This is a genomic window from Oscillibacter sp. GMB15532 (assembly GCF_041020825.1).
Taxonomy (GTDB): domain Bacteria; phylum Bacillota; class Clostridia; order Oscillospirales; family Oscillospiraceae; genus Oscillibacter.
On record NZ_JBEVTO010000006.1, the window covers coordinates 115,343 to 173,013 of the forward strand.

Here is a 57,671-nt window from a genome sequence, read left to right on the forward strand (position 1 = left end):
GTCGTAGGAGAAGATAGGCTTTCCATGGCTGGGCGCCTCGGACAAGCGTACATTCCGGGGAATCACGGTGGCATAGACCTTCCCGGGAAAATAGTGCTTAACCTCCTCTGCCACCTGGAGCGCCAGATTGGTCCGCCCATCGAACATGGTGAGCAGAACGCCCTCCAGCTCCAGACGTGGATTTAAGGACCGGCGGACAATCCGCACGGTGTTCATCAGGTCACTCAGCCCCTCCAGTGCGAAGTATTCCCCCTGCACCGGAACCAAAACGGAGTCGGCAGCGCAAAGGGCGTTTAAGGTCAGCAGCTCCAAAGAGGGAGGACAGTCAATAAAAATAAAGTCGTAGCTGTCTGACACCTGTGCCAGCGCGTCCTTCAGCAGGTATTCCCGCCGCTCCATGGCAATCAACTCAATGCCTGCGCCCGCCAGCGCCTTGTTGGAGGGAAGGACATCGCCGTATTTTGTTGTTACGATGGCGTCTGCCGCCGGGGCCTCGCCGATAACCACCTCATACACGCCCTTAGACAATGTTTTGTCCACTCCCATGCCGGAGGTGGCGTTGGCCTGGGGATCAAAGTCGCACAGCAGCACCCGCTGCCCTGCGTCTTTCATTGCGGCGCAAAGGTTCACACAGGAAGTGGTTTTCCCCACGCCGCCCTTTTGATTCACAATCGCGATAATTTTTGCCAATACAGCACCCGCTTTCCCGTAACGGCAGTCAAACGCGCCGCTTTCTCTCAATTCTGATCTGATAGACTTCAAAACCGCAAAAAAGCGGCACTGCGTATGTTTGCGGTGTGCACATCATGCAAACGCACAAGCTAGTCCCAAAGAGTTGTACCGCTTTATAAAGCAAGACAAACCACCCGGTTAAAGAGGTTCCCGTGCGTGTATAGTCGCGTTGCCCGCGTTTGCGGGCAAAAACAGCCTGTGAAAGGTTCCTTGTGACATTATAACAAGGTTTTTCTTGAGATTCAAGGCGGTTGGCGCAGAAAAACACAAAAATAGAAAAGCTTTTACAAAAACAACGAAGAAGAGGTGTGCCACTCTCTGGGTTTGTGGAATAAAGCAAATTTAGTATACCCTGAATGTTTCACGTGAAACATTCAGGGTATAAAACGCACAAGAACAAGCGCTGCACATCGCTTTGGTTTGGACAAGCCTTTTTGGAGCCGGCATCTATGAATTGACCCCGGATTGTTTCACGTGAAACAATCCGGGGTAACTGGTTTAAATCAGAAGCATAGCGGAGCAGGGGGGGAGCTCCAGCGTTAAGACACCGCTGACAACAGCAAAAGTTTGACCGGTGAGTGCGTCCTGCGCCTGAGAGGTGTGCCATGGAAGTTCCAGTGCTATTGGCTCAGACCCAACATTCAGTGCGGCAACGGTCGTCTCATTCTCCCAACTCCGTGAAAACACCAAGCCATGTCCGGAAGCAAAGAGATAGTAAATGTCGCCCTGCCGGAGGGAGGTCCTTGCTCCGCGCAGCCGCCCAAGGCAAATGTAAAAGTTCCGAAGGTCCGTATCCTCACCGCCCCAAGGATAGGTGCGGCGATTAAAGGGGTCCTCCCAGCCTTCCATGCCGGCCTCGTCGCCGTAGTACAGCATGGGAGAGCCAGGAAAAGCGTACAGCAGAACCGCCGCTGTACGGAGGAGGGCCAACCCTTTTGTCCGCTCCGCGGGGGAGAGGGAGGACACAGCTCGGTCTTCCTTGGAAGAGGGAGGGCTTGTCGTACCCAACACCGTTAAAATCCGGGGAGTGTCGTGGGTCCCCAGAAAATTCATAGCGCTGTAAAAAGCGGGCGGGGGATAGTTTTCCCGAATGCCTTCCATGGCCTCCCTAAAATCCGCCCCATCGCCACCCTGCAAAAAGGCAAGCGCCGCGGTTCTGAAGGGGTAGTTCATCAGGCCGTGGGCCTCAGACCCCAGCAAATATTTACGGCGCTGAGAATAGGCAATTTTATTGGAGCCGTCCTCCCAAACCTCGGCAATCAAAACACTGTCGGGCTTTGTCTCTTCCATCGCCGCCCGAAGACGGGCAATAAATTCATCCGGTAGCTCGTCGGCAACATCCAGCCGCCAACCGGAGGCTCCCGCCCGCAGCCAGCGGCGGACCACAGAGTGTTCCCCGTCAATAATAAACCTTCCGTAAGACGGGCTGCTTTCGTTTACGGAGGGGAGTGTGCGGATACCCCACCATGCGTCGTAATCGTTTGGCCAGGGGTGAAAGCTGTACCAGTCGGAGTAGGGGGAGCTTTGGCTCTGTGCCGCGCCGGGGCCGGGATAAAACCCCTCGGCATTGAAATAAACGCTGTTGGACCCGGTGTGGTTAAACACGCCGTCCAAAAATACGCGGATACCGCGCTCTGCCGCCCGGGTGCACAGCTCCCGAAAATCCGCTTCTGTCCCCAGCATGGGGTCAATGCGTGTATAATCTGCCGTGTCGTATCGATGGTTGGAGGCGGATTCAAACACGGGGCAGAGGTAGAGCGTGGTGACGCTCAACTGCTCCAGCTCCTCCAGGCGGGAAAGAATGCCTTGTAGGGAACCGCCAAAAAAGTCGCTGTTTCGCACCTCGCCCTGCTGATCGGGTCGCCAATGGGGCGTATCCTCCCAATGTTCGTGAACCGTCCGGTTGCCGACAAGGCCCGCAGGATCGGGAACCGACAGACGGCAAAATCGGTCGGGGAAAATCTGATAGGTTACGCCGTCGCCAAACCACTTGGGCGTCGGGTGGGAAGCGTCGTACACCGTCAGCTGCCAATCAATGGCGCGTCCGTCGCTGCGATAGCCCGTGGTGTCCAACTCGCAGCCGGAGCCATCGTCCCGCCAGAAACGGAAGTGATACCACACCAAATCCGGCTCCTCCGGCGCATCATAGGCGAGGGAAAAAAGAACTCGGTCTCCAGCCGGGCCGCCGGGCGGCAGTTCCCGCTCTTCCCGCACATCGGAAAATTCAAGATGTAAAACAAGCGCGCAATGGGTAAAGCCCTCCCGCGCGAGAGGACGCGTGCGAAATAAAACCCGCCCCCCACAGACTGCCGCCCCAAAGGGCTCTTTGCACAGGCTGTGTCTGGGGTCAAAGACAAAGGGTTCGCTCATAACAGGCACAGTCCTTTCCAGAAAGTGGAAATCAATGCAGAATAAAGAAACGGCCCGGCCGGATTGCTCCTGCCGGACCGCAGCAAATAATTACGGAAGAAGCTGATTCTCTCCCAGAATCACGGTGCCAATTTCTTCTTTGGTAAAATAGGCGTTGAGAATTTCCACAGCGGTGGAGGCCAGTGCGGCACCGGAACCACCCTGCTCGATCACCAGGGCTACGGCAATTTCCGGGTCGTCAAAAGGGGCAAAGCAAACGAATACGCCGTTATTTTTGGTACTCTTGGTAATCTGCGCCGTGCCGGTTTTTGCGCCCGTGTCCACCACACAGTTGCGGAAGTAGCTGGCAAGGCTTCCTTTGGTGGTCAGGTCATGCATTCCGTTTTTCACGGCGGCCAGATTTTCCGGCTTGATTTCAATGGTATTCACCGGGTCCGGTACGCCGGTAAAAATCACGGAAGAGTTGTCATAGGCCTTTACCGATTTGAGAAGGTGGGCCGGATAATGCTCGCCCCCACCCACAAGCGTGGCAATGTAGTTGGCAAGCTGAAGGGGGGTGAAGAGGTTGTCGGACTGTCCGATGGCGGCCATGACGGTGTTGCCGCCATACCACGTCTGGCCCACGGATTCGGAGTATTCCGGTCCTGCCAGAATGCCCGGGTCTTCTCCGATTTCAATGCCGGTTTTGCTGCCAAGGCCAAAGGCCGCGGCATATTCGTCCAGTCGCTCAATTCCCAGGCGATAACCCATGGTGTAGAAAAAATAGTTACAGGAGTTGGTAATGGCCTGCGTAATGTTTTGCAGGCCGTGACCGCTCCGGTTCCAGCACCAGGCGGAAAAGGGATCTGTTCCCGCGATCATGTCGGGGTAGTACCAGCGGCCTGTGTCCCGGATTTTCTCCGTCAAAGTTACCACGCCGGATTCCAGCGCGGCAATGGCCGTGCAGGGCTTGAAGGTGGAACCGGGGGGATAGCGGCCGTGGGTGGCTCGGTTATAAAACGGCTCCCCCGGGTCGCTGCTGAACAGCGTGTAATCCTGATTGTAGCTGGCAAGGCTGAAGGTGGGATAGGAAGCCAGCGCCAAAACCTCGCCGGTGCCCACCTCAATCACCGCCGCGCCCGCGCCCCGGGTAGTGTTGCCGTCCTTTTCGTTCATCTCGGTAATGGTGTTGGCCAGCGCCTGCTCCGTGGCTTCCTGAAGATTCAGGTCCAGCGTCAGGGCGACGGTGTTTCCCGGCTGGGGCTGGGCGGTGTAAAATTCACTGGTGATTTTCCCCTGATCATTGGAGGAAATCAGCCGCGTTCCATCCTCGCCCCGGAGATAATTCTCAAAGGCCAGCTCCACACCGGACTTTCCAATCCAGTCCTCACCGCTGTAAACATCGGGGTTGGCGGCTAAATCCTCTGCTTCCACGCGGCCCACAGTGCCCAGCACATGGGCCGCCGCATCGATGTCATACTCCCGGACGGAGGAGGTGAAAACCTTTGCGCCCCGGTAGTTTCCGTCTTTTACCAGAGAAATCAGCTCCGTGTCCACATCCTCCGCGAAGACATAGGCCGTGGTGTTGACCAGCTTGCGGATTTCCAGCTCATAGCGTACTCCGGCAACGGCCCTTGCGTCCACATCCGACCAATCCTCCGGAATCTCGAAAAAAGTCCGCATCTGATTCATCAGCTCACGCGGCGAGAGAATAGAGGAAAGCAAGTCATTGGTGACGTTTTCCCGGCTCACATTGGTGGACAGGGCCTTCAGGCTGGATTGCAGGAATTTGGAAAAGCGGTCCCGCTGTACCGTTCCGGCGGTGTCCACAGTGTAAGCATAGGGCGCGGTTTGGCTCATGGGAAGATTGTCTTTCCACAGAATGCCCCTCTTTCTGCATAGCTGAATCAGACGCAGAATGGACTCGTTTTTGTCATCCTCTTCATTCAGCAGGGACATGTCAAAAGTCAGGGCATAGGTCTGTCGGTTGGACACCATTACCTGCCCGTTGCGGTCAGTAAGAATGCCCCGGGAGGCTTCTACCGTCTCCGTGCTGGCGATGGTGCGGACAGACTGCTCCCGGTAATAGCTTCCGTTGTTGATTTGCGTGTCGTACATCACGCCTATATAGGTCAAAAGTACGCAGAGCAAAAAGCCGCTTAAAACATACAGGCGGCGGGTGGAGTTGAATTTTGTCTCAAGCAAGGGTCTACCTCCAGACAATCGGGCGGGTCCACGCCAAAAAAGACGCGGGTCCGCAAAGCAAGCATTTGTAAAAACTTGAAGAAAAGTCCGCCGCGTAAGGCGCAAAACTGGGACCTAGAGGCGGGTAGGCTCGTTTTCAAGGCACCTGCGCCACACTCGTCGAAAGAGAAAATACACCGGTAGCGCCCAGGGAAGGGACACCGCCAGCTCCTTCGCGCAGACAATGGCCGCCTGCCCCCATGCAGGGCGGGAAGCGAACATAAAAATCAACCCGTGGAACGCGCCGGTAAGAACAAACGCGGCCATAGAGGTCACCAGCGCGCTGAGAAAACCGGAGGACAGCACGCTTCTGGCCAAAATCCCCGCCAGCAGGCCCGCGAGAGGGAACACCAGCGTGTAAAAGCAGGGAATGGGCGCGGAGATGGTCAAATCGCACACCACGCCCAGAACCAGAGAATAAATCATTCCGGAAAGAGGACCCTCCAGCGTGGAGAGAATGGCGGCAAGAATAGGATAGACAAAGGGAAACACGCCCCCAAGCCGCACATATTGCAGCACCGCCCCCTGCCACGCGCAGCAAAACAGCGTAAGCAGGGCGTACAGCCCCCATTTATGAATGGTTTCCTGTCGGGGAGTCATAAACGCCGCCTTTCAATCCACAATGTCGAAGGATTTGATGATAAAAACCTGCGTCAGGTCGTCAAACTCCGCGCTGGGGCGCAAAATGGCATAGGATGTGGCCCCGGAATCGTCGGTCTGAACCTCCTCCACCATGCCGATGACAAGACCGGAGGGATAGTAGCCGCCAAGGCCGGAGGTCACCACCAGGTCGCCGTTTAAAAGCTGCGCTCCGGCGGGAAGAAAGTCCAGCCGCAGCCGACTGCGGCTCATCAGGGCAAAGTCTCCCTCGGCCACGCCGATGTCGTCCGTGCGGAAGACCTGCGCGCCCATGGAGGTGTCTGTGTCGACAATGTTCAGCACGGTGCACCAGTTGCTCCCCACCTCGCTGACCACGCCCACCAGATAACCGGCCTCCGTAATCACGCAGTCGTTTTTCTCCACGCCGTGGTCGGTGCCCCGGTTCAGTGTCAGATAGCTGGTCCAGTTGGAGGTGGAGTGCTCCGTGATGGTAGCGGCCTCCAAATCGCTGAGGTCCCGGCGCTGCTCCCGCAGATTCATCAGGCTGCGCAGCCGCTCGTTTTCCTCGCTGTCATTCTGGGCCTGACGCACCTCGGCCTCCATTTCGGCAATCCTCTTTTTCAGCTCCTGGTTTTCCGCCTTCAAAGCCGAGGTGTCCTCATAGTAGCTTTGCTTATCCATCAACCAGCCTGCGGCGGCGGTGTAGGCCGCCCGAAAGGGGGAGGTAATGGTCTGCGCCAGATTCACCAGCGGGGAGGAGGTGGTGCTGAACACAGAGAGCACCGCAAGCACCACAGCGATTACCGCCGTGGCGAACAGAACCCAAAGTCCGTGCCGTTTCAGAAATTCTTTCAAGTCAATGCCCCCGACAAATTCTCAGCAATTAAAATCAGTTAAAAAAACGAATGCCAAACCGACCCAGCATGCGGCTCAGCCGCAGAACGGGAAGGCCCATCACGTTGTAAAAGTCGCCCCGGATGCCCTCCACCAAAAGTGCGCCCAGCCCCTGAACCCCATAGGCTCCGGCTTTGTCCATCGGCTCGCCGCTGCGGATATAGGCTACCAGTTCTTCCTGACCGGCAGGCCGGAAAAAGACCTCCGTGGATTCGGACTCGGTCACGGTTGTTCCATTACCGCAGACGCTTACCCCTGTGCAGACCAGATGGCCCCGGCCTTGGAGCAGCGTCAGCATCCGCAGGGCATCCGCCTCGTCTGTGGGCTTGCCCAAGGGCGCACCGTCCACAAATACCATGGTGTCCGCGGCAATAATAATCTCGTCCGGGGCGGCCACAGCCGCAGCCGCGCCGCATTTTTTCCGGGAGATGTATTCCACCGTTTCCTGCGGGGTCAACCCGGCCGGAAAGTCTTCCTCCACCTCCGGGGGACGGATTTCAAACTCGCTGACGCCCATCAGCCGAAGCAGCTCCTGCCGACGGGGGGACCCGGAGGCCAATATCATCTTAGACATCCTGCGTTCTCCTTATTCCAAAAGCGGGCAAAGCCGCCGGAATATTTCTTTTTTTGGTAAAAATCACTTCCCCGTGGACCCAAAACCGCCCCGGTCGGGACCGTCCAGATGCTCCACGGCGGTAAATTCCAGCCGGGGCTGATGCTCCATCACCCGAAACTGGCAGATGCGCGTGCCCTTTTCCAACGTCACGTCTCGGGTGGCATAGGCGGGAAAGCGCCACAAATCGTTGTCCCCGCAATAGCTGTTGTCCACCACGCCCATGGAGTTGGTCTGCAAAATGCCGTAGTTTTTAAAGGTGGAGCTTCGAGGGACAATATGGGCCTCATGGCCCTCCGGCAGGGCAATGGCCACGCCCAGAGAAATCAGGCGGAATTCTCCTGCCTTCAGCGTCACCGTCTCCGCCGCCTGCAAATCAATCCAGTCGGACTTTCCGTCCACATAGCGCAGCGGCTCTAAATCCTCGCAAAGATAACGGACCTTGATATTCATAAACACTCCAAAATCAATACAAATTGTAAAATCAATCTCAAATATTACAAACGGGAGTGGAATTCCTCACTCCACACCCCGGTCAAACAGACCTCGGGTAAATTCCGCCGGTGCATCCCCGCGGGAAAGATAATCCCGAAAAACCTGAACGCACTCCTCAGGGGACTCCGTGGTAAATCGCAGCCGGGCATACCGCAGGCCAAGGCGCTTCCAGTCGTCCCGGTCCCCCAGATACAAAGGTTTGCAGTTTTGAACCTCCGTCCGATGGCCCCATGTGGGAAGAAGTGGAAAGTCTGCGCCCGTTCGGTCTGTCAGCGCGTAGGGACGGCGGCAGGAGCAGCCGGTTTCGTTGCGAACAAGGCAGTTTTCCGTAATCATCAGAGGAAGGCGTCCGTAGACAATGGCCTCCGTGGGCAGAGCTTTCGGCATGTCCCGAATCTGCGCACCCCGCAGCTCAAAGGAAACCGTGGCGGAGTGAAGGCCCTTATCCGCCAGATAGGAAAGTGCCCGTCCGTTAAAAACGTTCAGGCCAAAATCGCCGTAAAGAGAAAAGCCCTGATTGCGCAGCAGAGGCAGATGCCCCAGATTTCCAACCATGGCGGCGGAAACACCCAGACCTGAAGCCTTTTTCAGCAGCTCGGAAAAATACGGCTCGTCCCCGTCCCGCCAGACACGAGGGAGAACGACGCAGTATTCCCCGTCAAATGGGGGCAAAGTGTCCAGCGTTTCAAAAAGCTCCAAGGGGAGATATACCCGCTCCGGGCGCAGCGCCAAAAGCTCCGGCGTAAGCTGCTCCGGGCGGACAAGAGAACAGGTCAGCGCCGGTTCTCCGGTATAGACAGTTGCCTTTTCAAGAGGGGGGACGGACAAAACGCGCCGCTTTGGCGGCGCAATCCGCAGGGCGGTGAGATTTGCCAAAGCGTCCCGCCGCAGGGCATTTACCGTTGCCGCCGAAACAGACAGTCCGTTCTCAAGCGTCACCGACACGGCTTCACACCGATAGGCCGTGCCGCCGGTTTTTTTCAGCCGGATTTCCAACTCCTCTGACGTCACCGCCCGGTTTCGGGCTTCCTCGGGGGCGGGGCCGGTGGCCATGCCCTCCCGTCCTGCGCCGTCCCGGACGGTCAGGGTGCAGGGCTCATTTTTACGAAAAACGACCTCCATGGTCACGGGGACAGTCCGCAGACCACCCTTTTCAACAGCGGCCTTTGCCTGAGCAAACAGCTCCTTGGGCTCCTCTACGTCCGCAGGACGCACGCCGAACTGAGCAGGACCGGAAAGGCCCCGCCAGTACCCGTCGGTAAAACCGGAGCGGGAAAAAGCGGCCTCCAGCGCGGCGGCTTCCTCCGCCGTGGGGCCTCTGCCCTCCCGCAGAAGGCGGGCATAGATGCCCGTCACCACCGCCACATACTCCGGGCGCTTCATGCGCCCCTCCAGCTTTAAACAAGCCACGCCCATTTGGGCCATGTCCTCTAAAAAGCCTGCCAGACAATTGTCTTTCAGACTGAGGGGGTAGGTGTTTTTTTTCGGTTTTCCCAGCAAAGCCGAGGGGCTGTCCAACCCGGACACGTCCGGCCCAGATAGTTCTGTCAGGGTATAGGGCAGGCGGCAGGGCTGGGCGCACCGGCCCCGATTTCCCGACCGGCCCCCGATCAGCGCGCTCATAGCGCACTGGCCAGAATAGCACATGCACAGCGCTCCGTGAACAAAGACCTCAATCTCGGCGGGGCAATTTTTACAGATTTGGGCGGTGTCCTCCCGGGAGCATTCCCGGGCGATCACCACCCGCTCGCACCCGTCGGCCGCCGCTTCGCAGGCCCCCCCGGAGGTAAACAGGCTCATCTGGGTGCTGGCGTGGAGCGGAAGGTCCGGCAGAGCGCGGTGCAGCAGGTCAAACAGGCCTAAATCCTGCACAAGCACCGCGTCTACGCCCAGAGCGGAGGCAGTTTTCGCGCAGGCGAGGGCGGCGTCCAGTTCCCGGTCGGACACCAGCGTATTCAGCGTCAGGTAGACCTTTACGCCCCGCTCGTGACAGTATTGCAAGGCCCCGGAAAATTCCTCATCGGAGAAGTTTTTCGCGCTCTGCCGGGCATTGAAACTGCCCCAGCCCAGATACACCGCGTCTGCCCCGCACTCCACGGCGGCGCGAAGAGACTCCGGTGACCCGGCGGGGGAGAGAAGTTCGGGTCGCATCAGCGCCGATTCCCGTTTCCGCCGGTTTTGGCGTCCAGCTTCTGCTGAAGGCGGAAAACCTCCCGCTTCAAGTCGGAAACCTCACCTTGGGCACGGCCCGCCTCATCCGCGTAGTTTTTAATCTCGGAGCGCAGCTTTTCAGCCGCCTCATAGGATTTAAACAGCTCGTCCGCGATGTTGACGGCGGTAAGCACGGCGGCGTCCGTCCGGCCCACCTTGGCGACGGTGAGCAGCTCGTCCATTTTTTTGCCTACAAAGGCGCCCACTCTTTCCATGTATTCCGGGGACTCGTCCGCCACAAAATTGTAGTCCTCTCCGCAGATCGTCACGGTGACACGGTTATTCATCCTGTGATTCCTCCTCTTTTAAAGCTGCCGCCCGGGCGCGGCATAAAAACCCATTTTCATAAGTCAGCATTATATCATATATGCCAGCAGGATTCCAGCTTTTTTCCACGTCGGGGCAAAGTTTTGGGCTTGTCAGAAGCGTTCAAGTCGTATACAATGGGGAATGTCAAAAAGCCGGGACGGTTTCGTCTCCGGGAGAACGGGCAATTTCGCGCACCTTGGTGAGCGGCGCTGCCATAAGACAGAGGGGAGGCGCGCCGAGTGGCGGGAATTTTAAAGCATCTGGGAGACGAGAGCGTCACCGTATCCGGGGCCGCGCTGCGCCGCCTTTTAGAGCGGGGGGATGGGGACGCGTCCCTTTTATATCTGGCGCTGCTGCGCCATCAGGGGCTTACCCAGCCCCGGTCCCTTGCGGGAGAGCTGCGCTGGGAGCGAAGCCGCATCGAATCGGCGGAGCTGGTGCTGCGCCAGTTGGAGCTGGTGTCTGCCCCGGCGGCGGAGATTCCCGAGCCGTCGGACGAGCGGCCGGACTACCGGCAGGAGGACGTGACCGGGGCGCTGGAGGATGACGGGGTGTTTCGCGGCCTTGCGGCTGAGGTGGAACGGAAGCTGGGGAAAAAACTTTCCACCCCGGACATGGGGACGCTGCTGGGCCTTTACGACTATCTGGGCCTGCCCTCCGATGTGATTTACCTTCTGGTATGCCACTGCGCGGAGCGCATTCGCCTGCGCTATGGCGAGGGACGCCGCCCCACATTGCGCCAGATTGAAAAAGAGGGGTACGCGTGGGCGCGGATGGGGCTTGACACCCAAAGCGCGGCGGCGGAGTATCTGAAAAAGTATGCCCGGCGGCAGGAGGCCCTGCCTGCCTATATGCGGGTCCTCCAGTTGGGGGACAGGCCTCCTGTGGCGGCAGAGGAAAAATATCTGGCCGGGTGGCAGGAGTGGGGCTTTTTGCCGGAGACGGTGGCCCTCGCTTATGAAAAAACGGTTTTAAAGTGCCACGAATTGAAGTGGCCTTACATAAACGGCATCCTGAAGCGCTGGCACGAAGCGGGGCTGCACACACCGGAGCAGGTGGCGGCGGGGGACCGTCCCCAGACGCAGCAGACCCAGTCGGCCCGTCGGGACCAGCGCCCGCCGGAGGAGGAGATGCGCCGATATGTGCAGGCGCTGCACCGGGGCAAGGAGTAAGGGGGGAGCGGAGTGTCCTACGACGGAAAAATCATGCGCCGGGCATCCGCCCGGTTCGACGCGGACCGCCGCCGCCGGGAGGAGGCCTTCCGCAGGCGGCAGGAACAGGTTTATGCCCGCGCGCCCCGACTGCGGGAGATCGATGCGGAGCTGACAGCCACCATGAGCCGCATCATTGTCTCCGCCCTGCGTAAGGGGTCGGACCCCCGCCCGGCCGTGGCCGTGCTGCGGGACGGAAACCTCAGCCTCCAGCAGGAGCGGGTGCAGCTTCTGGCGGATTTGGGGTTTTCGCCGGACTATCTTGAATACAAGCCCGCCTGTCCGCTATGCGGCGACGCGGGGACAAAGGGTGAGGCGGCGTGTGTCTGCATGAAGCGATATTACGCCGAGGAGCAGCAGGCCGAGCTGTCCCGCACACTGGATCTGGCAGGGCAGAGCTTCGATACCTTTTCCATGGATTGGTACGATCAGACCCCGGACCCTGTTTATGGGATCTCCCCGAGGGAGAACATGGAAACGGTGTATGAGGTCTGCGCAAACTATGCCCACGCGTTTAAAAAGCACGGTGGAAATTTGCTGCTGTACGGAAAGCCTGGCCTTGGAAAAACCTTTCTCTCCGCCGCCATCGCGGGGGAGGTCAGCGCCGCGGGCTTTTCCGTGGTGTACGACACCGCGTCCCACGTATTTTCCCGGCTTGAGGACCGGAAATTCGGGCGGGACGAGGGGGAGAGCCTGGAAGAGGACGTGGAGCGCATTATGCGCTGCGACCTGCTGATTCTGGACGACTTGGGCACGGAGATGACCACCTCTTTTGTCCAGAGCGCGCTGTATGAAATTGTCAACACCCGGCTTTTAGAGCGCCGGTCGGTGATTTTGAACACCAACCTTTCCCCGGAGGAGCTTGCCCGGCGGTACGGGGCGCAGATTGGCTCGCGGCTTGAGGGAGAGTATCAGATACTTCCGTTTTTTGGACGGGACATTCGCCGGCTGAAAAAAGAGCGGGGCTGAGTTATGCATCAAACCACGGGGGAAAAGCGTTGCCCCTCCCGCAGCGCGCACCGAATCTGTGTGATGTGTGGCTGTATACCGGCCTGACTGGGTGGCGTTTTGTGGGCATTCCCCGTCGTCGTAATATACAAAAAGGGCCCCTGTTTCAATACAGATTGTATTGAAACAGGGGCTTTTTCCTGTCTGTTATTACATGAAAGAGCAAGATATTCTATTAAAAAGAAATGCTGACCGTAAGGCTTACCCCCGATTACAGCGAGGGGAGAGGCGAGATAATTGCATCCGGGCCGGGCTCCGCGACATTGCCTGTCCCTGTATCCCCGGAGACGGGCGTTTCTTCGGCGGGGGGCATGACGGTGCCGGGCGTTTCCTCCGAGGGAGCTGTCGTGCCGCCGGGTTCCTCAGTGGGCAGAGTGCCGGGTGTTTCCGGCGGAACGACCTGACCGGGCACCTCACCCGGAAGCGGACTGACCACGGGAGCGGGTCCTTTTAAGATAACTTTGTTGCGCGACTTATAGTCGCTGGTGGCTTCAAAGGTGCTGGAAATCAGGTTTCCTTCGCCGTCGTAAAGATTGCGGTACGTCTCCACCTTATAACCGGTGTAGGGAGTGACTTTCACCGACTCCGTCCCGGCGGGGAGCGTGGCGTCGTCCTCGTAGACCACGGTAAACGGTGTAGTGGAAAGGGTTTTATTGGTCATCTTCACCGTGGTATCGTCCACCTTGGTACCATACAGCGACATGGTGAGATAGCCCTTGGAGTAAACCGACTCGACCTTAATGGGATAATTGGTGTCGTTGCGGAAACGGTAGTTGGGACCACCCCAGCTGACGGTGGCATCCATCCCCTTGGGAATGTACGCGGGCACATAGCGGTGGGCGTACCGCTCCACGATCTCAAGGTCCGACTTCAGCGTCGCCAGATACAGCGTGGAGGACGGCTGGCACACGCCGCCGCCGATTTCGTCCACCGTCTCCCCGTAGACATAGGCGGGGGCGGGCAAATAGCCCCGGGCCGCGGTCCGCTGGCCCACCACCTCATTATAATCAAAAATATCGCCGCTGTTTAAAACCGTTCCGTTGACGGCGGAGGAGGCCAGATTCACATTCCCGATGCGGGCGGCGGTGCCGCCGACGTGGGTGGTGTAGGAGCCCAGCAAGTCCCGGAATAAAACAGGGGCAAGCTCTTCTGCCGTGACGGCGGGAAACTGCACGTCGGCGGGAATTTCCACGGTGCTGCCGGGCTTGGCGGCATTCATTGCGGATTGGGCCAGCGCCACGTCAAAGTCCGCACCCACCCGCTCGGGCGTAATGGTGCCGGTGGCCGCGTCGTATCCGGCGTTTTTCACGTCGCCGGAGGTCTGGTCGTAAATTTCCTGAGCGGAAACTGTCCGGGCAGGCTCGGCAAGATAGGGAACGTCCAGAGCAAGGTTCAAATCCCACGCGCCTCCCTCAATGCTCTGGATAAGCGTCTGGAGGTCCACGGTGCGGCCGTCCTCGGCCATGTGCACCAAAATAGAGGCGTCCCCCAGCTCATAGGTGGTGTCCTGACTGGGGAAGGAAAGAAGCTGCGCGGCGGCCTGCGCAGCGGCCTGCGTCTGTTCCTTGTCCAGCGAGATCAGGTCCGCCGTGTCGGAAAATGATCCCGTATTGGTGAGATACCGCCAGCCCAGCGTGAGAAAATTACCTTGCAGATTTCCCTGATGGGCGCTGCGGGCCGCGGCGGAAGCGGAAACCTCCGCCCCCAAATCTGCCAAAGCCAGATAGGCGTCGGGTACCGGAGCGCGCTCCGGTACCTGAGACGCCGTGTCGTCGTAAAGATAAAGGCCGATTTTCATATCAGGGAAGGTCCGCTCCAGCTTTTGTGCGGCCTGGGCCACCGTCAGCCCGCTCAGGTCCTGACCCAGAACCTGGGTGTTTTTCCAAAGCTGGCCGTTGTTCGCGGCATAGGCGCAAAGGCCGACATATCCAGCCGCCAAAACGCTCAGCAGCACAAAGGCAATGGCGAAAGGCAGCTTCAATTGTTTTTTCTGCGCTTCCTGCACCATCACAGTATCCATGGATTCCTCCCCGTACTTTCTGAATTGAAACAAAATAGGCCTAGTGGTTCTCAGTATAGCATGTTTTTTGAGAAATGACATTACAATCCTGTAACAATCCGGATGCTTTGGCCCTTGTCTCCCGGGGGATTCGGATGGTGAGAATAATGGCTTCCTCCGTTTCCTCCCGCTGGCTTTGGGCGTCAATTCCGGCGCTTTGAATCAGCTGAAGCCCGTGGTCCACGCTGTTGAGAAACAGGCGCACATCTTTGAGCACATAGGTCCGCCGCCCGCGAAATGGCGTGCGCTGCGCTGCCTCAATCCGCCGGGTAACATACCGCTCCGTCTGGGCCACGTTCAGTCCGGCGGAGGCCGCATATTTCGCCGCCTCCAGCCGCTCGTCTTCCCGCTCCAACCGCAGAAGGGCACGGGCGTGGCGCTCGGTCAGGCCACCCTCCGTCAGCACCCGGCGGCACTCAGGGGACAGTCGCAGTAGCCGCAGCTTGTTGGCAAGGGCAGAGGGGGACAGGCCCAGCTTTTTTGCCGCCAGATCCTGTGTAATACCTGTTTTATGCACAAAGGCGGAAAGAGCCTCCGCCTCCTCGAAATAGTGCAGGTCCTCCCGCTGGAGATTTTCCACCAGTGCCAGCAGCGCCGCTCCGGCGTCGTTGGCACTCCACTCAAGACAGGGCACGGCCGCAAGCCCCGCAAGCCCCGCCGCCCGGAGCCGCCGCTCTCCCGCCACCAGTTCCCACCGGTCCGGTCCCTGGCGGCGGACAGTCAGGGGCTGCAAAATTCCGTTTTCCCGAATGGAGGAGGCCAGCGATTCCAGTCCCGCCGGGTCAAAGACCTGCCGGGGCTGGGCCGGATTGGGGAAAACACACCCAATGGGCAGCATCAAAACCCTCTGCTCCAGTTCCATAAAAGCACCCCCTCTTAATTTCCTATATTTTACAGATGCGCTTTCAAAAAAGGACGCCTTTTTAGTCGAACCCAACAAAAATTGCAGGACGAAGTGGAAGGAAGGGGAAACGTGTAAAATTTGTCAAACAAAAAGCACCCCGGCCCGAAGGCCGGGGCAAGGCTGTGCGCTGAAAGCCGAGGTTTATGACTATCGGGTTTCCCGCATAAGATTGAAGGTTTGCACCAGATCCAAAGCACCGTAGCCCCATTGGGTATTGGGGTAAAAAACAGTGGGACTGCGTCGACAGCCGCGAATTAAGTAGGCCCGGATTTGATAGGTGCTCATAGAGACGTCGTTTCCGTTTACCACGCCCCATTGCAGCATCAGGGCGCAGGCACCCGCCGTGATGGCGGCGGCCGCGCTGGTGCCGGTCATGGTGCCCGGCCCGGTGGGGTAGATGCCCTCCACATTGACGCCGGGGGCACACAGGTCCGGAGCCATCATGTTGATGCGGGTAGGTCCCCACGAAGAGCTTGGATACAGGCTGTCGTCTAGAATGTTGTAAGCCCCGATGCACAGGGCCCCCACAGTGGTGGCGGGGACAGTAATGGTGTAGTTGGGGTTGGCCGCCAGAAATTCGATGCCCGGAGAGGACATGCCCGTAAGGGGAAGCCACGCGTTGAACCCGCCGTCCAGCACCAGATCGCCGTATACGGTGATGGTCCAGATGCCCGGAATGGCGTTGTTTACCCGCACGGCGGTGAGCTGTCCGCCGCTGCCCTCAAGGGGGAAAAAGTACGCGACCTGAACAGAGGATTGCTCAAAAACCAGATTGGTGGTGGTAATGGTTGCGGATTTCGGGGGAATTCTGGCGGCCAGTTCTCCGGTAGGGGAGCGGACCGCTACGGACATCCTGTCAGCCACCCCGCTCCAGATGGTGGTGTAAATGACGGAGGATTCGTTGGTCACGGAGATATCAATGTTTTGGAATTCGCCCACGGCGGAAATTCTCCCCTGCGTGTGGTGGCGGGCCTGACTTTCGTTTCCCGCCGCAATGCACAGGCACACTCCCACCAGATTGGAGATTTCGCTGAGGTATTCCTCAAAGATGGAAAAGCCGTCGTGGCTCCCGGAGTTTGTTCCGATTCCAAGGCAGATCACCACGGGGCGGTTCAGCTCCTGGGCTTTTTCTAGAATGTACTCCACCCCGATCATCACGGCGGTGGAGCCAAAGGCGTTTGGCTGGTCCGGAGGAACGGCGAACAAATCCGTGTAAAAGGGGCGGGCCCGTTTCAGCTTTACCACCACCAGCTCCGCATCCGGTGCGGCGCCCAAAAAGCCGTCTACCTCCCGCCCTGCCGCCACGGAGGCTAAAAAGGTTCCGTGGCCGTCGGTGTCCCGCTGGGGCACGATCTCATAGGGATTTTCTGAGGCTAAAGCCTCATTGATCTGGGCGTGGGTGTATTCTGCGCCGAAAAAAAATCCCTCGGGGGGCGTACCCACCGCAGATTGGTCAAAAATAGCCTGAATTTTGCTGGTTCCGTCCTCGTAGCGAAATACAGGCTGGGTATAGTCGATGCCGGTGTCCACAATGCCCACCAGAACGCCCCGTCCCCGTAAGCCCAGATAAGGCTGACGATGGATGCCTCCAATGCCGGAGGCCTCCACTTCGGGTCGCCCCAGCAGTCCCAGCACCACGGGCAGGGAGCTGACATAGTTACTGCCCATTCGGCTCAGAGTATCCATGAATTGGCTTGCCTTGGTGTAGCAGACCACATATCGCCCGGCCAGAGTCTGGGTTGCCACAACATTGGGATTCTCCCGCAGAAAACTATCCAGGATGTCGTTTCCTCGGACAATAAAGTCAACGGTGTCGGGTGAGTTGATAAATTCCCTCAGTTCTTCCTCGTTCAAGGAAAACGCCTCCAATCGTGGGTGCGATATTACTCTACATTTCCCGCATAAGCTGGAAGGATTGCAGCAGGTTCAGCGTTCCGTAGCCCCATTGGGGGTTGGGATAGGACAGGGTCTGGGTGCGGTCGCAGCCCCGGATGAGATAGGCGCGGATAGGACAGGTGCTCATGGTGGGCTCGTTGCCCTCCACCACGCCCCACTGCATCAGCAGTGCACATGCCCCGGCGGTAATGGCAGCGGCTGCGCTGGTGCCGCTCATCACGCCGCGCCCCGTGGGATAGAAGCCTTCGATATTTACACCGGGAGCGGTAAGGTCCGGGGTCACCTGCTCATGCCGGGTGGGCCCCCATGAGGAGTTGGGGTATAAGGTGCCGGTCATGCTGTTATAGGCTCCGCAGCCGATGGCGCCCATGGCGGTGGAGGGCACGGTAATCGTGTAATATGGGTCCGCATCCAAAAACTCAACGCCGGGGGTGACAAAGCCCGTGATGGGGAGCCACGCGTTAAAGGTCCCGTCCAGAATGATGTCTCCATGCATGGTGACGGTCCAGACTCCCGGTGAGGCGTTTAAAACTCGGACGGAGGTTAGCTGGCCCCCGCTGCCCTCCAGCGGATAATAGCTGGCCACCCGTACCTGAGAGCGCTCCATCACCGCGTTTAAAGTGAGAACAACGCCGTCCTTGGGCGGCTTTCTGGGCACGTATTCCCCGGTGGGGGAGGTAACGGAGACGGACAGCTTGTCGGAAAAGGCGCTCCAGACGGAGATCAAGAAATTTGACTCCGGTTCCACCACTTTTATATCAATATTCCGGAAGTCGCCCTTGGACGTGACGATGCCCTTCGTATGGCCACGGGCCTGACTTTCGTTTCCGGCGGCGGCGCACACGCATACGCCCGCCAGCGCTGCGATTCCACTCAAATATTCCTCAAAGATGGAAAAGCCGTCGTGGCTGGCAAAGTTGGTGCCGATGCCAAGGCAAATCACCACCGGGCGCTTCAGCTCGTGGGCCTTTTGCACGATGTACTCCACCCCGATCATCACGGCAATGGAGGAAAACGCGTTTTCCTGTTCCTTCGGTACGGCAAATAGCTCCAGTCCAAATGGCCGGGCTTTTTTTAGCTTTACCACAATCAGCTCTGTCTCCGGGGCCACGCCGGTAAAGTCCTCTTGATGCTGTCCCGCCGCCACGGAGGCCAAAAACGTGCCGTGGCCTGCGGTGTCACGGGAGGGGACGATTTCATAGGGATTTTCCGACGCCAGAGCGTGGTTGATCTGCTCGTTTGTGTATTCCGTGCCGATAAAAAACCCCTTTGGCGGTGTGCTGGTAATGGACTGGTCATAGAGAAAATGAATTTTGCTGCTTCCGTCCTCCCGACGAAATACGCTTTGTGTGTAGTCGATGCCTGTATCTACAAAGCCCATCAGCACGCCCTCGCCGTGTAGGCTCATATAGGGCTGCTGCCGGATGGAGCAAATTCCCGATTCCTTCAGGCCCGGTCCGCATAAAGGACCCAGAATTACCGCGATGGAGCTGATATAGCCGGCGCCCAGCGTAGTCAGCAGCCGGGGATATGCTTCCACGGTGGTGTAGCACACCACATACCGCCCCGCCAGGGTTTGGGTGGCGATAATATCCGGGTTTTCCGCGATCAGGCGGTCCAGGTCGTCGGTGCCCCGCACTACAAAGCCCACCGTGTCAGGCGAATCAAGAAATTGCTGCATAGACGGATTGACCGCCATTGCACGGCCTCCTTTCAAAGCGTGATGGCAGGAGTGTCACAGCTCCCGCATAAGGTTAAAGGTTTGAATCAGATTCAGGGAACCGTAGCCCCACTGGGTATTGGGATAGGTCATGGTTGGGCTGCGGTTGCATCCGCGGATTAAATAGGCCCGAATCTGATAGGTGCTCAGGGATATGTCATTTCGCTCCACAATGCCCCACTGCATCATCAGTGCGCAGGCTCCCGCCGTGATGGCCGAGGCCACGCTGGTCCCGCTCATGGCGCCGGGTCCCGTGGGAAAAATCCCTCCCACGTTTACCCCCGGAGCCACAATGTCCGGGGCCATCCGGTCCAGCCGGGTGGGGCCCCAGGAGGAGTCGGAATAAAGGCTGCCGGTGGTGCTGTTGTATGCGCCGCAGCTGATGGAGCCAAACATGGTGGATGGGCAGGTGACGGTATAATAGGGCGTGGCGGACAAAAGCTCCACCGTGGGGGAGACAAAGCCGGTGAGGGGCAGCCAGGCGTGGAATGTACCGTCAAGAATAATGTCTCCGTAAAGCGTGATGGTCCAGATGCCCGGTGTGGCATTATAAATGTTGACGGAGGAAAGCTGGCTTCCCGTACTCTCGTAGGGAAAGTAATATTCCACCTGAACCGCGGATTTCTCCAGAATCAGATTAGATCGGCTGAAGGCCCCGGGGCGGGAGGGAATCCGTCCCACCAGCTCCCCCGTGGGGGAGCGGACAGAGAGAGAAATTTTGTCTGCAATAGTGTTCCAAATGCCGAGGATGACGTTGCCCGCGTCCTCGCCCACTTTTAAATCGATGTTTCGGGTGGCGCCTTTTTCTGCGATGGTACCCTGCATATGGTGGCGGGCCTGACTCTCGTTTCCTGCGGCGGTGCACACGCATACGCCGCGGAGGTTTGCAATGTTGCTGAGGTATTCCTCGAAAATGGTAAAGCCGTCGTGGGCGCCGAAGGTGGTGCCAAGACCGATGCAAATGACCACCGGACGGTCCAGTTCCCGGGCCTTTTTCACAATGTATTCCACGCCGATCATGACGGAGGTGGACTCATAAGCATATTGCTGCCACGACGGCACGGCAAACCAGTTGAGGTAAAAGGGGCTTGCCTTGCGCAGCTTTACCACAATCAGCTCGGATTCCGGTGCGGCCCCGATAAAGTCCCCGGACTCGGCCCCTGCCGCCACGGAGGCCAAAAACGTGCCGTGGCCGCTCTCGTCCTGCTGAGGGACCAGTTCATAGGGGTTTGCGGTGCGCAGAGCCTCGTTGATTTGCTCGTTCGTGTACTCCGTGCCGACAAAAAACCCTTCGGGGGGCGGTCCGTCTACCGTCTGATCGTAGAGATATTGAATTTTGCTGGTGCCGTCGGGATAGCGAAAAACGCTTTGGGTATAATCGATGCCGGTGTCCACAAAGCCCATCAGCACGCCCTGCCCCCGCAAATCAAGATAAGGCTGCTGGTGAACCTGAATGATGCCCGCCGCCGACAGGTTTGCGCTGTCAAGAAGGCCCAGCACCAAAGAAATATAGCTGATAAAGCTGGAGCCGAACTGGCTGATCAGGCTGTTAAAAGTTTCGGTGTCCGTATAGCAGACCAGATACCTTCCGGCCAGAAGCTGCGTGATATGGATAGCGGGGGTGTTTTGAATAAGCTGGTCGATAAACGCGTTTTTCCGCAGAACAAATGCCACCCTGTCGGGGGAGTTGAAGAGCTCTTGGGCGGACTCCGTCTCGTTCATGAAAAAGCGCCCCCCGTCCTTGTATATTCCACCAAATCGCCCATGGCTTCGCAAACGCTTAATGCACCGTAGCCCCACTGGTTGCTGGGAAACACGGCTGAAAACTGCCGGTTGGCACTTTTGCGTAAAAATGCTTTGACCCGCTGGCCATATAAAAACGGGTCGTTTCCCCGCACAATGCCCCACTCCATCATCAGGGCCGCTGCCCCCGTCACAAAGGGGGAGGCCATGCTGGTGCCGGTATAGGAGTCGTAGCCGCCGCCGGCCCGGGTGGTGAGAATGCTGACGCTGGGCGCAACCAGGTCGGGCTTGATGCGCAGCCCGTTTTCACCCAAGGCACCCCGCCCGGAAAATACCGTGGCAATGCGCAGCGGGGCATTGTATCCCCCCACGGAAATTACATTCTGCACAGTGGAGGGCAGGGTCAGCGTAAGATTCACGTCGGCCCGGAGAAAGGCGGTGTTTCGGGTCACATCCTCCACGGTGGGCAGCCAGATGTTGAATTCTCCGTCCACAATTTCCCCCGCCCGGGCAATCAATCTCCACACCCCGGGGGACACCCCCGTTCCCAGCGTGGAAAAGAGAAAATAGACCTCCTGCTGGACAGTGTAATGGTTGGGCTGGGCGTAAATCACGGACAGCTCCGTACCGTCCAGCGTCGCACGGGTGACGCTTTGCAGAGAATGGATAATTCCCGTGGACCTTCCGCTGGGGCTGATCAGCTCATAGGTAACGGTGTCCGCAAAGTTTTTCCACAGGGTCATGTAAAGCCGGCGGGGAAGACCCGTGACGGCAAATTCTATGGTGGAAGTCTCGTTGGCTGAAAGCTTTCCGTGGTAGTGGTGGGACGCGCCGCCCTCGTTTCCAGTGGCCACGGACATGACTGTCTTCCAGCGCTCGCACATGGAGTTTATGTACCGCTCAAACAAGGAATCTCCTGTATGGGAGCCGTTGTTGGTGCCATAGCTGAGATTGATGCTCAGGGGCATGTTCAACGACAGGGCTTTGTCGGAGAGGTATTTCACCGCCCGCATAATTTCCGTGGTGCGAGTAAAGGACTCGTTTCCTGTGTGCCCCAGCTTTACAACAATCAGGCTTGCCTCCGGGGCCACGCCTGCTTCCACGCCGTTGCTGGCGGCCCCGTTTCCGGCTGCAATGCCCGCCACCGCCGTCCCATGGCCCGCAACATCCACCGAGGGAACGACGGCACGGGGATTCGGGCTTGCCAAAGCCTCGTCAATTTGAATACTGCTGTATTCCGCGCCGCTGCGAAAGCCCGCCGGGGGAGGCCCTACCGAGGCCTGGTCCCAGAGATAGAGAATGCGGGTGCTTCCGTCGGGATTCCGAAAGTCGGGATGGGTATAATCAATGCCGGAGTCGATAATGCCCACGATGACGCCCGCACCCGTCAACCCGAAGGTGTCGGTCCGCCAGACGGGGGGGACGCAGGCACTGTCCAAGCTGTTCCGCAGCATAAAAGTGAGGACCTTGGGCAGCTCAATGTACTCAATCTGCGGAAATTCGTAAAGCTCCGTCAGCCGGTCTATCGGCAGGGTGATGATTGCGTAATCTGGGCTGAGCAGTTCAATATCGGCGCCAAGCAGTACGCCGATACTTAAAAGATCTCCGTTGTATTTGACGATGACCTCCAGCAGGCCGTTTTCGGTAAATTCATTAGATTCAAACCGGGTCAGCTTTTCCAGGCGCACCGTCTGTGGGGGCATAGAATCCCTCCTTGCATGGATTTTTACCTACTTTGGAAAAAAGCCGCCCAACCCCCGCGCACTGTCCGGGGCGCGGGGGGCGCGTCAATAAAGGCAGTCTACCAGCGAGACGCGCAGCTGGGAATATTCATAATGAGCTGATTTCCATATGTAGCCGAACAGGATTCCCCCGCGTACCTCCGTGGGGTACATCCAAAAGCCGTCACCGTAGACGGTCCATATATAGACAAGATAGCCCACGTGCTGGCGAATGGAAGCGGGGCCGGTACCCCGCAGAATCCGGCAGTAGGTCGGGACCATGCTGGGTGGTCTTGTCGTCGGCATTTTTCGCATACCGCATCCTCCTCATATCCGACGCCGGGGCGTTGACGCAAAGCGCGCGTCAACCTTCGCCCGCTTGATTTATGATATTCCCAGCGTATGAAAGAGGTGCCGCGCATATGAGGGGATTTTGCTTGCGGCGTGTCCGTAAAAACATAAAAAATCCCCCAAAGCAGACAGGCTGCTTTGGGGGATTTTTTATGTTTTGAAAAACGTTAATGGGGCACAGGCGTCGATTTTGCTTCCCAGTCTGCCTGATCCTCCTGCCCGGCCTTGGTTTTGCGCAAAAACTTCACCACCAGGGCCAGCATAATCTGGGTAAAAATTGGGGCAAAGGCAACGGGGAACAGCACGTCCGGAGGAAAGCACTGGGCCGCCAGCACCGCGCCGGCGCTGATGTTCCGAACACCTGTAACGATGGTGACGGTCTGAACAGAGGGAAAATCGAGATGCATCAGCCGATGCGATACAAACCAGCCCAAAAAGTAGGAGAAGACGGACAGTCCCACCAACACGACAATGACCACCAGCAGGGTGGGCGTGACGGATTTTAAAAACGGAGCCACACCCGTGGCGTTGGAGATGATGATGAGAAACATCAGCAGCTTTGCAAAGGGGGACAGCCGCGGCCGCCAGTCCTCCGCAGGCCCGCCGCTGCGGACGCAGTGGAAGAGCAAAGCGAGAAAGGCGGGCAGTGCCACCATAAACAGGAGATTTTTCATCATTCCCGCGGCGTCCATCACCACCGTGGAACCCATCAGCAGCTTCATGCTCAGTGGAACCATAAGGGGAGAGAGCAGCGTGTCCAGCAGGAGAGTGGACAGGCAGAGGGGCAAATTTCCCCGGCCCAAGGTGACCCACATGAGAGAAACAACGCCGGAGGGCAGCACAAAGTTCAAAACCAACCCGGTGGTAAACAGCGGGTTATCTGAAAACAGCGGGGTGCAGAACCCCAGGCACAGAACGGGCATCACCACGTGGACCAGCACCAGTATCACCAACACGGGGATGGGATTTGTGACCACGTGCCCGATTTGGCGGAAGCTGCATCCCAGCGTGTTGATGAAGGTCATCACCGCAAAGAGAAAGGGCGTGATGGGGACCAACACGGTAAAGGATTCGCAGAAAAAGATGCCCAGCAGCAGGGAGGCGAGGGTAAACCAGAGAATCTTATCCGAAAGAAACCGGTCAAGCTTTTGCAGTTTTTCCATGCATCCCCCTCAGCGACAGACGAAGGCGAACCAGCCGTCTTCCTCGTGGGATTCCAGAATGGCCCAGCCGCAGCGGCGCAGCCCGTCCGCCACCTCCGTGGCCCGGTCGTCGATAATCCCGGAGCACAAGAACAGGCCCCGGGGCTTTAAAAAACGCCGGACCATGGGCGCAAGGCCCAAAATCACATCTGCCACAATGTTGGCCGTCACAATGTCATAATCGCCGCCAAGGGAGGAAACAAGGCCCTCGTCTCCCAGCACGTCGCCGGAGAGAACAGTATACCGGTCCCGGCCCACGCCGTTGAGCGCCGCGTTTTCATAGGCCACGTTGATGCAGTTTTCGTCAATGTCCACCGCCGTGGCGGAAGCCGCTCCCAGCTTCAGCGCCGCGATGGAGAGAATGCCGCTGCCGCAGCCCAAATCCAGCACGGTATCACCGGGCTTTACCGCCTGCTCCAAGGCCTCAAGGCACAGCCGAGTGGTGGCGTGGCTCCCGGTGCCGAAGGCAAGGCCCGGGTCCAGAATGAGCGGAACCCGGTCACCGGGGCTTACGGTATCCTGTTCCCACTGGGGAATCACCAGCAGGCGATTCCCGATGGCCAAGGGCTTGTAGTACTTCTGCCAGCCATAGGCCCAATCCTCTTCCTTCAGGGATTCCAGCGTCATCAAAAGCGTTCCGCAATTGGAATGGGTGTGCCTGAATTCCTCCAGAGCGATGCGAACCTCTCCCAGCCGGGCAAAGCCGGCTTCGTTTTCCTCTAAGTAAAAGGTGATGCGGGATGCGCCGGACTCTTTTTTCAAGAGATCCTCGTCTACGTAATCCCAGCTCTGCCGGTTTTCCTCCAGAAATGTGTGAAACTCCGTCTCGTCGTCAATGACCACCCCGTCGATGCCAAGGCCCGAGAGAAACGCCTCCGTTGCATCCAGACCCTCGTGGTTTGTATCTATATGGACCTCCAGCCAGTTCATCAGGCTGCGCCTCCCGTTTCATCGGCCCCGTCGGACCGTATTTTCATTCGTTGATCTCGGGGCCTGTTGGCCCCTCGCCACTCAGCGCTCTGTACCAAGAAAGAATAGCGCCACCACGCCGCAGCCCGTGTGGCTGCCGATGACGGGGCCTACGTAATTGATATGGATATTTTCGCTGGGGGTGCCAAAACGGCGGGTGATCTCGTCGGCCACCAGCTTTGCGTCGTCATAGCAGTCTCCGTGGCTGATAAAGATTGTCTGCTGGGCTGGATTTATGGAAAGACGCTCCATTTCGTCCACCAGTGTCATCAAAGAAGCCCTGCGGCCCCGGGCCTTGCTGACGGGGATGAGATGCCCCTCGTTGTCCATGTGCATCACGGGCTTGATGGACAGCATCGTGCCGAACAGGGCGGTGGTGGCGCTGATGCGGCCACCCCGTTTCAGGTGGTTCAAATCGTCCACTGTGAACCAATGGCACACATGGTATTTTGCTTCCTCTGCATAGGCCAGAATCTCGTCGATGGTTTTCCCGGCCTTCTTCAGCCCGGCGCAGAGCCAAACAAACAGTCCCTGCCCCATTGAGGCGCACAAAGAGTCCACCACGTAAATTTTGGCCTCCGGAAACTCTGGCCGCAGGTCATCCGCCGCAATAGCGGCGGACTGATGGGTGGTGGACAGGCCCGAGGAAAAGCTCAGGCACAAAATGTCCTTTCCCTGAGAGAGAATCTCCCGCATTTTTGCCTCGAAAGCGCCCACGTTGATGGCGGAGGTAGTGCCTGTCTCTCCTCCACGGAGTTTTTCAAAAAACTCCAAAAAGCCAAGTTCCCGCCCGTCCAGATAGTTGTGATATTCCTGCTCGCCGATATGAAAGCTCAGGGGAAGAACCTCCAGCTCCAGCTCTGCCGCCATATCGGCGGACAGGTCGCAGCTGCTGTCGGTCAAAATTACAAAGTCGCGCATTATTCCGCATCCTCCTCTTTCTTCTGCCGGCTCCGCTTCTCACGAACCGGCTTCTCCTCCATCTCGCCCCGGCGGTGGCGCAGCAGCGTCACATACCGGCGGCTGGCCGCCCCGGCGGCATAGCTTAAAAGAGCGAAATGAATGGCCGAGTCCGCCAGCTTTTCCGGGTCCTGGTGCTGGTCCATCTGACCGGCGGTAAGCGCCATCGAGGAATCCAGACTGCGGCAGAAGGTGCGGTAGCCTGCCTCCACGCTGCCGGAGTCTTTCAGCTCCTGATCCAGCAAAAGGCCCATGTCCTTGGAGGAAAAGACCTGCTTGAGCACACAGATCACCGTAAGATATGCCAGATGCTCCCGGCTGTATTTCTTCCCATCGGCGCGGGGCAGCAGCCCGGCCTTGGTGTAGTTGTTCACCATGGCGGCGGTCAGTCCGTCGTCCCCGTCAAAGCGCAGAACCTGCCGGTCCATATAGCTGAGTACCTGATCCATATACAGGGAAAAGTCGGGAAGCTGGTCCCAATCCACCGGGCGCTGCTCTCGCAAACGCGCCTGTAAGTGCGTCTGATCTTCCATTATGTGTCCCCCTCTCAAAATGGGCTTCATTTACAGAGAGGATACCACAATTATCTGGTTTTGTAAATCGTATTTTGCGGGAATGAATATCAGATAGTGTCGGTAAAACAGGCGCGGACCCTCCGGCCGCGCCTGCCTTGCCAAGGCTTTTAAAAAGGCTGCTTTGTCACTTGCCGACGCAGAATCGGGAGAAGATGGCGGATACGATGTCCTCTTTGGCGGTGCGGCCAGTCAGTTCCCCAATTGCGCCCATGGCCTCCTCCGTGTCGGCCAGCACCACGTCCGGGGTCAGCCCGGCGCGCAGCGCGTCCAGCCCCCGGCAAAGAGCGGCTCGAGCCCGGCCCACGGCGTCTGCCTGTCGGGGGTCGGTCAAAAGCAGCCCGGCGGCTTCCGTCCCGTCGGGGAAGAGCGTGGCAACAGCGGATTCCAGCGCGTCCAGCCCCTGCCCTGTGACGGAGCTGAGGGAAATGATTCCCTCCGGCGGAATTGGAAACTCCCCGGGAAGGTTTAAAACCTCTGCGCCGCCGCTTTGCAAATCCTGTTTGGTAAGGATCAAAAGCCAGTGGGGGCAGCGGCTTGCCAGCTCCAAAATCGCACCGTCCTCCTCCGTAAATTCCGCAGTCCCGTCCAGCACGGCGAGGACCAGATCGGCTCCTTCCACGGCAGACTTGGACCGCTCCACGCCCAGTCGTTCCACCAAGTCTTCCGTCTCCCGGATACCGGCGGTGTCGATCAGCCGCAGCAGCGCGCCGCCGCAGAGGACGGACTCCTCCACCGTGTCCCGCGTCGTTCCCGGCACGTCGGTGACAAGGCACCGGTCAAAGCCCGCCAACGCGTTCAGCAGGGAAGATTTTCCCGCGTTGGGCCGTCCGATAATGGCGGTGCGAACGCCGGATTTCAAAAGACGGCCCCGACTCCATGTGGCAAGCAGGCGGCCGAGAAGTTGCTCCGCTTCCCGCAGCGTGGCCGTCAGCTGCTCCACATTCAGGTCCTCAATGTCCTCGTCGGGATAGTCCACCACGGCGTAAAATTGGGAGGCAATGGCCGTCAGGCTTTCATAAATGGCGGACAGGCTGCGGCCCAGCACCCCATTTACCTGCATGGCGGCGTTTCGGGCGGCGGCGGGGCTTTCCGCTTCAATAAGGTCAATGACGGCCTCTGCCTGCGTCAAATCCAGCTTCCCGTTTAAAAAAGCCCGCTGGGTAAATTCTCCGGGCCGGGCCTGCCGCGCACCCGCGGCAAACAGGGCCAGCAAAAGCTCGCTCATCGCCACGGGGGAGCCGTGGCAGTGAAGCTCCGCGCTGTCCTCGCCGGTGTAGCTGGCGGGAGAGGGAAAGCGGACGGCCATGCCGCCATCCAGCACGCGGCTCGTTGCATCCAGCATTTGGCCCATATAAAACCTGCGGGGCTCCAGCGCTGAAAAATCCTTTTGGCAGTCCGGGTGAAACACCCGACTCACCACCGTGTCCGTCTCCGGACCGGAAATGCGGATTACGCCGATGGCTACGGGGGCTTTCCCTGTGGCGATGGCGGCAATGGTATCCATGGCGGCTCCTTTCCGTGCAGCGCACAAAAGCGACGGGGCGGAGCGACTGCTCCGCCCCGTATTTCAAAAGTGAAAGAGAATTACTGAATGGGCTCGCCCTTGGCCTTCTTCTCCTCAATTTCCTTCATGGCATCTCTGTGGGAGAGGTTCCAGCGGCCCTTCTCGTCAATTTCCATGAACTTGACCCACATCATGTCACCCACCTTGCAGGCGTCTTCCACCTTCTCGATGCGGCGGTCCGCCAGCTTGGAGATGTGGCACAGGCCGTCCTTGCCGGGGGCAATCTCGATGAATGCGCCGAAGGTCATCAGACGCACCACGCGGCCGTAATACAGCTTGCCGACCTCGGGAACAAACACGATGTCGTTGATGCACTTTCTGGCGGCCTCGCCGGAGGTGGCATCCGCGGCGGCAATGAAAATGGAGCCGTCGTCGTTGATGTCAATTTTCGCGCCGGTGTCGGCGACGATTTTCTGAATCACGGAGCCGCCCTTGCCAATGACCTCGCGGATGCGGTCCGGATCGATGTGCATGGTGATCATCTTAGGGGCGTAGCGGGAAACCTCGGACCGGGGAGCGGCGATGCAGGGCAGCATGACCTGGTCCAGAATTTCGATGCGCGCGTCGCCGGTGATTTCCAGTGCGTTTTTGATGATTTCCATGGTCAGGCCGTCGTTCTTCAAATCCATCTGGATGGCGGTGATGCCCTTCTTGGTGCCTGCCACCTTAAAGTCCATCTCGCCGTGGAAATCCTCCACGCCCTGAATGTCGATAAAGGTGGTGAAGCCGCCGTTGTCGTCCTGAATCAGGCCGCAGGAGATGCCCGCCACAGGGGCCTTGATGGGCACGCCCGCGTCCATCAGCGCCAGAGTAGAGCCGCAGATGGAGCCCTGAGAGGTGGAGCCGTTGGAAGAAACCACTTCACTCACCACGCGGATGGCATAGGGGAATTCCTCCACGGAGGGGAGCACGGGCACCAGCGCCCGCTCGGCAAGCGCGCCGTGGCCGATTTCCCGGCGGCCGGGACTGCGGGCGGGCTTGGACTCACCCACGGAGTAGCCCGGGAAGTTATAGTGATGCATATAGCGCTTCTCCGTCTCTTCCCAGATGGTGTCCAGCTTCTGGTTGGCGGAGAGGGTGTCCAGCGTGCAGGCGGAAAGGACCTGCGTCTGGCCGCGGGTGAAGAGGCCGGAGCCGTGGACCCGGGGAAGAATGCCCACTTCTGCGTCCAGCGCGCGGATTTCGTTGCTCTTGCGGCCGTCAACCCGGTGGCCTTCCAGCAGCCAGGCCTTGACGATCTTCTTCTGGAACTTATAAGTGATCTCGTCCAGATATTGGTCCATGTTGGGGTATTCCTCCAGGAACAGGCCGTGCCACTTCTCAATGAGCTGGTTCCAGCGGCTCTCCCGGATATTTTTATCGTCGGTGTCCATGGCGGCCTTGGCGTCGTCCATGGTGGCAGCCACAATTTTGTCAAACAGCTCCTGATTGAAGTCGGCGTGAGGATACTCAAACTTGGCCTTGCCGATTTCGCTGACCATCTGGTTAATCAGGGCAATCTGCTTCTGATTCTCCTCGTGGGCCATGCGGATGGCCTCGTACATGGTGTCATTGCTGACCTCGTTGGCACCGGCCTCAATCATGACCACCTTTTTGCCGGTGGAAACCACGGTCACGTCCAGATCGGAAACCTTGTGATCCTCGGCGTTGGGGTTGAACACCAGCTTTCCGTCCACAAGACCGACTTTCAGCGCGGACACAGGGCCGTTCCACGGAATGTCGGAGATGGCGAGGGCGGCGGAGGTGCCGATGAGGGCGGCAATTTCGGGAGAGCAGTCCCGGTCCACGCTCATGACCGTGCACATCACGGACACGTCGTTGCGGAAATCGTGGGGGAACAGGGGGCGGATAGGCCGGTCAATGACCCGGGAGGTCAAAACGCCCTTTTCGCCGGGGCGGCCTTCGCGCCGGTTGAAGGAGCCGGGAATGCGGCCCACGGAGTACAGTTTCTCCTCAAAGTCCACGCTCAGGGGGAAGAAATCGATTCCGTCCCGGGGACGGGCGGCGGCGGTGACGCAGCACAGCACGCGGGTGTCGCCATAGCCCACCATGACGGCGGCGTTGGCCAGCTCCGCCAGCTTGCCCACCTCCATTGTGAGGGGACGGCCCGCCAGATCCATCTCATACTTACGGTAGCCGGGGTATTGACGCTTGGTAATAATGGTTGACATGTTGCTTTCTCCTTTTGGAACATTAAATTTTTTGCGTCATGCCGGCCATTTAGCACTTGAAAACACAACCTCGCAGGGTTTTTCCGGGGGTGCATTTTCAACTGCTAAAGGCGCTTTCGGCGGCGCAAAATCTATGAAAAGGGGGCGGTGCAGACAAACTACACCGCCCACGCTTCATCTTACTTACGAATGCCGAGCTTTGCAATCAGGGCGCGGTAGCGCTCGATGTCCTTCTTCATGAGGTAGTCCAGCAGGCTGCGGCGCTTGCCGACCATCATAATGAGGCCACGGTTGGAGTGCTTGTCCTGGGGGTTCGCCTTCATGTGCTGAGTGAGGGTGTTAATCCGCTCGGTCAGAATGGCGACCTGAACCTCGGGAGAGCCGGTGTCCGTGGCATGGGTGCGGTTTGCGTCGATAATCGCTGTCTTTTCTTCTTTGCGCATCATAATTGTTTCCACCTTTTTTGAAAATTACCCGCAGGACTGCGCATCGGGCCGGTGAAAGCCACGAAACGAAGCGCTGGGGCGCCGCAGGTTTGCGTGCTTTTTTACTATATCATAAGGATTCCCGGTTGTAAAGATTCTTTTCATATTTCTGTCAATCATTTTTCCCCAAAAATGCCGAAATTCAAACATTTTGACTGCCGTTTCCGTTTCTGTTGATTCCCGTCCCGCTAAAAAATTGATGCAGCAAGAAAAAAAGCCCCGAAAAGCCGTGATTTCGACTTTCCGGGGCGCTAGGGAGCTTTTTTAAAAAATGTAACAGGAGAAAGGACGCTCGGCTCCGGCCGTGAGCTTACAGATGGCTCCGGCAGTCCACCATGACCTTCACCACATCACCCGTGGGGGAGCCGCACAGCTCCATGCCCTGCTGCACCTGATCCAAAGGAAGGACCTTGGTAATCAGCTCATCAAAATTAATGGGGGCGGCCTCCATCATTTCAATGGCGGCGTCGAAGTCCTTGTGGTTGTAGTTGCGGGTGATAATCAGGTTGACCTCTTTCATGAACAGCCGCTGAAGCTGGAGCTGCATGGGCTTGGGATAGGCCGCGACCAGCACCACACGGGAATGGGGGTGAATCAGCTCCACCATGGTGTCCAGTCCCGCCTGCGTGCCGGAAACCTCAAACACCGCGTCGGCGCCCACACCGTCCGTGGCTTCAAAAACGTACTGGCGCAGGTCCGTCTCCTTGGGGTTTACCACCGTGAACCCAAGCTGCCGGGCTTTTTCAATGCGGATGGGATTTACTTCCGAAATTACTACCTGAAGCCCCAGATACCGGGCCACCAGCGCTGTCATCAGTCCGATGGGGCCGCTGCCAATGACCACGGCATAATCCCCGCCCTTGGACTGGGAGCGCTCCAGTGCGTGGAAGCACACGGCCAGCGGCTCCACCAGCGCGCCGTGGAGCAGACTGATGCCCTCGGGCAGGCGGTGGAGCGTGCGCTCGTGGACCGTCCAGCGATTGCACATGGCGCCCCAAGAATCCAGTCCCATGAAGTTGAGGTTGGCACAGCAGTTGTTGTCCCCCTCCTTGCACACAACGCAGTCTTCGCAGTAGTCCAGAGGGCAGACCGCCACCCGGTCGCCCACTTTCCACCCGGTGACGTCCTCGCCCACCGCGGCCACAATACCGGCGCACTCGTGGCCGATGGCACGGGGAAGAGATTTGAACCGATAGTCATAGTCGCCGTGGTAAACATGCAGGTCCGATCCGCAGATGCCGCAGTAGGCCACGTCCACCTGTACCTCATGGGCCTTGGGGGGAGCGGGCTCGTAATCATGCAGGGCAAAGGAATGGTTGCCCTCGTACAAATTCGCTTTCATAAACAGGTACCCCTTTTTTTAGAATAGTCGCCGGATATAAAGTCGCAATCACTATGAAACTTTTCAGCAAATTTCATGCCATTTAACCGGGGAATTTAGCTTTTGACAAGCGTTTATAGAAATATTTGAGAAAAGTTTACAGTTCCAACCTTAATTATAGAAATAAACGGGAAAAAGCGGCTCGTAAAGGGCTGACCGTATGGCGGAAAGGAACGAACGGAGGAACGGTCACGAAAAAACGGTGCACGAAAGGGGGGCATTTGAGGTGGGGGCGCATCGGGTGATGCTGTTTTACATCTGGAGTTAAAAAAGCGCAACATTATCTGGCACACTGCACAACAAAATGAAAAAAACTTCGTGAAAACCGGGTGATGTTTTTGGCGCGCTGTTTGCTTGTTTCTATGCGGGAAGCAAACGCGGTTGTTTTCGCGAAGTCCAACCGCAAATCTTTGTATAAGGAAGTGTCAACATGGAAAGCGCGTTAACGTCAAAGCAGCTATTGGCGAAGCTGCAGGAGGAACATTACGCGGGGGCTATGCAGGCCAAAAAGGAAGGAAAACTGGTGGCGTGGGCCACGTCTATCTGTCCGCAGGAGCTGCTTGAGACGTTGGATATCGACGTTGTGTATCCCGAAAACCACGCTGCCGCCATTGGCGCGCGGAAGGATGCGCCGCAGTTTATTGCCAACGCGGAGGGAAAGGGCTATTCCGCGGACATCTGCTCCTATGCCCGGGTGAACATCGGCTATACCGATATTCAGTTTTCGGAGGCGGAAAACATTCCCATGCCCGACCTGATTTTCTGCTGCAGCAATATCTGCAACACCGCATTAAAATGGTATGAAAATCTGGCCAAGCTGCTGCACATCCCGCTGGTGATGTTTGATATGCCCTTCAACCACACCTTTGACATTCCGGAGCACAGCATCCGCTATATGCGCGGGCAGATTGAGCACGCCATCGCGCAGCTGGTGGAAATCACCGGGAAGAAATTTGATTACGACAAGTTCGGAGAGGTCATGAAGGTGTCGTCCGACGCGGCACTTTGGTGGCGGCGGGCCACAGATTTGGGCCGCAACCATCCCTCGCCCCTCAACGGCTTTGACATGTTCAACTATATGGCCATGATCGTGTGCGCCCGGGGCAAGGAATCCACCCGAGATTTGTTCAAGCTCTGGCATGACGAGATGGCCGAAAAGGTGCGTCTGGGCATCGGTCCGTGGAAGGAAGGGGAGGAGAAGTACCGCATCATGTGGGATGGAATTGCCTGCTGGCCCCACCTCTCCGTCACCTATAAAACCCTGAAAAAATACGGAATCAACATGGTGACCAGCACGTATCCCGAATCCTGGACCATCGTGTACGAGAAAAACGATCTGGACGGCATGGCCCGGGCTTACAGCGCCAACTATGCCAACCGCAATCTGGACTACGGCACCGGAAATGTCATCAAGCTGGTGCGGGATTTCGATCTGGACGGCATTGTATACCATTCCAACCGAAGCTGCAAGCTGATGGATTTCCGCCAGTACGAGGTGCAGCGGCGGATTGAGGACGCCACCGGCGTGCCCTCCGTGGTGTTTGACGGGGACCAGACCGACCCCCGCGTGTTCTCTCAGGCCCAGTATGAGACGCGGATTCAGGCGTTGGTTGAAATGATGGAAAAAAACAAGATTAAGAAGCAGAGAGGTGACTTGAAATGAGCAGCGTGCAGTCAATCATCGACGCTCTGTGTGAAAAAGCCCTGCACCCGGACCGCACCGTGGCGGAATCCTGCAAGCAGGCCGGGAAGGAAGCGGTGGGCTTCTACCTGTACGCGCCGGAGGAGTTGGCCTATGCCGCTGGGTTTCTCCCTGTGGGCATCTGGGGCGGGAGCACCGAAATCAAGCTGGCGGACCGGTATTTGCAGGGCTTTTGCTGCTCAATTATGCGAGCGGACATTGAATATGGGATGCGGGGCACGTATAATCGGCTCCGGGCCGTAATGCTGCCCACCGTGTGCGACACCCTCAAATGCATCTGTGAAAACTGGAAGGTGGCCGTGCCGCAGGTGCCCATTATTCCTGTGGTCTATCCCCAGAATCGGACGCTGCCCGCCGGCGAGGAATATCTCCGGGAGGAATTTTCCCGGGTACGCCGGGAGCTGGAGGATTTGGCGGGCCAAAGCGTTTCCGACGCAGAGCTGGAAGCGGCCTTCGCGGTGTATGAAGCCTGGCGGGAGGCTATGCGCGCCTTTACAAAGGTTGCATCCACCCATCCCCAAACCGTTCATGCCAAGGCCCGGCATCTGATTATCAAGGCCGGAAGCTTCATGGATAAGGCGGAGCACACCCGGGAAATGATTCAGCTGACCCGGCTTCTGGCGGAGCTGCCGGAGGAAACGTGCGCGGTGCGGGCCGTGGCCACGGGGCTTGTTGGAGAGCCGCTGGGCGTGCTGGACAGCCTGCGGGAAAATGACGTGGCCATTGTGGCTGATGATCTGGCGCAGGAAAGCCGCCAGTTCCGCGTGCCCGCTCGGGCGGAGGGAGACGCTCTTTCCAAAATGGTCTGGCGCATTGCGGACCAGAAGGGCTGTCCATTCCTGTACGAACCGGAGAAGACCCGGGGACAGAAGCTGATTGATTTGGTAAAGGAAAACAAGGCGGACGCGGTGATTACCCTGCAAATGAAATTCTGCGACCCGGACGAGTTTGACTACCCCATTTACAAGGCGGAGCTGGAGGCGGCGGGAATTCCCCTGTTGTATCTGGAGGTGGAGCAGCAGATGGACAGCTTCGGTCAGATCGGCACCCGGATTCAAAGCCTTGCGGAAATGCTGCTTTAAGGAGAGGGGGCTGGGATGTACTTAGGAATCGATATTGGCTCATCCTCTTCCAAGGCGGCGCTGCTGGACGACGGGAAGAAAATCCTCGGCACGAAAATCGTCAATCTCGGCACAGGGACCAAGGGGGTTTACGAGGCCTTGGAAAATCTCTACGCAGAGGCCGGGATTACCAGAGCGGATGTGCGCTACACGGTGGTCACGGGGTATGGACGGCTGCTTTATAAGGACGCGGACCGGCAGATCACCGAGATTACCTGCCACGCCCGGGGAATGCACTTTCTCATGCCTCAGGTGCGCACGGTGGTGGACATCGGCGGGCAGGACTCCAAGGTTATCCGGCTGGACGAAGACGGAACCGTCCGCAACTTTGTGATGAACGAAAAATGCGCCGCCGGAACCGGCCGGTTCTTAGAGGTGATGGCCCGGGTGCTGGGCTGCTCCATCGGGGAGCTGGCGGTGCTGGCCGCACAGGCCACAGAGGATGTTGCCATCAGCAGTGTGTGCACGGTGTTTGCCGAAAGCGAGGTTATCTCCCAGCTCTCGCAGGGAGCCCATCCCAACGACGTGGCCTGCGGTGCGCTGCGGGCCGTTGCGAAGCGGGTGGCGGGACTGTGCGGCCGCGTGGGCATGGAACCCGAGGTGGCCATGAGCGGCGGCGTGGCCCTGAACGCCACCATGGTGCGGATTCTGGGCGAGGAGCTGGGCTGCGATGTTACGCCTGCGCCCGACTGTCAGGCGGTGGGTGCGATTGGCGCGGCGCTGCTGGCCAGAGAGTTTTACCGCAAGGCGAATCCCGTGGAAACAGCGTGATGAATGCCCCGCGGGAACTGCCTGCGGCTGGCCGTCAAATATAAAATGAGAGGAACAAGCAAGCATGGATTGGAGAGACTATTACAAGCAAAGGGTTGTCAGTGCGGAGGAAGCCGTTTCCCACATTAAGTCGGGAGATTTTGTGATTCCTTCTCATGCGGCCTCGGAGCCGGAATACCTGTTCGATGCGCTGCTGAAGCGCAACGGAGAGCTGAAGGACGTGCGCATCTGGCAGGGGCTAAACATCGGCGCCGCCAGGTATGCCCAGCCTGAGTACGCCGAAAGCTTCAAGGATTGCTCGGTGTTTCTGGGTGCGAAAAACCGCGAGTGCATCCAGAGCGGCCGGGGAGAGTTCACCCCCATGGCGTTTTCCCTCCAGCCCCGGGCGGTGCGCTCCGGCGTGGTGCCCTGCGACGTGTATCTGGGTCAGGTGACTCCCCCCGACGACGAGGGCTATTGCAGCTTCGGCCTGTCCGTGGATTTTGCCCGCTCCTGCGTGGAGTCTGCCAAGCTGAAAATTGTGCAGGTTAACCGCAACATGCCCCGCACCTGCGGCGAGACAAAGGTGCATGTGACAGAGCTGGACTACTTTGTGGAAGCGGACACACCCCTCTATGAGCTTCCCCTGATCGACAGCAGCGACCCCGTTGTGGACAAAATCGGCGCCAACATCGCCGGACTGATTGAGGACGGCGCTACTCTCCAGATGGGGCAGGGCAAGATTCCCAACGCGATTCTCAAGTGCCTGTTTGACAAGAAGGACCTCGGCATCCACACGGAGGTTTTCTCCGACAACCTGCTGCCCCTGATTGAGGCCGGCGTGATCAACGGCGCCCGCAAGAGCATTAATAAAGGCAAAATTATCTCCACTTTCATTCAGGGAACCCGGAAGCTGTATGACTTTGCCGATGGCAACGACATGATTCAGCTCCATCCCGTGGACTACACCAACCATGTGGGCGTCATTTCCCAGAACGACAACATGGTGGCCATCAACTCCGCCATTGAGGTGGATCTCACCGGTCAGGTAGCTGCCGACTCCATGGGCATGACCCTGTTCTCCGGCATCGGCGGCCAGTTGGACTTCATTCGCGGCGCGGCCCTGTCCAAAAACGGAAAGCCCATCATTGCCCTGCCTGCCACCGCCAAAAAAGGAACCGTATCCCGCATTGTGGCGCGGATGCAGGCAGGTACCCCCATTGCAACCCCCCGCAACGACATTTTCTATGTGGTCACGGAGTATGGCGTGGCAGAGCTGTTCGGAAAATGCCTGCGGGACCGGGCCAAGGCGCTCATCCAAATTGCAGCGCCCCAGTTCCGGGAGGATCTCGAGCGTGATTTTTACGAGCTTTATCAGAAGTCCGGCATCTGAGCTTACGGCCTTGGGGAAAGTCCCTGAACGATATAACACAAATTTTTAGGAGGAACGACAATGAATAAGGTAAAGAAGTTTATCTCTTTGGCGCTGGCAGCAACCATGGTAATGGCTTTGGCCGCCTGCGGCGGCGGTGGCTCCACGTCTGGCGCAGCTTCCGGCGGCGCCGCTGCCTCCGGCACAGACAAGACCGTCTATAAGATCACGGTGGGCGGAACTGTTCCCGACGAGCACCCCATTTCTCAGGGCATGTTCAAGTTCAAGGAAGTTGCCGAGGAGCTCTCCGGCGGGCAGCTCCAGGTTGAGGTCTATGACAACAACACGCTGGGCGGCAGCCGCGAACTGGTGGAGGCCGTTCAGGCAGGCGACATGCAGATGTGTGAAACCAGCCAGTCCATGTACGCCAGCTTTACCGAGGAGCTGATGAGCGTGGGCCTGCCCTTCCTGTTCAAAAACCGTGAGGCTGCCTATGCTTTTTATGACAGCGAAGTGGGCACCCAGCTTTCCGAGGCCATCAGAACCCAGACGGGCATCCGCATCGTGGGCTATTTTGAAAACGGCATCCGCCAGATTACCAACAGCAAGCGCCCCATCGTCAGCCCCGCCGACATGAAGGGCCTGAAAATCCGCGTGATGGAGTCCCCCCTGTACATCGACATGTTCACCCAGATGGGCGCCAACCCCATGCCCATGTCCTTTGCCGAGCTGTATACCGCTTTGCAGCAGGGCACCGTGGACGGTCAGGATAACCCCTATGCCATCACTGCTACCAATGCCTTCTACGAGGTGCAGAAGTACATGACCGACCTGAGCCACACCTTTGACATCACCTGCTTCAGCATCAACGATGAGTTCTATCAGAGCCTGCCCACGGATTTGCAGGAGGTGATTGACGAGGCTGCAAAGGCCGCGGTGGAAACCAACCGTCAGCAGTCCATCGACAAGGAGCAGGAGTACATCAAGACCATCCAGGACGGCGGCTGCGAGATCACCTTCCTGACCGACGAGCAGCGCAATGCATTCAAGGAAGCTGCCGCCGGCACCTATGACTTCTTCACTAAGAACTACAATCCCACCGTAACGCTGGAAACCGTTATGGCGAAGGCGGACGAGGTCAACGCGGCGAATTAAAGCATATGGATGCGGGCAGGACGGTCCTGCCGCCCTGCCCGCACCGTGGAGAAAGGTACGAATATGAAAATAGTGTCATTTCTTGACAAGCATTTGGAAGAAGTGCTTCTGGCAATTCTTCTTGGCGTGATGACTCTGATGATCTTTATGCAGATCGTGTTCCGTGTATTTGGCTGGCCTCTGTCCTGGACGGAGGAGCTGGGCCGGTATATGTTTATTTGGATGATCTATCTGGGCGCTGCCTCCGCAATCCGCAAGCGCAAGCACATCAGTGTGGAAATTCTGGAAATCTTTTTGAAGGACTCCGGAAAATTTGCGCTGAACATCTTTTCCAACGTGGTTTTTATGATTTTCGCTGCGATTCTCACCTATTACAGCATTCCCGTGATCCAGCGCGTCGTCACGCAGCTTTCCCCGGCTGTCCGGCTGTCCATGGCGATTCCGTACAGCTCCGTTCTGATCGGCAGCGCACTGATGTTTATCCGCCTGATTCAGGACACCATTGCGCGTTTCCACGAGAGAAAGGAGGCTCTTGGGAGCCATGACTAATCTGATTTTATTTGGCTCCTTTGCCATTTTTCTGGCGTTGAAGGTGCCCATCGGCGTTTCCGCCGGTATGTCTCTGGTCATCTATCTGACCACCTGCAGTTCACAGTCCCTGTCCTATCTTGCAACCAATATGTTTACAGCGGTGGACTCCTTCCCCCTGATGGCCATCCCGTTCTTCATCCTGGCGGGCGGACTGATGGAGGGCGGCGGCCTGTCCAAGCGGCTTGCCGACCTTGGCTCGGCGGCCGTGGGGCATATCACCGGCGGCTTCGCCGTGGTTACGGTTATCACCTGCATGTTCTTCGGCGCGATTTCCGGCTCCGGTCCGGCCACAGTGGCCGCCATCGGCGCGGTGATGGTGCCCGCCATGGTAAATCACGGCTATGACAAGCCCTTCTCCGTGGCGCTGATCGCCGCGTCCGGCTGCCTGGGCGTGATTGTGCCCCCCAGCATCCCCATGGTGCTCTACGGTGTTTCCACCGGCGCGTCCGTAGGCACACTGTTTATGGGCGGCTTCGGCCCCGCGCTGGTTTTAGGCGGCGGCCTGTGCATTCTGAGCATCTATATTTCCAGAAAGCGCGGCTACAAGGGCTCCGGCCAGAGCTTTTCTTTCCGTCGCCTGGGTCGGGCCGCAGTGGACGCCATCTGGGCGCTGCTGGTTCCCGTCATCATTCTGGGCGGTATTTACGGCGGCTTTTTCACCCCGACCGAGGCGGCTGTTGTTGCCTGCGTCTACGGTCTGGTTGCCGGCGCGCTGATTTACAAGGAGCTGAACTGGAGCAAAATCTATAACTCTCTGGTTGGCTCTGCCGAAACGGTGGGTACGGTTTTGATCATGGTAGGCACCGGCACCGTGCTGGGGAAGGTCTTGGCGCTGGAGCGCATTCCCGAGGCGATCATGACCGGCATGACCTCCCTGACCGACAACAAGTTTGTAATTCTGCTGCTGATTAACGCGGTGCTGTTGGTGGTTGGCATGATTATGGACACCACGCCCGCCATTCTGATTCTTTCGCCCATTCTGTATCCCGTGGCAAAGGAATTCGGCGTCGGCATTATTCACTTCGGCCTGATCATGGTTACCAACATGGCCATCGGCTTTATCACTCCTCCCGTGGGCGTGAACCTGTTCGTGGCCTCCGGCATGACCAAGATGAAATTTACGGACTTGTGTAAAGCCATCGTACCATTTATCTTTGTGATGATTGCCGCGCTGCTGATTATTACTTATATTCCCGCCATCACCGAGGCTCTGCCCAGAGCGCTGGGAATGATGGGCTGAGGCGCTGGCATGAACGCTGTATTTGACATCGCCGGGAAACGCGCCATTGTTACCGGCGGCAGCCGGGGCATCGGGTTTTCTCTGGCTAAAACGCTTTATGACGCCGGAGCAAAGGTGGCGATTACCGGAAGCGGAGCGTCCATTCACTCCGCAGCCGCCAAAATCGGCGAGCCGGAACGCATCCGGGGCTTTGTGGGCGATTTTCAGGATTCCGCAGCCGTGGACGCCTGTTTTCAGGAGGCAAAGGCGTTTTTGGGCGGGGTGGACATTCTGGTCAACAACGCCGGAACCCAGATCCGTCACCCCTGCGAGGAGTTTCCCGTGGAGGATTTTGAGAAGCTGATTCGCGTAAACCTGATTTCAGCCTTTCAGATGGCCCAGCTTTGCGGCCGGGAGATGCTGGCTCAGGGCGGCGGGAAAATTGTCAACATTGCCTCCATGCTCAGCTTTTTCGGCGGCTTTAACGTGCCGGCCTACGCCGCCTCCAAGGGAGGCGTGGCCCAGTTCACAAAGTCGCTGTCAAACGAGTGGGCGGCAAGGGGCGTTCAGGTAAACGCCATTGCTCCCGGGTATCTTGCCACGGATAATACCGCGGCGATTCGGGCGAACCCGGCGCGCAATCAGGAAATATTAAGCCGGATTCCCGCTGGACGGTGGGGAGAACCGGAGGATCTGACCGGTGCGCTGCTGTTTCTGGTTTCTCCTGCGTCGGATTATCTTTCCGGCGTGGTGCTCCCCGTAGACGGGGGATTCATGGGTAGATAAAGATTTAGGCGGCTGACAAAGCGGACCCACGCCCCCGGCAGCGGGAGGGCGCCGCTGCGTCAGTCGCCGCGCCCATTTGAAAGAGGAGAGCTGCAATGAAGACCTGGCGGGTGGTCATTACGGAGTGCGAATACGAGGATTTTGAAGAGGAACGGCAGGTTCTGGAGCCTTTGGGCTGTGAGGTAGTGAAGCTTGGCAGCCGGGACGAGGCAGTTTTGAAAACTGCCTTGGCAGACGCCGACGCGGTTCTGTTTCAGTGGGCAAAGATCACAAAAGACGTGATAGAAGCCATGCCCCGCTGCCGTGTCCTCGCAAAATACGCCACGGGGACCGATAACGTGGATTTGGCGGCCGCCACGGAAAGGAGCATCTGCGTCACCAACGTGACGGACTTTTGCTCCGAGGAGGTGTCGGATCACGCCTGCGCCATGCTGTTGGCCCTGTCCCGGGGCCTCAAGCTGCATGACGGAAATATCCGACGGGGCGTGTGGAGCTATCAGCACGCAAGGACCCTGCCGGATTTGCGCCGGGGTGTGCTGGGGGTGGTGGGCTTTGGAAATATCTCCCGGCTGCTGATGGCAAAGATGAAGCCCTTCTGCGGGGAAATCTGGGTATGCAGCGGCGCGTCAGAAGAGGGAATCGCAGCGGCAGGCGGCATCAAAAAGACCTTTGAGGAGGTGACGGCGGGGGCAGACTATCTCTCTGTCCACATTCCCGGCACCGCCGAAAACGTTCACCGGTTTGACCGCGCCGCCTTTCACCGGATGAAGCAGGGCATCTGCTTTATCAACGTGGCTCGTGGCGCGGTGGTGTGTGAAGAGGCGCTGATTGAGGCCCTGAGTACCGGAAAAGTTGCCTTTGCCGCGCTGGACGTGTTCGAGACGGAGCCGCTGCCGGGGGACAGTCCGCTGCTGCGTATGGAAAACGTGCTGCTCTCGCCCCACGCCGCGTGGTATTCCCGCGGAGCCCAGAGAACACTCCAGCGCAGGGCGGCGGAGCAGATTCGGGACGTTTTGGAGGGGCGCTGCCCGCCCTGCCTTGTGAACCGGGAGCTTGCCAATATATTCCGGCGGGCGGACCGTCGGTGAAAACAGGAGGAAACGATGGACTTTGTGAAAATTTATCCGCAGGACAATGTGGCTGTGGCTCTGCGGGACGTGGGGGCGGGAGAGCGCGTTTTGGTGGACGGCGAGTCGCTGACCGCGCTGGAGGACATCCCCAACGGGCATAAAATCGCGCTGAGCCCCATTCCCCAAGGCGGAGACGTGATCAAATATGCGAACCGCATCGGCCTTGCCACGGCGGACATTCCGGCGGGGAGCTATGTCCACGACCACAACGTTCAGACCATGGCCAACGTCCGCAGAAGCTACGCCTATGACCGGGACGAAGACGCTCTTCTGCCGGGGGAAACAGGGGAGACGTTTCAGGGCTATCGCCGGACGGGGGGCGGCGCGGGCATCCGGAATTATCTGGCGGTGATTCCCACGGTGTTCTGTGCAAACGGTCCGCTTCAGAAAATAGCCCGGCTGGCGGAGGCGGAGTTCCCTGCAAACGAGCACTTTGACGGCGTACTGCCCCTGACGCACCCATACGGGTGCAGCCAGACCGGCAGCGATCTTGCCACCACCGCCAAGACGCTGGCGGGCGTTATCCGCAGCGCCAATTTCGGCGGCGTGCTGGTGGTCAGCCTTGGCTGCGAGATGAATGACCTGCCCACGCTAAAAAAGTATATGGGTCCGGTGGATGAGCGGCGGGTCAAATTTCTGGTGCTGCAGGAGAGTGACGACGAGTTTGCCGAGGGTCTTGCGCTGTGCCGGGAGCTGATGGAGCAGATCAAAGAGGACCGCAGGGAGCCGATCAACCTGAAGGAACTGCATGTGGCGGTAAACTGCGGCGGCTCCGACGGGTTCTCAGGCATCACCGCAAACAAGCTGGTGGGCACCCTGACGGAAGAGCTGGTCCGCCGGGGCACAACAGTAAACATGACCGAGGTGCCGGAGATGTTTGGTGCGGAGCACCTTTTGATGAACCGGGCCGTTGACCGGCGGGTATTTGAGGACGAGGTGGCCATGATTGACGCCTATGCCGATTACTTTGAGCGCTACGGCGAGCACGTCAGCGATAACCCCACCCAGGGCAACAAGGCGGGGGGCCTTTCCACCATTGAGGAAAAGTCTCTGGGCTGCATCCAAAAGGGCGGGCGCTGCGCCGTGACGGAGGTGCTGCCCTACGGGGGCCGGGCCACCCGAAACGGGCTGGTGCTGGTGTCCGGCCCGGGAAACGATTTGACGGGCGTCACGGGCCAGATTGCCGCCGGGGCGGTGCTCACGGTGTTTACCACCGGGCGGGGAACGCCCTGCGGCTTTGCAGGGCCCACCTTCCGCCTGTCGTCCAACAGCCGCCTTGCGCAGAAAAAGCGGGGCTGGATCGACTTTGACGCAGGGGTGCTGCTGGCGCAGCCCGCGGACGAGGCGCTCCAAGGTTTTACCCGGCAGCTCTATGACGCGGTTTTGGACACCTGCAACGGCGCATACCACACGAGAAACGAAGAAAATGGATATTATCAGATGGGCATTCTGCGGGACGGCGTGACGCTGTAAGCCCGCAAACCTGAGAGGAGACAGCTATGAAAAACACGGCATTGGAAGCAATTATGGAAACGAAGGTCGTCGCGATTGTGCGGGGGATTCCCAGCACGCAGATCTGCGATTTGGCCGGGGCAATTCTGGCAGGGGGCCTGCGTTGCCTGGAGGTCACCTTTGACCACAGCAAAGAGGGCGGCATTGAGGAGACACTGCGCTCCATTCGACTGCTGTCCGAACGCTTTGGAAATGAGATTGAGGTGGGCGCCGGAACGGTGATGACTGCTGAGGAAGTAAATCTTGCCAGGGAGGCGGGCGCGGGTTATATCATCTCGCCCAATGCCGACGAGGCTGTCATCCGGGAAACCCGGCGGCTGGAGCTTGTCTCCATTCCCGGGGCCATGACGGCTACGGAGGCAGCCAGCGCGTGGAGCTGGGGGGCCAATATTGTCAAGTTGTTTCCGGCGGGGATTCTGGGGCCGGACTATATCAAGGCCCTGCGGGGCCCTCTGGGGCATATTCCTTTCACCGCCGTGGGCGGCGTGACCCCGCAGAACACGCCGGACTTCCTCCGGGCCGGGTGCGTGGGCGTTGGCGTGGGAGGGAATCTCGTCTCCGCCAAGCTGGTGTCCGAGGGAAATCTGGACGAAATCACCAACACGGCCAGAGCCTATGCCCAAGCCGTCCGGGGGTGAGCGGATGGAGCGGGATCTGATTGCATACTACGACGTTGGGACCAGCAATGTGCGGATTTTCCTGCTGGACGGGGAAAAGCGGCTGCTGTGCACCCGACGCAGGACCCTTGGGGCGAAGGACGCGGCCATCGCCGGGTCCAACCGCCCGTTGCTGGAAGGAATGAAGGCTCTGTACGACGAGGCTTTGGCCGAAGCAGGCCGGACCGACGGGGAGGTAAAGGACGTCTATGCCTCCGGCATGGCCACGTCACCCTATGGGATTTTTGAAGTTCCCCATTACCCCGCCCCCGTCACAGCGGAGGAATTTGCCCTGCGGGGGGTCACGCCATACAGAGAGGACACCGTCTTCGGGCGGGAGCTTCATCTAATTTCGGGGCTGAAAACGGTGGGGGCCGACGTGTCCTCCACCAACAATACCCGGGGCGAGGAAATTGAGGTTTTGGGCGTGCTGCCGGAGCTTGCGGCCCGTTATCCCGGACGGCAGGCAGCGGTGATTCTCCCCGGGTCACACACCCATGTGCTGCTGGCGGGACAGGGGCGGCTGACGGGCATTTTGTCCACTTTTACCGGCGAACTGTTTTATGCGCTGAAGCAGGATACCATTCTCGCGCCGGTGCTGTCGGTGGAGTCGGACCGGCCGAATCCGGAGGCCGTGGCGCTGGGGCTTGAAAACCTGCGGCGCTATGGCTTCAACCGGGCGCTGTACATCGGTCACGCCATGCGGGTGTTTGAGCGGGAATCTCCTCATTTTCGCCGCTGCTACTGCGAGGCGGTGGTGTCCGGCGGCGTGATTGAGGCGCTGGACGCCTATTGCGAGGAGCGCTGGACGGAGTGCGACACGGCGGTGGTGGTGGCAAACCCCTATATGGCGGAGTTGTTTACCCTGCTGCTGGCGGGCAGCCGACGCATCCGCATCCATTCCACGCTGACGGCAGACGGCGGAAAAAGCTATGCGCTGGAGGGCTTGCGGGGCATTTTAAACATCAGAGAGGGGACGGAACAATGAATAAAAAGGTTTTGGTGACCTCACGGTCCTTCGGGTCGATTGATTCAACTCCAAAGGACATTCTGGAGCAGGCGGGCTACGAGGTCATCCTGATGGGCAAGGATTTTGACATGGAGCGCTTTGCCAAGACGGTGACGGAGTGTGACGCGCTGATTATTGGGGCCCACGATTTTCCCGTGGAGCTGATGAATCGGTGCGAAAAGCTGAAGGTGATCTGCAAGCACGGCGCGGGGCTGGACAATCTTCATCTGGAGGAGGCAAAGGCCCGGGGCATCGCGGTGTGCAACGTTCCGGGGACCAACGCCAATGCGGTGGCGGACCTGACCTTGGGCCTGATGCTTTCCTGTGCCCGGCACATTTCACTGGGGGACCGGCGGGTGCGTCAGGGCCAGTGGAAGGCCCTGACAGGGAAGGATGTGTATGCCAAGACGCTGGGACTTCTGGGGTTTGGCGCGGTGGCGAGAAACGTGGCCCAGCGGGCCGCGGGCTTTTCCATGCGCGTGCTGGCCTATGACCCCTATGTCCATGTGCTGCCGGATGGCTTTGAACACGTGACGCTGTGCGAAAGCGCGGCGGAGGTCATTTCTGGCTGTGAATTTTTGTCAGTTCACCTGCCGCTGACAGAGGAGACGCGGGGCATGATTGGGACGGCGGAGCTTGCTTCTATGCGCCCCGGCGCGTACGTGATCAATACCGCCCGGGGCGGCATCGTGGACGAAAAAGCGCTGTATGAGGCCCTCGCCTCCGGGCATCTGTCCGGCGCGGCTATGGACGTCACCGAGGTGGAGCCGATGGATACAGCCAACCCCCTGCTGACGTTGGACAACGTGGTGGTCACGCCCCATATCGGCATGTATTCCCGGGAGGCCATCGGCGCGGTAAGCATCATTTGTGCGGAAAATGTGGCGGCCTGCCTGGGGGGCGGAGAGCTAAAGTTCCGCGTAGTGTAACTTTTGGCGTTTTTTCCCGTTTTGTGTGCTTCTTTTGTTAATATGCACGGATTTTCTTGAAAACTGACGCTGTTTGTGATATAATTACATAAAACTGCGCTTGCAATCCGGCGCGGGAGGAAAGGAGTTGAGGATATGCTGATGCTGGATCAGTTCTGCGAGATTCCCCATGCGGTTCTGCGTTCCGTGCTGTGTGATACGCCCAACGGCGTGCTGATTTTTGACGAGGCATACCGGATTCTTTTTGCCAACCGCGCCGCGCTGCAAATGCTGGAGCTGGAGAACGGGAAAGAATATGACGTGCGGGAGCTGACGGGCCCGCTGGATTTGGCGGCAGTGGATGCCGACGCAGAAAAAACCTTTACCATGCGGCAGGGAAACCGGCAGCTTCACTATCGCCTGATTTCTGCGGGAGACGCGGGACAATCGGCCGTGTATGCGCTGATTCTGATGGAATCCCAGCAGGCGCTGCGCTCCCAGATGGAGCTGGAGGCGGCATGGAAGCTGACCGGCGAGATGGAGGAAATTCTGGAGGGCTCCTTCGACGGGATTCTGGTCACCGACGGGGAGGGAAACGTTCAGTTTGTCAACAGCTCTTACGAGCGAGTGGCCGCCATCCCCCGGAAGGAGCTGGAGGGGCGCAACATGCGCGCCCTCATCAATCCCGTCTGGATGGAAAATTCCGTGGCGTTTGTGGTGCGGGAGGAGCGTCGCCCCGTCTCCAAGCGGCAGGTCACGCAGGACGGGCGGGACATTATTGTCACTGGCAAGCCAGTGTTTGACGAAAACGGAAAAATTAAGCGGATTGTGATTAACGCCCGGGACATCACGGAAATTTTTCAGCTCCGGGAGGAGCTGCTCAACGCCAAAAACCGGGAGCTTCAGCACTACCAGTCTATTCTCAGCACTACCAACACGGAGCGGGAAAAGGTGGTGGCCATCAGCGAGAAGACGAAGAAGGTCTTTTCGCTGGCGGAGCGGGTGGGCCGGTTTGACACCACCGTGCTGATTCTGGGAGAGTCCGGCGCGGGCAAGGAGGAAGTGGCCCAGCAGATTCACGCCAGCAGCATGCGCAGGGACCATGCGCTGGTGACGATTAACTGCGGGGCCATTCCGGAAAACCTGCTGGAAAGTGAGCTGTTCGGCTATGAAAAGGGCGCGTTTACCGGTGCTTCCAGCTCCGGGAAAATCGGGCTTTTGGAGGCGGCGGACGGCGGCACGGTGTTTTTGGACGAAATTGGGGAAATCCCCCTGTCCTTTCAGGTGAAGCTTTTACGGGTGCTGGAGACGAAACAGGTGACCCGGGTGGGGGGCGTGCGGGCCAAAAGCATCGATGTGCGCTTTATCGCCGCCACCAACCGGGATTTGACCAAAATGGTACGGGACGGCGCCTTTCGGGAGGATTTTTACTATCGGCTCAACGTGGTTTCCATCACTGTCCCACCCCTGCGCCAGCGCAGGGAGGATATTTTGCCCCTGAGCCTGTTTTTTCTCAATAGGTTTAACCACAAGTACAACCAGAACAAAACCATGACGCCGGAGGTCATCAAGCGCATGGAGGAATACGACTGGGAGGGCAACGTGCGGGAGCTGCGCAACGTGGTGGAGCATATGGTGATTATGAGCCCCAACGAGCAGCTTCAAATCAGCGACGTGCCGTGGATTATTCGCCAGTGTCAGGGGCCTGGGGAGGCATCCCTTCTGCCGGAGACGGCGGGGGAGGAAAGCTCCGATTTGGGCCGCGCGGTGGAGGAAGTGGAAAAGCGGCTGCTGCTGCGGGCCAAGGCGGAATGCGCCTCCACCAGAGAGATGGCCCGCTTTTTAAACGTGGACCAGTCCACAGTGGTACGTAAGCTTCAAAAATACGGGCTTTCGGCCCGGTGAACATAAGGGGACAGCCGGCGGCCTTTTGGCCGCCGGCTGTCCCTTTGCTGGAAGATATGAGAAATGAAAGAAATGAGAAAAGCAAATAAAAGGGCAGTGCGGGGTTACTTTTTCTCGTATTGGTAAAAGCCCTCGCCGGACTTTCTGCCCAGCATTCCCGCATCCACAAAGCGCTGCAAAACGGGACTGGGACGGAACCGTTCGCCGTAAGCGTCAAATAGAATTTTGTCCACGCTGAGGTTCAGGTCATGGCCCAACTGGTCCAGTAGCTTGCAGATGCCCACGGGGTGGCCAAGGCCATATACGCAGATTTTGTCAATGTCCTCGGGCGTAGCCACGCCTTCCTCCACCAACCGCAGGGCCTCGGCATAAAACACATGGAACAGGCGGTTTAAGGCGAAGCCGGTGACGTCCTTGACCCGCACGGGCTCTTTTTCAATGTATAGCAGCAGCTCCGTAACGGTGTCCACCGTTTCCGCAGAGGTGAGCAGGCCGGGGATAATCTCCACCAGCTTCATAATGCTGGCGGGGGAGTTGAAATGGGCGCCTACAAAGCGGGGGGCCCGCTCCTTGGAGACGGAGGCCGCCAGCTTGGAGATGGAGATGCTGGAGGTGTTGGAGGCGAGAATCGTCTCCGGCTTGCAGAGCTGATCCAACTTGCGGAAGGTGTCCCGCTTGATCTCCAGATTTTCAAGAACTGCTTCAATTACAAAGTCGCAGTCGGCCATCAGGGAGAGGTCCGCCGTAGGGGCCACGCGAGCCAGCGTGGCGTCCCGCTGCTCCTGAGAAATCTTTCCCTTGGCGACCTGCTTATCCAGAATCACCGTCTGCTTTTGCTTGCCGCCGTCGGCAAATTCCTGCTTAATGTCCGCCAGAACCACGTCCAGCCCGCTGCGGGCAAAGCACAGGGCAATTTCCGCCCCCATCATGCCGGCGCCGACGACGCCTGCTTTTTTAATGTTCATCAAAGTACTCCTCCGTTTTCAATCGGTAATAAAAGCCGCGCTTTACCGGCAGTTTTCAATCAGAATCGCCATGCCCTGTCCGCCGCCAATGCACAGGGAGGCCAGACCGTACCGGCCGTTCCGGCGCTTCAGCTCGTAAATCATGGTGGTGAGAATGCGGGTGCCGCTATTGGCCAGCGCGTGGCCGTGGGCAATGGCGCCGCCGTTGACATTGACCCGGGAATAAAGCTCTGTGCCCATGTCCATGCCCAGCTCCTTCAGGCAGCCCAGAGACTGGGCTGCAAAGGCTTCGTTCAGCTCAAACAGGTCGATGTCCGAAAGCTCCAGACCAGTCTTCTTGAGGAGCTTGCGGATGGCGGGAACGGGGCCGAGGCCCATATAGCGGGGGTCCACGCCCGCGGAGGAGGTGCCCACAATGCGAACCAGCGGCTCCACGCCCAGCTCCTTGGCCTTTTCCTCGGTCATGATGACCACGGCGGATGCGCCGTCGTTCATCCCGGAGGAGTTGCCCGCTGTGACCACGCCGCCGTCCTTAAAGCAGGGACGCAGGCGGCCCAGGGACTCCATGGTGGTGTCCGGTTTCATATGCTCGTCAGTGTCAAACACAAAGCTGCCCTTGCGCTGCTTGACCTCAAAGGGAAAAATCTCTTCCTTGAATCTGCCCGCGTCCTGCGCTTCCTTCATCTTGCGCTGGCTGTCCACGGAAAAGGCGTCCTCCTCCTCCCGGGTGATGTGATAGCGCTCGGCCACGTTTTCGGCAGTAATGCCCATATTGGTGCCGGGATACTTTGCCTGCGGCTGCACAATGGTCACGCCGTGGGAAAAGGTGTCGTACAGCGGCTTGTCGCCAAGGCGCAAAGGCTCGTAGCGGGAGGAGGGCGGCAGGTAATAGGTCATGCGGGACATGACCTCCACGCCGCCTGCAATGACAATGTCCGCCTCCTCGGCGTTGATTTCATAGCAGGCGCTCTGCACGGCCTGCAAAGACGAGGCGCACTGGCGGTCCACGGTAAAGGCGGGTGTTTCTTCGGGAACACCCGCCATCAGCGCGGCGCAGCGGGCCACGTTGGGGGTATAGCCGTACACGTCGCCGAAGATGACCTCATCCACCTGCTCCAGAGAAATGCCGCCACGGGCGGCTGCGGCCTGAATGGCGGCCGCACCCAAATCCTGCGCCTCAACGGTTTTAAGACTTCCCAGATAACCGCCCACGGCGCTGCGGGCGGCTCCTGTGATTACAAGCTGTTTCATATCGGTTCCTCCTGATAGAAGTATTGTTATTCTCCTGTAAATACGGGCTTTCTCTTTTCAAAAAACGCGGCCATGCCCTCTTTTTGGTCATGGTGGTTGAAAAGCTCGGCCCACAGCGCGCCCTCATAATCCGAGGCCGCGTCATATTCCGGGTGGCCCACGGCGTGCTCAATGGATTTCTTAGCGGCGGCCAGCGCCAGCGGACTGCGGGTGCAAAGCTTCTGGGCCCACGCTTTGGCGATTTCCAAAAGTGCCTCTTTGTCCACGGCGACGTGGGCAAGGCCAATGCGCTCGGCCTCCTCACCGGAGACGACACGGCTGAGATAAATCAGCTCCTTCGCCTTGGCCTCGCCTACCAGACGGGGCAGCAGCACCGTCCCTCCCGCGCCGGGGATAATGCCCAGATTCAGCTCTGTCAGGCCCATTTTGGCGGTTTTGGACACGATGCGAAAATCGCACCGCAGGGCCAGCTCCAGTCCCCCGCCAAAGGCATAGCCGTCCACAACGGCGATGGTGGGAATGGGGAGCGATTGAATTTTATTATAGGTGGGCGTAAACAAAAAGGCCTTTGCCTGCGCCTCGTCGCAGGGGGCCATGTCTCGGATATCCGCACCTGCGGCAAAATTTTCTTCGCTGTAAAACAGCAGCACCCGCACCGAGGCGTCGGCCCGCACCTGTTCAATCATACGGTCCATCTCGTCCACAATGCTGCGGGACAGGGCGTTGAGCGCCTCGGGACGCCGCACCTGAATGACGGCGATGTCTCCGTCCCGCTCCAACACAATCTGCTTGCTCATTGATGTGCTCCTTTCCTTGGCGTAGATTCAATCTTCTGCTTTTTATCATACAAATCGGGCCTTTGAGAAAACTTTTACAAATCTTTGCAAAATCTTTGAAAATCTTTATTTTAATTAAACTTTCTTTATGGTACACTGAAATTGAAAAGAAAAAGGAGGGGTCAGGCGAATGGAAGAGCTGCGGCTTGGCGGCGGACAGGAAAGCCGAGGGCTGGAAAAGGCGTTTTTGGAGCGGTGTCTGGCGGGTGCGCCGGAGCTGACGCTGACGGTGCTGGGCGTGCCCATGCTGATGGCGGTGAGCCGCGGGGCAGCGGAGCTTTTGGGACGGCGGGGCGCGTGCTGCACCTTTCGCGTGCGGGGAGAGGCGCGGGACGCGGAGCGGTTTGCTGCTGCTCTGCGGGAATTTTTTCAGGCCGGAGAAGAGGCGGACCCCCTTGGGCTGGTATGCACTCCCCGGGAGCAGGACTGCTTTATCCTGCTGGATGACGCCCATCTTTTGGACTGCACGGACGGGCTGGGCGCGCTGTTGCAGCGGCTGCTGCTGCGCTGTGGGGAGAGGGTGCATTTTCTGCTGCTTTCCGCCCGGCCCATTCCCTTTGTCCGGGAGGCGGACGCGCTACCTGTAAAACTGGCGGAGGTGGAGCCGTCGGCGCTGATGCTCACGTGGACCATGGCCGACGGGCTTTTGCGGCAGGTCTATCCGGCCTTGCTGGAAAGCGACCGCCAGCGAATTTTTGAGTTGGGGGGCGGCTGGCTCTCCGCCATGGATGCGGCGGCCCGGGCCATGCTGGACGAGGGCGGAGACGGCGGCAGCCGCGTGAGGGAGCAGATTCTCTCGGCGGTGAGCGATCTGCTGGACGGCTGGACTGCCGCCGTCTGGACGGCAGAGGAAATAGAGTGCATGGAGCGGGTGTGCGTGGAGCGAAACCTGCCAGAGACGCTGGCCCTGCGCCTGACGGACGGCGCCGCAGGGCCGCTGCGAACGCTGGCGCGTCGGCGCTTTCTGGTGCGCGCGCGGGCGGCGCTGGAGCCGGTGTATTTTTTAAACCGCGTGCTGCAATCCTGGCTGTATCAACGGGTGTGGCTCTCCCGGGGAAAGGGCTTTTTGATGGAGCAGCACCGGATTGCGGTGCTCTACGGGCAGGAGCGGGAGGACTGGCAGGCGGTGTTTTACCACCAACTTCGGCGGGGCTATGCGGAGGAAGCGGCCCTGACGCTGCGATATCTGAGCTTTTCGGAAATTGACGTGTCACTTCTGGAGGACTATCGTCAGCTTTTGCGCAGGCTGCCCCCCGCCGCCATCGACAAGCTGCCGTGGGTGCAGATGGGCTATGCCATTGCTGTCAAATACCGGTATCCCAACATTGCCTTTCGCTATCTGGACCGGGCGGCGGAGCTGTTCCGCGACATGGGCGACCGGGAGGGTCTGGTGCTGGCGGCCTGCCAGCGAATCAGCATGGGCTTTTTTGCCCCGGAGCACGAGTCCGCCGCCATGGAGCCTTTGCGGATTTTAGCGGAGGAGGATTTTCAGGACGGGGAACTGGACCGGGTGATCGACGGCTACCGCAAGGTGTTCACCGCCTATGCCCTGATTCAGCAGGGTGTGGATTATCAGCGGGCCATTGCCCTTTTGGACCAGGCCAAGGAGACGGCCCTTATCCGGGAAAATGACAATTTGCGCTTGTGGGCCTGTTTTGTGACGATTCTGACCTACAAGGACTGCCGGTATGAAAACGGGCTGAAAACCATTCTGGACGAAGCGCTGGAGCTGGTGGAGTCCGCCGAGGTGCAAAAGCCCCTCAAAATGTGCCTGTATCAGACCGTGGCGTTTTTGTGCTATATCGAGAGCGGGCGCTATGCGCAGGCGCGTGACTGCTGCGAACGGGCCGCCAGAATCGCCGATGAAATCGGCGCCTACGGATACAGCGTCTATATCAACATGGTGCACGCCTATGCGCTGGACTGCCTTGGGCGGTTTCAAAAGGCGGAGCAGGTGATTCTGGAGACAGCACGGGTTTCCTCCAACATTCTCAACGTGCGCAACGAGCACCTTTGGGCCTATTACCTCATCGGCCAGAGCTATCACTATTTTCTTAAGGGCGACCCGGATCTGGCACAGGAGACGGCGGACAAGGCTGTGGACTACGCCCGCCGCGCGGGGCGAAATTCCTATCTGGTCCGGGCGCTTCTGGTGTCCGGCAACATTGCCGCTGAGCGGGGCCGCATGGAACAGGCGGACGCTTTGGCGGACGAGAGCATGGGGCTTTGCGGAAAGAGGAAGTATCGCTTTTATCAGCTATCCACCCTCTTTTTAAAAGCCCAGATTTACCGGTCCGGAGGAGAGACAACCCGCTTTGAACGCTGTATGGAGCAGCTTGCCGAGGGCGGCAGGGAGGCCGGTATCTATCACTATAACTTCGCAAAGCCTGAGACGATCTGCCGGGTGGCCGGGAGCTTCCGTCCCTCCGAAAGGGATCGAAGCTACTTTTTGCAGTTGGAAGCCTGCAACACCGCCGCCGAGGCAACCGCAGCAGCAGCGCCCATTTTGGAGAGCCGCCTGCACACGCCGCTGGAAATTCAGATTTTAGGAAGCCTGTCCGTTCGCCGCCGGGGCGAGACGGCAGAGGCCTGTCCCTCCGCCCGGGCGGCGCAGCTTTTGCGGATTTTGGCGCTGTATCCCGAACCGGTGAGCATTCACAAGCTGCTGGGTGAAATCTGGCCGGACTGGGAGGAAAAGGCGGCCATGAACAGCTTCTACTTCACCCTCTATCAGCTTCGGGCCTATCTGGGGGAGAAAAACGCCGTGGTCTATAAGCGGGGCCTGTGCGGACTGGACCGGGAGCTGGTGACGGTGGACGCGGCGCTGTTTCAGGAGTTTTGCCGACAGGCGCGGCAGTATCTGGCAGCGGGCAATCTGTACGCTGCGGGACGTTACTTTGCGCAGGCGGCCGGCCTGGTCCGGGGCGAGGTGCTGGACGGGGATGATTTGCCGGAAAACGCCCTGATACAAAGGGAATCGCTGGAGCGATTTGTGTTCACGGCACTGCGGGACTACGGAACGGTGTGCATGCGCCAGCACCGCCCCGACGAGGCGGAGCAGGTGCTTTCCGAGGCGGTGAAAAGTGACTTTGCCGACGAGGAGGCCTATCGCCTGCTAATTCGGGCGCAATATCTCTCCGGAAACAAGAGTGGCGCCCTGATTACCTATGAGCGGCTGTGCCGCCAACTGCGGACGGAGCTTCAGGTGGAGCCCCACCGTCTGACCCGCGAGCTGGTGGACCGCATCCGCCACAATCAGGAGGTGGCCGACGCAGAGGAGCCGCAATAAAAAAATCCGGGAAAACCGGCGCCCCACAGGGCGCGGTTTTCCCGGGAACAAGCTACCGTAGCTTGGATTTTGTCAGCGAAACGGAAGGGCAAGCGGTGGAGAGAATGTCCACCATGGCGTTGGTTCCGGCAATGATATAATGTACGTCGTGTTCTTTCCCCAGCGTCTCCTGATAGGGGTCGCCGGTCAGTTTGAAAAACGTGTTTCCCCGCATCAGCACCTCGTACTCGGCACCCAGAGCTTCCAGCCGCGGGGCGCACCGGGAAAGCTCCGCCACGGAATAAGCGCCCACGCCGGAGGCAAAGCGGATGGAGAATTCAAACACCTCGTTGGAAACAACGATGTGCAGGGAATCGCCCTCCCCGGTGATGGAGTCCAGCGAGAATCTGCCGAACATCTCTTTTTGTGGCAGCCAACAATCCAGTTTCGTCATGATTTTTTCCTCCCAGATTTTAATTGATCATCATACGGGGCCGCGCAGACAAGCCGCATTGTAAATATTATATAAGATTCGTTTGAATAGACGCGTTGGTTAAGATTAATTATACCAAAGCGTCTTTGGCTTTTCTTTGAAATTTCTTTGCAGAACATTCAACTTTTTATTTTTACGTAGAATCTTCCGCTTTTCCGCAGGCCAGGCCAAAAGGGTTTCAAAAATATCTTGACAGAGGAAAGCGAACGTGATATCTTAACTGTACTAATACGGATAATACAGTAATGCCGGGCAACCGGCGTACAAAACGGAGGTGGAAAGATGATCAGCCTGAATTACCGGGATTCGCGGCCCATCTACGAGCAGATTAAAGATGAGCTGCGAAAGCTGATCGTCACCGGTGCGCTGGCGGCGGGGGAAAAGCTGCCGTCGGTGCGGGTGCTGGCGACCCGGCTTAGCATCAATCCCAACACGATTCAGCGGGCCTACAACGATCTGGAGACGGAAGGATATATCTATTCCGTGCCGGGTAAGGGGAGCTTTGCCGGGGAGAGGGGAAACGCAGACGCCGCCCGACGGGAGCTGCTGAAAGACAAGGCGCGCCAGCTTTTGCGGGAGCTGCGGGTGCTGGGTGTGACCCCGGCGGAGCTTGAGGCGCTGTTGAAGGAGGGAGAAACGACATGATTGAAATTCAAAATGCGGTAAAAAAATTCGACGGGTTTGCCGCTCTGGACGGTATTACCCTGACGGTGCCCACCGGGGCTGTATACGGGCTGGTGGGACCCAACGGCGCGGGCAAGTCCACGCTGCTGCGGTGTCTCAACGGCGTGTACCGCACAGACGAGGGTGCGGTGAATATTCAGGGGGAGCCTGTGTGGGAAAATCCGGCGCTGAAAGCACGGATCGGTTCCATTCCGGATGACTGGCACTATTTTTTGCAGGCCAGCACACAGGACATGATGAAGCTCTACCGGGGGATTTACCCCACGTTTTCCATGGAGCGGTATAAAAAGCTGGAGGACGCGTTCCCCATCGACCCCCGCAAGGCCATCCGGCACCTGTCCAAGGGAATGCAGAAGCAGGCGGCCTTCTGGCTGACCATGAGCTGCATGCCCGACTACCTTTTATTAGATGAACCGGTGGATGGTCTGGACCCGGTGATGCGCCGGCAGGTGTGGTCGCTGGTGCTGGACGATGTGGCGGAGCGGGGCACCACGGTGCTGGTTTCCAGCCACAACCTGCGGGAGCTGGAGGATGTGTGCGACCATGTGGGCATTCTGGACCACGGAAAGGTGCTGCTGGAGCGGTCTTTGGAGCAGCTTCAGGACAACATGGTGAAGCTTCAGGTGGTGTTCCCCGAAGAAGTGACGGAGGTTCCCTCCGGGATTCCGGCGCTCCACGCCTCCCGCCTTGGGCGGATTCATACGTTGATCCTGCGGATGAACGCCACGGAGGCGGAGGCACTGCTGGCGCAATACAACCCCGTGCTGGTGGACGCTGTGCCGCTGACGCTGGAGGAGATTTTCATTTACGAATTGGGAGGTGCGAACTATGCAGTCAAAGACATTGTCCTCTAAGGGACTGTTCAGCCCCGCCCTGTTTCGCAACGATCTGGTGCGGTTTTGGCCTCTTTGGGCGCTGTATCTGGTGATGTGGCTTCTGATGGTTCCCGCATTCCAGTTTTTAGAGCTGTTTGGCCAAAATGGCTGGGGGAACGCGACGGATATGCAGGCGTATGCCATGAGTGGGGTGGCCAGTATGGCCACCGGCGCAGCGCTGGTCATGAGCGTGGGCTTCGGATGCCTATTTGCGATGACACTGTTTTCCTATTTCACGGGAACCCGGGCCGTGGGCTTTGTCCACGCGCTGCCCACCCGGAGAGAGGGCCTGTTTCTGACGCACTATCTGGCCGGTGCGGCGGTGTTTATTGGAACCCATGCCATCACGGCGCTGCTGACGGCTCTGATTTGGAGCACTGCCGGACTTGGGGAGCTGTGGGTCATTGGCCTGTGGTTCCTGTATACCACGGGGCAGATGCTGTTCTTTTACAGCTTCGCCGTGCTTTGCGCCGCGCTTGCAGGGCAGATGCTGGCCATCCCTGTGTTTTACGGGGTGTTTAACTGCCTGGTTTACGGGATGACGAACCTGATTTGGTTGCTGTGCCAGCTTCTGTTGTACGGCTGGACGAATCCCGACGATCCCGCATTGGTGGTCTGGCTTACACCGATTAACAAGCTGGCCCAGCTAAGCTGGAACCGGTGGGGCTATTCTCGCGGCAGCGAGGAATATTGGCGCTTTTTGCAAAACGGTCTTGGCACCGTGGGGGTTTATGCGCTGGTAGGCGTGGTCATGACGGTTGTGGCCCTGCTGATTTACAGGCGCCGCCACAGCGAGTCCGCCGGGGACACCGTGGCCATGAGCTGGGCAAAGCCCGTTTTCCGGTACGGTGTGGGCGTGTGCGCCGCATTGAGCCTGGGACAGCTCCTCTACATTATTTTGTGGGATGCGTTTGGGCAGACAGAGCAATCTCCCGTGGCGCTTGTGATCTGCATGGCCGGTTTGGGTCTGGTGGGCTATTTTGCGGCGGAGATGCTGCTACAAAAATCCTTCCACATCCTGAAACGGAGCTGGAAAGGAGGCGCAGTTTTGGTCGCCGTCCTGATTCTGGTGTGCGTGGCGCTTGAACTGGATATTCCGGGTGTTGAACGGCGCGT

48 protein-coding genes (2 of these 48 running past the window's edge) are annotated in these 57,671 nt (G+C 58.6%); 20 read left to right on the top strand and 28 right to left on the bottom strand.

The genetic code is table 11. The features are described from left to right. From ABVS15_RS08790 to ABVS15_RS08830, 9 genes are all read right to left on the bottom strand, one after another. A protein-coding gene (locus ABVS15_RS08790) for a ParA family protein (RefSeq protein WP_369283357.1) crosses the window boundary here: on the bottom strand, nt 1–690 show its 5' portion. 66 nt of this gene lie to the left of the window's left edge; only the first 690 of its 756 coding nucleotides appear in the window; the start codon lies at nt 688–690; its stop codon lies off the left edge, out of view. Between the two features lie 540 nt (nt 691–1,230). Next, nucleotides 1,231–3,102 (bottom strand): glycoside hydrolase family 13 protein, encoded by a 1,872-nt coding sequence (locus ABVS15_RS08795; RefSeq protein ID WP_369283358.1) that lies wholly within the window; start codon nt 3,100–3,102, stop codon nt 1,231–1,233. A 90-nt stretch (nt 3,103–3,192) separates the two neighbouring features. After that, the gene (locus ABVS15_RS08800; RefSeq protein ID WP_369283359.1) at nt 3,193–5,286 is read right to left on the bottom strand and encodes a penicillin-binding transpeptidase domain-containing protein; all 2,094 of its coding nucleotides are present in this window, start codon (nt 5,284–5,286) and stop codon (nt 3,193–3,195) included. Nucleotides 5,287–5,400: 114 nt separating this feature from the next. Beyond that, nucleotides 5,401–5,925, bottom strand: a complete 525-nt coding sequence (locus tag ABVS15_RS08805; RefSeq protein WP_369283360.1) for a hypothetical protein — start codon at nt 5,923–5,925, stop codon at nt 5,401–5,403. Nucleotides 5,926–5,937: 12 nt separating this feature from the next. Further along, entirely contained in the window at nt 5,938–6,780 is an 843-nt protein-coding gene (gene mreC, locus ABVS15_RS08810; protein WP_369283361.1) for a rod shape-determining protein MreC, read from the bottom strand. Between the two features lie 34 nt (nt 6,781–6,814). Then, on the bottom strand, nt 6,815–7,393 hold the full coding sequence (locus ABVS15_RS08815; protein WP_369283362.1) for a nucleoside triphosphate pyrophosphatase: 579 nt from the start codon (nt 7,391–7,393) through the stop codon (nt 6,815–6,817). Nucleotides 7,394–7,456: 63 nt separating this feature from the next. Next, on the bottom strand, nt 7,457–7,885 hold the full coding sequence (locus ABVS15_RS08820) for a dUTP diphosphatase (RefSeq protein WP_369283363.1): 429 nt from the start codon (nt 7,883–7,885) through the stop codon (nt 7,457–7,459). A 66-nt stretch (nt 7,886–7,951) separates the two neighbouring features. Further along, a complete protein-coding gene (locus tag ABVS15_RS08825) occupies nt 7,952–10,078 on the bottom strand; it encodes a DUF3656 domain-containing protein (protein ID WP_369283364.1) in 2,127 nt (708 codons plus the stop codon). Beyond that, nucleotides 10,078–10,425, bottom strand: a complete 348-nt coding sequence (locus ABVS15_RS08830) for a cell division protein ZapA (RefSeq protein ID WP_369283365.1) — start codon at nt 10,423–10,425, stop codon at nt 10,078–10,080. Before ABVS15_RS08830 ends, ABVS15_RS08825 begins: the two co-directional genes overlap by 1 nt. A gap of 261 nt (nt 10,426–10,686) precedes the next feature. Between ABVS15_RS08830 and ABVS15_RS08835 the strand changes: the two genes are divergently transcribed. Together ABVS15_RS08835 and ABVS15_RS08840 are read left to right on the top strand one after the other, a co-directional pair. Further along, on the top strand, nt 10,687–11,619 hold the full coding sequence (locus tag ABVS15_RS08835; RefSeq protein ID WP_369283366.1) for a DnaD domain-containing protein: 933 nt from the start codon (nt 10,687–10,689) through the stop codon (nt 11,617–11,619). Nucleotides 11,620–11,631: 12 nt separating this feature from the next. Beyond that, nucleotides 11,632–12,627, top strand: a complete 996-nt coding sequence (locus ABVS15_RS08840; protein ID WP_369283367.1) for an ATP-binding protein — start codon at nt 11,632–11,634, stop codon at nt 12,625–12,627. A 250-nt stretch (nt 12,628–12,877) separates the two neighbouring features. Here the strand turns inward: ABVS15_RS08840 and ABVS15_RS08845 are convergent, their stop codons facing one another. The 15 genes from ABVS15_RS08845 to ABVS15_RS08915 form a co-directional block, all read right to left on the bottom strand. Continuing rightward, nucleotides 12,878–14,686 (bottom strand): VanW family protein, encoded by a 1,809-nt coding sequence (locus tag ABVS15_RS08845; RefSeq protein ID WP_369283368.1) that lies wholly within the window; start codon nt 14,684–14,686, stop codon nt 12,878–12,880. 40 nt (nt 14,687–14,726) lie between these two features. Then, nucleotides 14,727–15,587, bottom strand: a complete 861-nt coding sequence (locus ABVS15_RS08850) for a ParB/RepB/Spo0J family partition protein (protein WP_369283369.1) — start codon at nt 15,585–15,587, stop codon at nt 14,727–14,729. A 189-nt stretch (nt 15,588–15,776) separates the two neighbouring features. Next, nucleotides 15,777–17,483: a S8 family peptidase gene (locus ABVS15_RS08855; protein WP_369283370.1), complete on the bottom strand. Its 1,707-nt coding sequence runs from the start codon at nt 17,481–17,483 to the stop codon at nt 15,777–15,779. A gap of 34 nt (nt 17,484–17,517) precedes the next feature. Then, on the bottom strand, nt 17,518–19,224 hold the full coding sequence (locus ABVS15_RS08860) for a S8 family peptidase (protein ID WP_369283371.1): 1,707 nt from the start codon (nt 19,222–19,224) through the stop codon (nt 17,518–17,520). Between the two features lie 36 nt (nt 19,225–19,260). Beyond that, the gene (locus ABVS15_RS08865) at nt 19,261–20,967 is read right to left on the bottom strand and encodes a S8 family peptidase (protein WP_369283372.1); all 1,707 of its coding nucleotides are present in this window, start codon (nt 20,965–20,967) and stop codon (nt 19,261–19,263) included. Continuing rightward, nucleotides 20,964–22,691 (bottom strand): S8 family peptidase, encoded by a 1,728-nt coding sequence (locus ABVS15_RS08870; RefSeq protein WP_369283373.1) that lies wholly within the window; start codon nt 22,689–22,691, stop codon nt 20,964–20,966. The genes ABVS15_RS08865 and ABVS15_RS08870 overlap by 4 nt, the downstream gene beginning before the upstream one ends. Before the next feature lie 84 nt (nt 22,692–22,775). After that, entirely contained in the window at nt 22,776–23,024 is a 249-nt protein-coding gene (locus ABVS15_RS08875; RefSeq protein ID WP_369283374.1) for a hypothetical protein, read from the bottom strand. A 203-nt stretch (nt 23,025–23,227) separates the two neighbouring features. Continuing rightward, complete coding sequence (locus ABVS15_RS08880) at nt 23,228–24,223, bottom strand: bile acid:sodium symporter family protein (RefSeq protein WP_369283375.1); 996 nt, start codon at nt 24,221–24,223, stop codon at nt 23,228–23,230. A 9-nt stretch (nt 24,224–24,232) separates the two neighbouring features. Then, complete coding sequence (gene prmA, locus ABVS15_RS08885; RefSeq protein WP_369283376.1) at nt 24,233–25,192, bottom strand: 50S ribosomal protein L11 methyltransferase; 960 nt, start codon at nt 25,190–25,192, stop codon at nt 24,233–24,235. An 81-nt stretch (nt 25,193–25,273) separates the two neighbouring features. Further along, a complete protein-coding gene (locus tag ABVS15_RS08890; protein ID WP_369283377.1) occupies nt 25,274–26,152 on the bottom strand; it encodes a DegV family protein in 879 nt (292 codons plus the stop codon). Continuing rightward, the gene (locus ABVS15_RS08895) at nt 26,152–26,724 is read right to left on the bottom strand and encodes a DUF1836 domain-containing protein (RefSeq protein WP_369283378.1); all 573 of its coding nucleotides are present in this window, start codon (nt 26,722–26,724) and stop codon (nt 26,152–26,154) included. Before ABVS15_RS08895 ends, ABVS15_RS08890 begins: the two co-directional genes overlap by 1 nt. A 166-nt stretch (nt 26,725–26,890) precedes the next feature. Then, the gene (mnmE, locus tag ABVS15_RS08900) at nt 26,891–28,270 is read right to left on the bottom strand and encodes a tRNA uridine-5-carboxymethylaminomethyl(34) synthesis GTPase MnmE (RefSeq protein ID WP_369283379.1); all 1,380 of its coding nucleotides are present in this window, start codon (nt 28,268–28,270) and stop codon (nt 26,891–26,893) included. Nucleotides 28,271–28,350: 80 nt separating this feature from the next. Beyond that, nucleotides 28,351–30,501, bottom strand: coding sequence for a polyribonucleotide nucleotidyltransferase (locus ABVS15_RS08905; RefSeq protein WP_369283380.1), 2,151 nt, complete (start codon nt 30,499–30,501; stop codon nt 28,351–28,353). A gap of 179 nt (nt 30,502–30,680) precedes the next feature. After that, nucleotides 30,681–30,947 carry a 30S ribosomal protein S15 gene (gene rpsO, locus ABVS15_RS08910; protein ID WP_369283381.1) on the bottom strand — a complete coding sequence of 89 codons (267 nt, stop codon included), beginning with the start codon at nt 30,945–30,947 and terminating at the stop codon, nt 30,681–30,683. 349 nt (nt 30,948–31,296) lie between these two features. Then, entirely contained in the window at nt 31,297–32,328 is a 1,032-nt protein-coding gene (locus ABVS15_RS08915; RefSeq protein ID WP_369283382.1) for a zinc-binding dehydrogenase, read from the bottom strand. Nucleotides 32,329–32,797: 469 nt separating this feature from the next. Here ABVS15_RS08915 and ABVS15_RS08920 point away from each other — a divergent pair, with 469 nt between their 5' ends. The 14 genes from ABVS15_RS08920 (at nt 32,798) to ABVS15_RS08985 (ending at nt 48,183) form a co-directional block, all read left to right on the top strand. Next, the gene (locus tag ABVS15_RS08920; protein ID WP_312280876.1) at nt 32,798–34,030 is read left to right on the top strand and encodes a 2-hydroxyacyl-CoA dehydratase family protein; all 1,233 of its coding nucleotides are present in this window, start codon (nt 32,798–32,800) and stop codon (nt 34,028–34,030) included. Beyond that, nucleotides 34,027–35,151: a 2-hydroxyacyl-CoA dehydratase subunit D gene (locus ABVS15_RS08925; protein WP_369283383.1), complete on the top strand. Its 1,125-nt coding sequence runs from the start codon at nt 34,027–34,029 to the stop codon at nt 35,149–35,151. Before ABVS15_RS08920 ends, ABVS15_RS08925 begins: the two co-directional genes overlap by 4 nt. 15 nt (nt 35,152–35,166) lie before the next feature. Next, the gene (locus tag ABVS15_RS08930; RefSeq protein ID WP_369283384.1) at nt 35,167–35,961 is read left to right on the top strand and encodes an acyl-CoA dehydratase activase; all 795 of its coding nucleotides are present in this window, start codon (nt 35,167–35,169) and stop codon (nt 35,959–35,961) included. 64 nt (nt 35,962–36,025) lie between these two features. Then, nucleotides 36,026–37,333: an acetyl-CoA hydrolase/transferase family protein gene (locus ABVS15_RS08935; RefSeq protein ID WP_369283385.1), complete on the top strand. Its 1,308-nt coding sequence runs from the start codon at nt 36,026–36,028 to the stop codon at nt 37,331–37,333. 60 nt (nt 37,334–37,393) lie between these two features. Further along, nucleotides 37,394–38,467 carry a TRAP transporter substrate-binding protein gene (locus tag ABVS15_RS08940; RefSeq protein WP_369283386.1) on the top strand — a complete coding sequence of 358 codons (1,074 nt, stop codon included), beginning with the start codon at nt 37,394–37,396 and terminating at the stop codon, nt 38,465–38,467. A gap of 63 nt (nt 38,468–38,530) precedes the next feature. Then, entirely contained in the window at nt 38,531–39,016 is a 486-nt protein-coding gene (locus tag ABVS15_RS08945; protein ID WP_369283387.1) for a TRAP transporter small permease, read from the top strand. Further along, complete coding sequence (locus ABVS15_RS08950; protein WP_369283388.1) at nt 39,009–40,298, top strand: TRAP transporter large permease; 1,290 nt, start codon at nt 39,009–39,011, stop codon at nt 40,296–40,298. The genes ABVS15_RS08945 and ABVS15_RS08950 overlap by 8 nt, the downstream gene beginning before the upstream one ends. A gap of 9 nt (nt 40,299–40,307) precedes the next feature. After that, the gene (locus ABVS15_RS08955) at nt 40,308–41,063 is read left to right on the top strand and encodes an SDR family NAD(P)-dependent oxidoreductase (protein ID WP_369283389.1); all 756 of its coding nucleotides are present in this window, start codon (nt 40,308–40,310) and stop codon (nt 41,061–41,063) included. A gap of 95 nt (nt 41,064–41,158) precedes the next feature. Continuing rightward, a complete protein-coding gene (locus tag ABVS15_RS08960; RefSeq protein ID WP_369283390.1) occupies nt 41,159–42,151 on the top strand; it encodes a C-terminal binding protein in 993 nt (330 codons plus the stop codon). Nucleotides 42,152–42,166: 15 nt separating this feature from the next. Further along, nucleotides 42,167–43,666 carry a UxaA family hydrolase gene (locus tag ABVS15_RS08965; RefSeq protein WP_369283391.1) on the top strand — a complete coding sequence of 500 codons (1,500 nt, stop codon included), beginning with the start codon at nt 42,167–42,169 and terminating at the stop codon, nt 43,664–43,666. Nucleotides 43,667–43,692: 26 nt separating this feature from the next. Further along, entirely contained in the window at nt 43,693–44,343 is a 651-nt protein-coding gene (locus ABVS15_RS08970) for a bifunctional 4-hydroxy-2-oxoglutarate aldolase/2-dehydro-3-deoxy-phosphogluconate aldolase (RefSeq protein WP_369283392.1), read from the top strand. Nucleotides 44,344–44,347: 4 nt separating this feature from the next. Then, entirely contained in the window at nt 44,348–45,349 is a 1,002-nt protein-coding gene (locus ABVS15_RS08975) for a 2-dehydro-3-deoxygalactonokinase (protein WP_369283393.1), read from the top strand. Further along, nucleotides 45,346–46,299, top strand: a complete 954-nt coding sequence (locus ABVS15_RS08980) for a phosphoglycerate dehydrogenase (RefSeq protein ID WP_369283394.1) — start codon at nt 45,346–45,348, stop codon at nt 46,297–46,299. The genes ABVS15_RS08975 and ABVS15_RS08980 overlap by 4 nt, the downstream gene beginning before the upstream one ends. A gap of 135 nt (nt 46,300–46,434) precedes the next feature. Then, complete coding sequence (locus ABVS15_RS08985) at nt 46,435–48,183, top strand: sigma 54-interacting transcriptional regulator (protein ID WP_369283395.1); 1,749 nt, start codon at nt 46,435–46,437, stop codon at nt 48,181–48,183. 104 nt (nt 48,184–48,287) lie between these two features. On the opposite strand, the gene ABVS15_RS08990 is transcribed toward ABVS15_RS08985, so the two are convergent. From ABVS15_RS08990 to ABVS15_RS09000, 3 genes are read right to left on the bottom strand one after another with little or no spacing between them, the layout of a single operon-like run. Next, the gene (locus ABVS15_RS08990) at nt 48,288–49,148 is read right to left on the bottom strand and encodes a 3-hydroxyacyl-CoA dehydrogenase family protein (protein WP_369283396.1); all 861 of its coding nucleotides are present in this window, start codon (nt 49,146–49,148) and stop codon (nt 48,288–48,290) included. 42 nt (nt 49,149–49,190) lie between these two features. Next, the gene (locus tag ABVS15_RS08995; RefSeq protein WP_369283397.1) at nt 49,191–50,399 is read right to left on the bottom strand and encodes an acetyl-CoA C-acyltransferase; all 1,209 of its coding nucleotides are present in this window, start codon (nt 50,397–50,399) and stop codon (nt 49,191–49,193) included. 26 nt (nt 50,400–50,425) lie between these two features. Further along, on the bottom strand, nt 50,426–51,196 hold the full coding sequence (locus tag ABVS15_RS09000; RefSeq protein ID WP_369283398.1) for an enoyl-CoA hydratase/isomerase family protein: 771 nt from the start codon (nt 51,194–51,196) through the stop codon (nt 50,426–50,428). Between the two features lie 169 nt (nt 51,197–51,365). On the opposite strand from ABVS15_RS09000, the gene ABVS15_RS09005 reads away from it, so the two are divergent. Continuing rightward, nucleotides 51,366–54,524, top strand: coding sequence for a BTAD domain-containing putative transcriptional regulator (locus ABVS15_RS09005; RefSeq protein WP_369283399.1), 3,159 nt, complete (start codon nt 51,366–51,368; stop codon nt 54,522–54,524). 52 nt (nt 54,525–54,576) lie between these two features. Here ABVS15_RS09005 and ABVS15_RS09010 read toward each other — a convergent pair whose 3' ends face one another. Continuing rightward, the gene (locus ABVS15_RS09010) at nt 54,577–54,957 is read right to left on the bottom strand and encodes a hypothetical protein (RefSeq protein ID WP_369283400.1); all 381 of its coding nucleotides are present in this window, start codon (nt 54,955–54,957) and stop codon (nt 54,577–54,579) included. A 321-nt stretch (nt 54,958–55,278) separates the two neighbouring features. Here ABVS15_RS09010 and ABVS15_RS09015 point away from each other — a divergent pair, with 321 nt between their 5' ends. The 3 genes in view from ABVS15_RS09015 to ABVS15_RS09025 are tightly spaced (each overlapping or abutting the next) and all read left to right on the top strand, a layout consistent with a single transcriptional unit that may run on beyond the window. Further along, nucleotides 55,279–55,641 carry a GntR family transcriptional regulator gene (locus tag ABVS15_RS09015; RefSeq protein WP_312614739.1) on the top strand — a complete coding sequence of 121 codons (363 nt, stop codon included), beginning with the start codon at nt 55,279–55,281 and terminating at the stop codon, nt 55,639–55,641. After that, the gene (locus ABVS15_RS09020) at nt 55,638–56,534 is read left to right on the top strand and encodes an ABC transporter ATP-binding protein (protein WP_369283401.1); all 897 of its coding nucleotides are present in this window, start codon (nt 55,638–55,640) and stop codon (nt 56,532–56,534) included. Before ABVS15_RS09015 ends, ABVS15_RS09020 begins: the two co-directional genes overlap by 4 nt. Further along, a protein-coding gene (locus ABVS15_RS09025; RefSeq protein ID WP_369283402.1) for a hypothetical protein crosses the window boundary here: on the top strand, nt 56,509–57,671 show its 5' portion. It continues 835 nt past the right edge of the window; only the first 1,163 of its 1,998 coding nucleotides appear in the window; the start codon lies at nt 56,509–56,511; its stop codon lies off the right edge, out of view. Before ABVS15_RS09020 ends, ABVS15_RS09025 begins: the two co-directional genes overlap by 26 nt.

Coding starts and splice junctions, on each gene's coding strand:
- ABVS15_RS08925 (WP_369283383.1), top strand. CDS start 34,027: ATGAGCAGCGTGCAGTCAATCATCGACGCTCTGTGTGAAAAAGCCCTG.
- ABVS15_RS08890 (WP_369283377.1), bottom strand. CDS start 26,152: ATGCGCGACTTTGTAATTTTGACCGACAGCAGCTGCGACCTGTCCGCC.
- ABVS15_RS08975 (WP_369283393.1), top strand. CDS start 44,348: ATGGAGCGGGATCTGATTGCATACTACGACGTTGGGACCAGCAATGTG.
- ABVS15_RS08860 (WP_369283371.1), bottom strand. CDS start 19,224: ATGGCGGTCAATCCGTCTATGCAGCAATTTCTTGATTCGCCTGACACG.
- ABVS15_RS08985 (WP_369283395.1), top strand. CDS start 46,435: ATGCTGATGCTGGATCAGTTCTGCGAGATTCCCCATGCGGTTCTGCGT.
- ABVS15_RS08980 (WP_369283394.1), top strand. CDS start 45,346: ATGAATAAAAAGGTTTTGGTGACCTCACGGTCCTTCGGGTCGATTGAT.
- ABVS15_RS08960 (WP_369283390.1), top strand. CDS start 41,159: ATGAAGACCTGGCGGGTGGTCATTACGGAGTGCGAATACGAGGATTTT.
- ABVS15_RS08820 (WP_369283363.1), bottom strand. CDS start 7,885: ATGAATATCAAGGTCCGTTATCTTTGCGAGGATTTAGAGCCGCTGCGC.
- ABVS15_RS08930 (WP_369283384.1), top strand. CDS start 35,167: ATGTACTTAGGAATCGATATTGGCTCATCCTCTTCCAAGGCGGCGCTG.
- ABVS15_RS08795 (WP_369283358.1), bottom strand. CDS start 3,102: ATGAGCGAACCCTTTGTCTTTGACCCCAGACACAGCCTGTGCAAAGAG.
- ABVS15_RS08805 (WP_369283360.1), bottom strand. CDS start 5,925: ATGACTCCCCGACAGGAAACCATTCATAAATGGGGGCTGTACGCCCTG.
- ABVS15_RS08995 (WP_369283397.1), bottom strand. CDS start 50,399: ATGAAACAGCTTGTAATCACAGGAGCCGCCCGCAGCGCCGTGGGCGGT.
- ABVS15_RS09000 (WP_369283398.1), bottom strand. CDS start 51,196: ATGAGCAAGCAGATTGTGTTGGAGCGGGACGGAGACATCGCCGTCATT.
- ABVS15_RS08870 (WP_369283373.1), bottom strand. CDS start 22,691: ATGCCCCCACAGACGGTGCGCCTGGAAAAGCTGACCCGGTTTGAATCT.
- ABVS15_RS09005 (WP_369283399.1), top strand. CDS start 51,366: ATGGAAGAGCTGCGGCTTGGCGGCGGACAGGAAAGCCGAGGGCTGGAA.
- ABVS15_RS08935 (WP_369283385.1), top strand. CDS start 36,026: ATGGATTGGAGAGACTATTACAAGCAAAGGGTTGTCAGTGCGGAGGAA.
- ABVS15_RS08940 (WP_369283386.1), top strand. CDS start 37,394: ATGAATAAGGTAAAGAAGTTTATCTCTTTGGCGCTGGCAGCAACCATG.
- ABVS15_RS08955 (WP_369283389.1), top strand. CDS start 40,308: ATGAACGCTGTATTTGACATCGCCGGGAAACGCGCCATTGTTACCGGC.
- ABVS15_RS08825 (WP_369283364.1), bottom strand. CDS start 10,078: ATGCGACCCGAACTTCTCTCCCCCGCCGGGTCACCGGAGTCTCTTCGC.
- ABVS15_RS08880 (WP_369283375.1), bottom strand. CDS start 24,223: ATGGAAAAACTGCAAAAGCTTGACCGGTTTCTTTCGGATAAGATTCTC.
- ABVS15_RS08875 (WP_369283374.1), bottom strand. CDS start 23,024: ATGCGAAAAATGCCGACGACAAGACCACCCAGCATGGTCCCGACCTAC.
- ABVS15_RS08865 (WP_369283372.1), bottom strand. CDS start 20,967: ATGAACGAGACGGAGTCCGCCCAAGAGCTCTTCAACTCCCCCGACAGG.
- ABVS15_RS08950 (WP_369283388.1), top strand. CDS start 39,009: ATGACTAATCTGATTTTATTTGGCTCCTTTGCCATTTTTCTGGCGTTG.
- ABVS15_RS08990 (WP_369283396.1), bottom strand. CDS start 49,148: ATGAACATTAAAAAAGCAGGCGTCGTCGGCGCCGGCATGATGGGGGCG.
- ABVS15_RS08845 (WP_369283368.1), bottom strand. CDS start 14,686: ATGGATACTGTGATGGTGCAGGAAGCGCAGAAAAAACAATTGAAGCTG.
- ABVS15_RS08920 (WP_312280876.1), top strand. CDS start 32,798: ATGGAAAGCGCGTTAACGTCAAAGCAGCTATTGGCGAAGCTGCAGGAG.
- ABVS15_RS08905 (WP_369283380.1), bottom strand. CDS start 30,501: ATGTCAACCATTATTACCAAGCGTCAATACCCCGGCTACCGTAAGTAT.
- ABVS15_RS08815 (WP_369283362.1), bottom strand. CDS start 7,393: ATGTCTAAGATGATATTGGCCTCCGGGTCCCCCCGTCGGCAGGAGCTG.
- mnmE (WP_369283379.1), bottom strand. CDS start 28,270: ATGGATACCATTGCCGCCATCGCCACAGGGAAAGCCCCCGTAGCCATC.
- ABVS15_RS08850 (WP_369283369.1), bottom strand. CDS start 15,587: ATGGAACTGGAGCAGAGGGTTTTGATGCTGCCCATTGGGTGTGTTTTC.
- ABVS15_RS09020 (WP_369283401.1), top strand. CDS start 55,638: ATGATTGAAATTCAAAATGCGGTAAAAAAATTCGACGGGTTTGCCGCT.
- prmA (WP_369283376.1), bottom strand. CDS start 25,192: ATGAACTGGCTGGAGGTCCATATAGATACAAACCACGAGGGTCTGGAT.
- ABVS15_RS08945 (WP_369283387.1), top strand. CDS start 38,531: ATGAAAATAGTGTCATTTCTTGACAAGCATTTGGAAGAAGTGCTTCTG.
- ABVS15_RS09015 (WP_312614739.1), top strand. CDS start 55,279: ATGATCAGCCTGAATTACCGGGATTCGCGGCCCATCTACGAGCAGATT.
- ABVS15_RS09010 (WP_369283400.1), bottom strand. CDS start 54,957: ATGACGAAACTGGATTGTTGGCTGCCACAAAAAGAGATGTTCGGCAGA.
- ABVS15_RS08970 (WP_369283392.1), top strand. CDS start 43,693: ATGAAAAACACGGCATTGGAAGCAATTATGGAAACGAAGGTCGTCGCG.
- ABVS15_RS08830 (WP_369283365.1), bottom strand. CDS start 10,425: ATGAATAACCGTGTCACCGTGACGATCTGCGGAGAGGACTACAATTTT.
- rpsO (WP_369283381.1), bottom strand. CDS start 30,947: ATGATGCGCAAAGAAGAAAAGACAGCGATTATCGACGCAAACCGCACC.
- ABVS15_RS08915 (WP_369283382.1), bottom strand. CDS start 32,328: ATGAAAGCGAATTTGTACGAGGGCAACCATTCCTTTGCCCTGCATGAT.
- ABVS15_RS08895 (WP_369283378.1), bottom strand. CDS start 26,724: ATGGAAGATCAGACGCACTTACAGGCGCGTTTGCGAGAGCAGCGCCCG.
- ABVS15_RS08965 (WP_369283391.1), top strand. CDS start 42,167: ATGGACTTTGTGAAAATTTATCCGCAGGACAATGTGGCTGTGGCTCTG.